Raw genomic sequence first — 42,827 nt, forward strand, 5'->3', positions numbered from 1 at the left:
ACCCAGGACCCAGGACCCAGGACCCAGGACCCAGGACCCAGGACCCAGGACCCAGGACCCAGGACCCAGGACCCAGGACCCAGGACCCAGGACCCAGATCTTTCCCCTAAAACCAAAAAAGCCGCATCAGCGGCTTTTTTCGTCTTTAAAGGGAGATGCTTACGCCCAACCGTTATTACGCTTCTTACGACGTGGGATCAGGTGCGGAAGAATCAAACCAAACAGCAGACCTGCGCCAGCAACCATTGCGCCGTAGGTGAACCAACGCATTAGAAGATCATCTTTTTGCGTATCAATGCGCGCGCGCAGTTCGCGAATTTCGCTTTGAGCGTCGATCAGCTTTTGGTTCAGCTCGCTGGTGTGTGTTTCGAGTTCTTTTAGTTGTGCATTACGCTGCTCAAGAGATTCAATCAAGCCTTTGGTTTTTGCTTCTGAATCGCCTTGTGCGTTCGCCAGTGCTGATTTCACTTGCGTTAGTTCTTTCTCAAGCGCAGGCATACGCGTTTTTAGACCCGGTTGGTTAGACACGTATTTACTTTCAACCCAACCTTTACGACCGCGCTCATCCAGCACTTGGGTGTAACCCGCGTTGCGGTTTCTATCTACAACGGTAACTTTCGTGCCCGCATCGACACTGCCGATAATACGGAATTGAGTACCCGGACCTGAATGCATGTAGGTGAATAGTTCATCTGAAATGTAGTTGTCCTGCGCATGGGCGGCTGGTACTACAAGCATCAAAATCACAGCCAGAGCAGAAAAAAGTTGCTTCACGGTTTATTCCTTTGGTTGGTCGCGAATATCTGTTTGTGTCAGATACTAAAAAATTTTGCCCCTCAGGTACAACAAAAGGGAGGCATAACCTCCCTTTTTTGACCGAAGACTGACATCACCGCACAAAAACGTGACGGAAATGGCCTTCTTATACGCCGAACGCTGCGCGCATCACGTAGAAGAAGATAACGGCAAGTAACGCACCTGCTGGTAGGGTAACGACCCAAGATGCCACGATGTTACGCACAACGCCGAGGTTCAATGCGCCAATGCCGCGAGCAAAACCAACACCTAATACTGCACCCACCAGTGTTTGCGTGGTTGAGATTGGAAGGCCTGTGCCTGACGCCAATACAACGGTAGACGCGGTTGCTAGCTGTGCGGCAAAACCACGGCTTGGTGTCAGCTCAGTAATGCCTGTGCCCACGGTCGCCATGACCTTGTGGCCCAAGGTAGCAAGACCAACAACAATACCCGCACCACCCAGTGGCAAAATCCACCATGCGATGTGTGCTTTCTCGGTGATTGCACCCATGTTCTCAACGGTAGATACGATAGCCGACAGTGGGCCAATCGCGTTTGCTACGTCGTTTGAACCGTGTGCGAATGCCATGGCACATGCGGTAACCACCATCAGCAAGCTGAACACGCGCTCTACACCTTCGTAGCCGTTCGCAGATGCTGCAGAGTTGTCTGCGTATTTGCGGGCAATGTAGAAGTAGCCGAAGAGCATGACCAAGGCGGATACCGCCACTGATACCATCACGGCTTCACCCGTTGTTAGGTGCAGACCCACATGTTTAAGGCCTTTCTTGATGGTCACCATCGCGATGATGAGCGCCGTCAGGAACATGTACACAGGGACAAAACGCTTTGCATTGATCAGTGGTTTGTCGGTATCAAAAATCAGGCGTTGGGCGCTGATAAAGATAACGTAAGCGAACAGACCAGATATCAGCGGGGTGACAATCCAGCTTCCCACGATGCCTTGCACTGAGCTCCAGTCAACCGCTTCTGTGCCCACAGACACACACGCAAAACCGATGATTGCACCGATGATGGAGTGGGTGGTTGAAACAGGCCAGCCCATGAAGGACGCCACCAATAGCCATGTACCTGCCGCAAGAAGCGCAGACATCATGCCGTAAACGAGAATTTCGGGTTGATTCGCGTAGAGCGATGTTTCAATAACACCTTTTCGGATTGTGTCGGTGACTTCACCGCCAGCTAAGTATGCGCCAGCGAATTCAAAAATCATTGCAATGATAATGGCTTGTTTAACGGTCAGTGCTTTAGAACCCACCGACGTACCCATCGCATTGGCAACGTCATTTGCACCAATACCAATTGCCATCATGAAACCAAAAGCCGCGGCCACCAAAATAATAATGGTGCCGTAATTCGCCAGGATTTCCATTGTTATACCTTGTTATTAATTCGTTGATTGTTGCACTAAGAACGCGAAAGCATGAGCTCGAGACGCGAGCCAACACGTTGTGCTTGGTCAGCAATTTCGCCAACCCATTCGAGAATTTTGTACAGGAACATGACGTCAACCGGGTTGTATTGGTGTTCGATGGACATCAGTTTCTGACGAAGATGGATTTGCATCGAATCAGTATCGTCTTCGATGGTATCCAGTTGATTGATCATTTCTTCGACCAGTGTGACTTCACGTCCTTTAAAGCCTGTTTCGAGTAGTTCGTCTAGCTCGTTTATGACACGACGCGCTTGATCGGCAGCATCGAGACACCTTTGCACATACGCAACAAAATCGGTGTAAATAGGAGAAGGCATCTGCAGTTGACGACCGATAACACGGCCTGAGATGTCTTTAGCAAGGTTGGCGAGTTTGTCTTGCTGAGTCACAAGATCCAACATGTCGGTACGGTCTACAGGAAGGAACAGACCGCGAGGGAGTTTGAGGCGAATTTCTCGCTTCAGGTTATCAGCCTCTTTTTCGAGGGTAGAAATTTGGTGGCGAATTTCAGCCGCCTTTTCCCAATCCCCATTTTCACAGGCGTCAAAGAAAGGCACCAACTGTGAGCAACATTCGCTAACGCGGCTCATGTGGGACTGTAGTGGTTTCAGCGGGCTTTTCGCAAATAGCCCCATAATTGTATTTACTGGCATAGCCGTATCTACCTTTATAGTCTGCACAGAGACTAAATTTCAAACGATGATAAATCGAGCGGCGAATGTTAGCGCAATCACAATTGCAATGAAACTGGTTCAGATCAATGAAAGGTTCTTGCTCGTCTAAGCAATTGCCCATATCCTTGTTCTGCTATTGGTTATGGGTCCCTTTATGGAAACTGAGATAGAGTTAAAGTTTTTTGTCTCATCCGATTTTTCACGCCAAATTCGAGACAAAGTTGCCGATTTAAAGGTCTTGCAGCAACGCCAGCGAAACCTAGGCAACATCTATTACGACACCCCGGATTACTTGCTACGCCAGCATGATATCGGTCTTCGAGTCCGACGTTATGATGACGTGTATGTGCAAACGCTGAAGACTGCAGGCCGTGTAGTGGCTGGTCTACATCAGCGTCCAGAGTATAATGCAGAACTTGATTCTCCGGCTCCCGAACTTTCCCTTATTCCCGCAGATGCGTGGCCTGAAGGCTTCGATGTTGAAGCACTGAGTGCCAACATTAATCCTTTGTTCTCTACAGATTTTGAACGCCAACAATGGCTTGTGGCGATGCCAGATAGTAGCCAAGTTGAACTCGCGTTTGATAGCGGTGATGTCACGACCGAGAACGGTGGTTACGACCCGATTTGTGAAGTTGAGATCGAACTCAAATCCGGCCAGACCGATGCCTTGTTTGTGTTAGCGCGTGAGCTAGCAGAAAAAGGGGGATTGCGTTTGGGGAACTTGAGTAAGGCTGCGCGTGGCTATCGATTAGCCACTGATTATCAAGGGGATCATGTCAAAGCGTTGGGCTTAGTCCCGATTGACGGCATGCAGTCTACCGAACAAGCATTTGTTAAAGCGCTCGAACATGCGTTGGAACATTGGCACTATCATGAGCAAATCTACGTTGAACGCCCTGAAGAAGACGCGATTTTAGAGATTTGCAACGCGGTGGGGCTGGTGCGACAAGCACTGACGCTCTACGGTGGTTTGATTCCACGTCGCGCGAGCGCGCTGTTGCGTCAAGAGCTGCAATGGCTTGAAGGCGAGCTGGATTGGGTGTTTGAAGCGCGTGCGATTGCACGTTTACAAAGCGACAAAGGCTACTTCCTCAGAAAGCTTAACAGCCAGAAACCGCTGTTGGTGAAACTGGGCGAACGTTATGAAGCCTTACCAGAGCGCAGTGAAATGTTGGAGCTCTTCCATTCATCGCGCTACTGCAACTTGCTACTCGACCTCAGCCGTTGGATCCTAACGCGCGGTTGGCAGCCTTTTGTGGATGACAAAGTGCGCGATAAATTGGCTGAACCTGTCCGCAGTTTTGCGAACCGTTCGCTGACCTTATCTTGGGATGAGTTATTGAGCGTTTTCGCGCTTGAAAACGAATTGGATCGCTTTGGCTATCTGGATCAGTTGCCACGCTTGTTGCGTAATTTGCTGTCAGGCTGTTGTGTTGCGTCACTTTATGACGAAGAAGATCGCGAGACCTTCCGTCTACCTTGGCTGGATTTGATGCAAGGCATCGAAGACATCCAGTTGCTTGAGCCTGTTCGTAAATTGGCGAGCGAGTTTGATGAAGATGACAGTACGCAAATTGAAAAATGGCTGACCCGTAAGGAGGAGTCTTTGCTTCATGCCATGATGCAAAGCCGCCAAATCGGTGTCGCGTTAACGCCATACTGGGAAGTGTAATCACCTTCCTTTAGAACGCACTGGCTAAGTAAGCACATGCAGATGAAATAGCGCCTTCTCGGCGCTATTTTTGTTTCTAGGGCCTGTTGGACATGTCTTTGTTTGGGGGCGCCTGAGAGTCGCCTTTTGTCTTATCGAGTTGCGTTTCAATCACCGCCAATCGGCGCAATATTTCTTCTTGCTGAGTGACAAGCAACTCGAGCGCTGCGCGACGATGCTGCTCCCTTTCTCGTTCTTTTTGCTCAGGCTTGGTGACGTAAGACGTTACCAAACCCGTGATTGCACCAAAGATCCCCACTCCACACATGATCACTATGATGGCGACGGCACGACCAGCTGGCGTCACAGGGTAATAATCACCATAACCCACGGTGGAAATGGTCACGAACATCCACCAAATCGCGTCGGTAAAGTTGTCGATATTGGCGTCGGGAGAGTGGCTTTCAAAGGCGAAAATCGAGGCAGATCCCGCGGATATAAGCACCGTCAAAAGCAAAAGGATGCTGGCGAGTGTGGTCTCGCTTCGGTTTTCGTTCATGTAGGTGAAAAGGGGCTGGCTGGCTTTGAGTAAACGCAGCACGCGGAAAATCTGGAAGATGCGCGCGAAACGGAGCGCTTCTATCACCGGAATACTGGCGAGAATATCGACCCAATGTTTTTTTAGATAAGTGACTTTGTTATCAGTTTTGAGAAGATGTATGGCGATTTGAAGCAGAAAAACCATACAAATTAACGTGTCAATGCCCAACAGTAGGGTATAAAGGGGATCGTCGTTCGGTATCAATAAAATTGTGCTCACTACGCACAATGAAACGAAAGAGAGCAGCAAGCTCAGCAAACTCATTGGATTCAGATCTAAATTTTGCGCTTGGCTATCTGCCATTGCTCAATTCCTTTTGTTGAACGCCGCTACAGAATGTGAATCTAGCACGCTTGCGCCATCTTCTGTATCACCATGCTGTCTATCAGTGTGGCGGATTTGCACATCAAGGAGCCAAAAGAATGTCTCAGATGATATTCAAGCCTTGGGAAAAGGCTGTCAGTAACATCAAACTCGTCCCTAAACTCATTCTGCTGATGGTTTTCAGCACGATACTGCTTATCGCAAAACAGCTTTGGGATGCGAATGCGTTTCGTGAATCGGTCACTGAGATCACTGAAAGCCAAAGCCGCACGCAGGCGATCCGCAGTGCAGAGCTAACCAAGGAGTTATTGGCGCTACCTGATGGCACGGCGTTACTCGAACGCGTGTTAACCCGAGAAAATGCCACCAGTTCAGAGCAAGAATATGTCTACCTTGCGAATGCCCGTTCAGGAAAGGTGTTCGCGCACCCGAGTATTTCTGATTTTAACGGTTTGAACCTGCGCTTAGAAAATGGCACAAGCTTGGCTGAACAATTAAAAAATACGCGCACAGAGTTTGTTTACCACCTTGCGAATGATGACCGCCACGGCATTGTTATTCCTGTGTCTGGCACGGATTGGGTGGCCATTGCATCGCAGCCTGATTCAGCGGCAAGCCACTACTATCAGGCTTATTTAGTGCAAGTTGTTTGGCAGACGGCCTTGATGATTGTGGCCTTCATGGTGATTTTACTCGGCGGTAGCCGCTTGATGCTTCGTCAGATCAACTACCTCACAGAATGTATCCGTGGCATGGCGCGTAAGAATTTAAGTCAACCTGTGATCATGAATTGTAAGGATGAGTTCGGTGAACTTGCCCGTGAACTGGAATCAACACGCGCACAATTGGCGAGTGTGATTAAAGCGCAGCGCGATTCTTCAGAAGAGCTATCGGGCATGACGGAAGTGATGACCATCAGCATGGATGAAACCCGTGAGTCTGCAAAAGAACAGTTCGGTGAAATTGACTTGTTGGCATCTGCCATGAGCGAAATGACGTCCACGGTTCAAAGCGTTGCAGGGCATGCACGAGCAGCATCCCAAGCAACGGAAAATTCTCGGGAACAAGCGATCAGCGGTCAACGCTATGTCAGCAATACCATTAGTACGATTAACAAGCTGTCTGACGACATTCGTGAATCGGCGAGCGCCGTGAACCAAGTGGAAGAGCGTGTCGAGCGCATCAGCTCGGTGGTGGTCACCATTCAAGGTATTTCGGAGCAAACAAACTTGCTCGCGTTGAATGCGGCGATCGAAGCCGCGCGTGCGGGTGAAGCGGGTCGAGGCTTTGCCGTTGTTGCCGATGAAGTGCGCAACTTGGCTCAAAACACGCAAAAAGCGACGGTCGAGATTCAAGACATGATCACTCAGTTGCAATCTTCTGCGCAGCAAGCCGTTGGCTTAATGGAGCAAAGCGTGATTGAAGCGGTTGAGAGTGTGGAATCGGTGAGTAAAGCGGGTGAGGAACTCAACCTTATCGTTGAGCAGATCGGCCAAATCAATGACATGAACTTCCACATTGCCTCAGCGGCAGAGCAGCAAGCCTCGGTGGCGGACGAAATGAACTTGAACCTGACCAATGTGAGAGAGCTGGTGGAGGCGTCGGTGACCGTGGTGACTGAACTTGCGGAAACATCAGGTAGCATGCAAAACAATGCCACCCAACTTGATCTAAAAATCAAAGAGTTTGCGGTGTAGTGAGCCAGCATTGTGTTTTCTCTGCGCGCAGGAAATCTTTGCTCAAGGCATGACTAAACATGTCTGAGTGTTTGAAGAAGCCCACCGATTGTGTGGGCTTTTTTATGGTACTGTGGTGAGTAATGTCTTGGACTCGTGGCTGATAGGAAAGGAACACATGTCACTGCCTTCTGAACTTGAACATCGCGCAACTCGCGCATTGGATGCGTTGTCTGACACGCAAGCGGAAAACCTCGAACAATGGCAAGGTGAGCAGCGTGAATTGCTGCATCGTACCTTGGCCCTGAGTGACTTCATTTCTGAGTCGATGCAGCACGATGCAATGCTGCTTCCTTGGCTGAAAGACAACCTCGCCTCTGGGCATCGTCGAAAAACATATCGCCAGCGTTTAAAAGAAAGGCTGGATAGCCAAATGGATGAAAACGGCGTCATGCGTGAACTGCGCCGTTTTCGCCGCCAAGAAATGGTGTGGCTCGCGTGGCATGATTTTAACGACACGATGAGTCTGGATGACAGCCTCGCCCATCTGTCTAAGCTGGCAGAATCCATGATCATGGAAGCCTACGGTTGGCTTTATCGTTATTGCTGTAAAGAGTGGGGAACGCCTCGCGACGATGCGGGCAATGCGCAGCCCATGTTGATCCTCGGCATGGGGAAATTGGGCGGTGGCGAGCTTAACTTTTCTTCCGATATCGACCTAATTTTTACTTACCCTGAGAACGGTGAAACGGAAGGTGCGCGCCGCAGTATTTCTAACGCGCAGTTCTTTACCCGTCTCGGTCAGCGTTTGATCAAAGCGCTGGATCAGCAAACTTTCGACGGCTTTTGTTACCGTGTAGATATGCGACTTCGTCCTTTCGGTGACAGTGGGCCGTTAGTCATGAGTTTTGCTGCGCTTGAAGATTATTACCAAGAACAAGGTCGAGATTGGGAACGCTACGCGATGATCAAAGCGCGGGTGATGGGGAAGGAGCAATTTGACTGCTACCAAACGTTACGCCAAATGCTGCGCCCGTTCGTGTTCCGTCGCTATATCGATTTCAGTGCGATCCAATCTCTGCGCCGTATGAAAGCCATGATCCGCAGTGAAGTGCGTCGCCGGGGGTTAACCAACAACATTAAGTTGGGGGCTGGCGGCATCCGCGAGGTTGAGTTTATCGCGCAATCTTTTCAATTGATCCGTGGCGGTCGTGATCCCTCTTTGCGTCAGCGTGGCCTTTTTATCACGTTGGATGCCATTCGCACCCTCAACATGTTGCCACCTGAAGACGTGGATACCCTTGAGGTGTCTTACCGTTACCTTCGTCGTGTTGAAAATTTACTGCAAGCCATCGGTGATAAGCAAACCCAAACCTTGCCAGATGACAGCGTGGATCAATTGCGCCTTGCGATCGCGATGGGCGAAACGTGCTGGGATGATTTACACACCAAGATCCTCGCGCACATGAAGGGCGTGCATGATGTGTTTGATGATCTGATTGGTGAGGAAGAAGACAACGAAGACGCTAAGGTTGATGACGTCTTTGGGGAAGTGTGGGACGCCGCGCGCGATACCGAGTTGGTTGAGAAAATCCTGCAAGACATGCATGCCAAATCGCCGACGGAGAAAGCCAACGCACTGCTTCACTTTAAACAAGAGCTTGCGAAGCGCACACTAGGGCCGCGAGGCCGAGAAGTGCTCAACCGTTTGATGCCTGTCGTACTGAGCCAAATTTTGTGTCGTGATGACGGGCTAGCAGTGCTTGAACGTGTGCTCAAGCTGTTGGTGAGTATCGCTACGCGTACTACGTACCTTGAGTTGCTGGATGAGCACCACAGTGCCATCGCGCAGTTGGTGAGACTGTGTGGCGCAAGCCCGATGGTGGCAGAGCAACTGTCGACTTTCCCGATCTTGCTGGATGAGCTGTTGGATCTTCAACACCTCTATAATCCAACGCCTTTAGATCAATACCGCAATGAGCTGTTCGAATTCCTTGCTCGGATCCCCGAGGAGGATATGGAACAGCAAATGGAAATGATCCGCCAATACAAGCAAACCCAATTGCTGCGTATTGCGGCGGCTGACATTGCAGATGTATTACCTGTGATGGAGGTGAGTGATCACCTGACGTACCTAGCCGAAGCGATCGTGGAGGCGGTGGTAAATCAGGCGTGGTATCAGATGGCTGAAAAATACGGTCAGCCTTCGCACCTTGCTGATCGCAATGGTCGCGGTTTTGCTGTGATTGGTTATGGCAAAGTGGGTGGCATTGAGCTCGGGTATAACTCGGACTTGGATGTGGTGTTCCTGCATGATTGTCCTGATAACGTGTATACCGACGGGCCGAAAGAAATCGACGGTCGCCAGTTCTATCTGCGCTTGGCGCAGCGCATTGTTCACCTGTTTTCAACCCGCACGGCCTCGGGCGTGTTATATGACATCGACACGCGTCTTCGCCCATCGGGTGCATCGGGCATGTTGGTGACAACGTTAGAATCGTTCCTCGACTATCAAAACACAGAAGCGTGGACGTGGGAGCATCAAGCCTTGGTGCGCACGCGTATGATTTACGGCGATGCTTTGTTGGCGAAAGGCTTTGCGGATGTGCGTAAGAAAGTGCTGACCAAAGAAAGGGATCGGGATGCGCTACGCAAAGAGGTCGCAGACATGCGTATCAAAATGCGCGATCACCTCGGCAGCAAAGAAAAAGACAAGTTCCACATCAAGCAAGACCCAGGTGGCATCACAGACATCGAGTTTCTAACCCAATATCTGGTGCTCGCAAACAGCCATGATGAGGGAGCACTCACGCGTTGGAGTGACAATGTTCGGATCCTTGAAGACATGGCACAGGTTGGCATTCTCGATACGGCGCAAGCGCTTAAACTGCGTGATGCTTACACGACGATGCGTGATGAAATTCACCGCCTAAACCTGCTCGATGCGTCAGTCGAGATTGCCGATGACAGCTTCCTTGAAGAGCGCGAGGTTGTGCGTGATGCATGGAAGGTGTGGATGGAATAAACAGGTACGAGAGGCGAGAAAGAGCAGTCTCGAGTAAGAGCAATATCAAAAAACGAAAAGCCAGCATAAATGCTGGCTTTTCTGTGTATGAGCTACATCATTCTTCGAATCTCGAATCTCGAATCTCGAATCTCGAATCTCGAATCTCGAATCTCGAATCTCAATCGTACAACGACGGCTCGCCGTCTGGTCGACTCTTAAATCGACGGTGCAACCACATATATTGCTCAGGCGCGCGCAGGATCGAACGTTCTACAAACTTGTTGGTGTAGATGGCCGCGGCTTCCTCGTCGTCATACGGGAAGTCCTCTAGCGGCGGATCAAGCGTCATGGTGTAACCCGTGCCTTCACGATCACGCGTGATGGTGAAGGTAAATACGGTGGCTTTACCTGCTGAGGCCAGCAAATGCGTGCCTGTGGTGGTACATGCTTTTTCTACGGCGAACAACGGCGCCCAAGCGTAGCGGTGGCGGCCATAATCATGGTCTGGTGCATACCAAAGCAGTTCCCCCTGACGAAGCTCTTTGACCATGCGCTTTACATCGCGACGATCGATCGCGTTGTTTTCACGGGTGCGTCCACGGTATTGAAACCAATCGTAAACAGGGTTGGTGTTAGGACGGTATACGCCGTAGCCTGATGTGTGTGTGCCAAAGGCGCGTGCGCCAAGTTCAAGGTTGAACGAATGCACCGCAAGCACAAGGCCACCTTTCTTACTGGCTTTGAGTTGTTCTAGGTGCTCAAAGCCGACGAATTTCATGTGCTTCTTAATGCGCCATTGTGGCCAAAACCATGCCATGCAGGTTTCGAATAACGCCATGCCCATATGCTCAAAGTTTTCTTTGAGCATGGCTTCACGTTCGCCGCCTGTCATTTCTGGAAAGCACAGCTGCAAGTTGCGATCGGCAATCTTTTTGCGGCTTTTAAAGAACTTCATGATCAGCAGACCGATCTTAAATCCTAAAAAGCGTTGCACGCGATAAGGCAGCCAACTGATAAGAAACATCAATCCAACCCCAAGCCAAGTATGAAGATACTTTGGATGGAGGAAAGACCATTGGAATGTTGGTGCTTCGTGTTTGTTGCTCATGGCTGAATTGCGCTTCCTAAATAAAGCTCGATATTAAGAGCAATATTCTAACCGTATTTGGGTATAAGTTGCAGGTTTCAATGTGCTTCTTTGTTGGGAAGCTGTTGCTTTGAAGGCATTGTGGTAATATCGCACGCGTTCCTTTGTCCCTGGAGATAACAATGAAACTGACTTTACCTGACTACCAACAAGCCGATGTCTTGGTTGTTGGTGACGTAATGCTTGACCGTTACTGGTACGGTCCTACAGGTCGTATTTCGCCAGAAGCCCCTGTGCCAGTGGTGAAGATTAATCAAACCGAAGAGCGTCCTGGTGGTGCAGCTAACGTGGCAATGAACATTGCAGCGTTGGGTGGTAAAGCGAGATTGATTGGTCTCGTGGGTCAAGACGAGCAAGCAAGTGTGCTGAATGAAACCCTCAGTTCACTGAAAGTAGATTGTAATTTTGTTGGTTTAGCGGATTACCCAACCATCACTAAATTGCGTGTGATGAGCCGAAACCAGCAATTGATTCGCCTTGATTTCGAAGAAGGCTTCCACAATGTGGATGTTGCGCCAATCCTTGAGCGTATCGAAGCCTCGTTGCCGCACACCAAAGCGATGATCTTATCTGATTACGCCAAAGGTGCGCTCGAGAACGTGCAGCCGATGATCCAGTTGGCGCGTAAAGCGGGCATTCCTACTTTGGTTGATCCAAAGGGTGCTGACTTTGAACGTTACCGTGGTGCAACACTGCTAACGCCAAACATGAGCGAGTTTGAGGCCGTGGTGGGCGCTTGCCCAACGGAAGAAAACATCGTTGAGAAAGGCTTAGAACTTATTCGTCAGTTTGAGTTTGACGCGCTACTTGTTACGCGCAGTGAGCATGGCATGATGCTTCTTCAAGAAGGCCAAGACCCTTTGAGTCTGCCTACGTTGGCAAAAGAAGTGTATGACGTGACCGGTGCAGGCGATACTGTGATTTCTGTGTTGGCGTCATCGCTGGCTGCGGGTAAATCACTGGCTGATGCGTGTGCCCTTGCGAATGCGGCGGCAGGTGTCGTTGTTGGTAAATTGGGTACGTCTACGCTGTCGACCATCGAATTGACCGAAGCGGTACACGGAAGCCACCAGTCTGGTTTTGGTGTGGTTGCTGAGAATCAACTGATTGCAGCTGTTCAAATGGCGAAATCCCGTGGTGAAACGGTCGTTATGACAAATGGTTGTTTCGACATTCTTCATGCTGGCCATGTGGCTTACTTGAATGAAGCAGCAAAACTGGGTGACCGTCTGATCGTTGCAGTGAACACTGATGAATCTGTACGCGGCTTGAAAGGCCCGGGTCGTCCTGTTAACCCAACCGATCGCCGTATGGCAGTATTAGCGGGTTTGAGCGCGGTGGATTGGGTTGTACCTTTCGCGGAAGAAACACCGCAACGCTTGATCAGCGAAGTGCTGCCAAGCTTGCTGGTAAAAGGCGGCGACTACAAACCCGAAGACATTGCGGGTGGTAAAGAAGTGATTGCAGCAGGCGGTAAAGTGCTTGTGCTGAACTTCGAAGATGGCTGCTCAACCACAGAGATCATCAACTCTATCTTGAGTGGTCATAACTGATCCGGCTTGTGATTCGCTGTTAGAGGGGCTTGTTTTAGCGCCTCTACTTTTAGCGTTACCGCAGTATAAGAAAAGGCACCTAGGGTGCCTTTTTTGATCGCTTAAGATTCGTGACCGATTATTTCTTCGGTGGCACCAAACCTTGGTTGATCTCTACCAAATCATCTTCGTTCAAGGTACCGACTGCTTGACGCAGTTGCAGTACGCTTAAGATGTAATCGTAACGTGCATCAGACAAGCTACGGTTTGCATCGTAAAGACGACGTGTTGAATCAAGTACATCAACAATGGTACGTGTACCCACTTCAAAGCCCGCTTCTGTCGCTTCAAGTGCTGAACGTGCAGACACGACGGTTTGCTCAAACGCACGAAGAGAACCAATGCTTGCATTGATGTTGTTGTAGAAGGCACGCACATCTTTCACTGTACTGCGGTAACGCGCTTCAAGTGCTTCAGACGCAGCAACATAGTTGAACTGTGCTTCTTTCACTTGGGCCGTGGTGCTACCACCAGTATAGAGAGGCATGTTGAAATTAATGCCACCTGTCAAATCATGAGCGCTTGTGTCACGAGCTGAGTCAGTTTTGTTGCTGCTATCGGTGTAGCCATAACCCAAATCTAATGTCAGCGACGGCATGTGGCCTGCTTCGGCCAAGCTAATACGCTCTTTCGATGCGTCACGTGTGATGCGCTGCGCGAGCAAGCTAAGGTTGGTTTCTTCTGCTTGCTTAACCAGAGCATCTTGCGTTTGTTCTGGGCTGCTTGCCGAGAAGGTGCGGGTGTTCAACACGCTTAGTTCAGCATGGCTTTGGCCCGTGATTTCACGCAGCTCTTCATAGCTATTGGTCACAACGTTCTTTGCTTGAATTTCTTGAGCAAGCACTGAGTCATACTGAGCCTGTGCATCATGCACGTCAGTGATCGCCGACAAACCAACTTCAAAACGTTGCTTGGTTTGTTCTAATTGACGGCCAACGGCGGCTTTTTCTGCGCGAACAAACACCAAATCATCAATGGCGCGCAAAACATCAAAATAGGCCGTTGAAACTCGAAGGATCAGAGATTGTTGTTCGGCGGCGTAGGTAGCGTCAGCTTGACGTGCTGTAATTTCAGCGATGTCTAAGTTAATCCAACTATTTTGATTAAACAGTTGTTGGCTGAAATCTACACCTGCTGTTAGCACGTTAGTATCAAATGGCCCTGTGTTCGCATCATCATCATCGTAACGAGTGAGGTTATAGCCCGCTGATAAATCGATCTGAGGCAGCAACGTACCGCGGTTTGTGTCAACAGCAGCGAAAGCAGCATCTTTTGTCGCCGCAGCTTGCAGCAATTGAGGATCACTTTGTTTCGCTTGTTCATAAACCTGAATAAGGTCGTCTGCGCTAGCCAGGGGAGCGACGGTGCCAAGCGCAACCCCGATAAATAAGGGGAGCAATTTCTTCATAATAAGTAGTCCCTGAACTTGTCGTATTCTAATAAATTGCCAAAAGGGTATCCGACCCTAGTGTAAACCATGCAATCTTACTTGGAACTGACAATGTGATGGTTTATTGAGAAAAATTGATTGTAAAACAATCTGTCTTCTAATGGGATTCAAATAATTCTGTAATGTATAACAAAAAAGTAAAGGTTTCCGATTGCAGCTTCCCAGAAGGCGTAGTTATCATTTGCCCCCTTATACGGCGACAATATGGAAAAGTCCGTGCCACAGAAAATACAGCCTAATCAGTTTGGACCAGAAGACGTACAGATTGATGAAAGTGACCTTGTCTATAATGGTTACTTTAAGATGGTGAAATATCGCTTCCGCCACCGTTTGTTTGCTGGTGGGTGGAGTGACACCATTGAAAGAGAGTTGTTTGAGCGCGGTCAGGCGGTTGCCATGCTCCCTTATGACCCTATGACAGACAGTGTTGTATTGGTTGAGCAAATCCGTATTGGTGCCATGGTGGCCAGTGATGAACCATGGCAATTGGAAATTGTTGCAGGGATCATTGATAAAGATGAATCGCCTGATGAAGTGGCGATTCGGGAGTCAGAAGAAGAAGCGGGGCTGTCCGTTCAAGATTTGATTCCTATTACCAGCTACCTTTCCACGTCGGGAGGATGCTCGGAGCGTATTCATTTATACCTCGGTAAGGTGGATGCATCGAAGGCGAAAGGCATTCACGGCTTACCGGAAGAAGGTGAAGACATTTTGGTTCATGTCGTGCCACGAGAAACGGCATACCAGTGGGTACAAAGTGGCAAAATTGAAAACGCAGCATCAATTATTGCGTTGCAGTGGTTGATGTTAAATGTTGAGACTTTGCGCGAGTAAGCATTTTTGCTGCATTTCGACTGCAGTATTAGCAAGATCACGTAGGATATAAGATGTTGAAACAAGGGTATCGGGTCGATTTAAACGCCCTGATGCGAATGTATGAGACCAATTATGCCAAGTTACTAAGGCTGATGCCGCGTCAGGATGATGTTGGCGAATTCTGCGTGTATGAAATACAAGGTAACGAATTCCAAGTTGATATCGTAGAATCAACGCGTTACACCACCTTGTTGGACATATGGCAGCGTGGGGATGGCCCTGAGTACCTAAGACCACGATTAGTGGTGCGTATGTACCACGATGCGCGTGTCGCTGAAGTGTGTACCAGTCAGCGGATTTCCCAAATTCAGCCGCGCTATGATTACCCCAACCCGCGTATGCTTCAGCAAGATGAGAAGCATCAAATTAACGCCTTTCTTTCTGATTGGTTGGGGCACTGCCTGAGAAACGGAATTACGAAACACGACGCAATATATTAAGCACTGATCGCGTACTTCTTCGCAGTACGTCGTCAGTGTGATACACATTTAAGCTCATTTACGATCAGGATTTTCAAGACGTTGCGGATTTGCCATCTACCAAGTCAACACAGCCAAACCGTTCGGTTGTTGCAAATTACAGATACTCACCTTTTCGCAGACCCGCATGGCAGTTTGTTAGGGGTAAACACGGCTGCAAGTTACAAAGCCGTGGTGGAAGAGATCCAAGCGCAAGACATTCACTTTGACGCCATTATTGCCACGGGTGACTTGTCACAAGATCACACCGCAGAATCTTATCAACGCTTTGTTGATGGTATCGCGCATTGGTCGCAACCTTGTTATTGGTTGCCCGGTAACCATGATTACCAACCTGAAATGAGCGCCGTGCTTGAGCAATCCACCTTGGTGCGATGCGATCAGGTGTTGCTCGGTGAGCACTGGCAGATGGTCATCTTAGACAGTCAGGTAAAAGGCGTGCCACATGGTCGACTGACGAACGAGCAATTGGCCTTGTTAGAGCAAGCGCTCACGTCCCACCCTGAACGACATGCCCTTATTTTGCTTCATCATCATCCTTTGCCTGCAGGCAGTGCATGGCTTGATCAGCACCAACTTCATAACCAAGACGCGTTTTGGTTATGTGTGGAAAAGCACAACAACGTGAAAGGTGTGGTGTGCGGACACATTCACCAAGCGCTGGATACTGAACATGCAGGGCGTCGAGTGATGGCAGCCCCTTCTACGTGTATTCAATTCCTTCCCGATTCTGATGATTTCGCGTTGGATTCGACGAATCCGGGATGGCGTGAAATTTCCTTGCATCAAGATGGCACCATTTCCAGTGAAGTTGGGCGCTTAAAAGGCATGGGATTCCATCCAGACATGAATTCGGCAGGCTACTGATCATGCCGGTTTTGTTGATCTACATTCACGGATTTAACAGCTCACCGCTTTCACTCAAAGCGCAGCAAATGCAGCAATGGTGCGAGATCCACCGTCCCGACATAAAGCTGGAAGTTCCAAGGCTGGCTTGCTACCCTGCCGCCGCTGCAGCGCAACTCAATGCATTGGTTGAGCGTTATAAAGGTGACTATCGCATTGGGTTAGTAGGTAGTTCTTTAGGTGGCTACCTTTCTGCGTGGCTAAATAGCCAATATGGATTCCCTGCTGTTGTGATCAACCCTGCGGTTAAGCCTTACGAATTGCTTGCCGATTACTTAGGTCCGCAGAAAAACCCCTATACTGGGGAGCAATACCTGCTGGAAACTCATCATATGGATGAACTGAAAGCATTGGATACTGAATCCATTACTCATCCCGAGTCAATTTGGCTGTTACAGCAGGAAGGGGACGAAGTGCTTGATTACCGTCAGGCCGTCGCAAAGTACCAGGGATGTAAGCAAACTGTTGAAGCTGGGGGCGATCATGCCTTTGTAGGCTTCGAAAGATACCCCGCTGAAATCATTCAATTCCTGGGACTGTGAGTGTTCCTCACAGATTGTCCTCGTTAGCTGTGTCATTATTTGACAAGGTAACGGGCCATCACAGACCATGTGAAAAATTTAGAAAGCCAATCATTTATGACAGAGCAAGTTTATAACGCGGGATCCATTGAAGTTCTCAATGGTCTTGAGCCGGTTCGTCGTCGTCCCGGCATGTATACAGATACGACCCGTCCAAACCATCTTGGTCAGGAAGTCATCGATAACAGTGTCGACGAAGCGTTGGCAGGACATGCACGCAAAGTAGAAGTCATCCTTCATGCGGATCAATCCCTTGAAGTCATTGATGACGGCCGTGGTATGCCCGTCGATATTCACCCTGAAGAAGGGGTGTCAGGTGTCGAACTGATTCTCTGTAAACTGCACGCGGGTGGTAAGTTCTCCAACAATAACTACCAATTCAGTGGCGGTTTGCACGGTGTGGGTATTTCGGTAGTGAATGCGCTATCGAACCGCGTCGAAGTCTCTGTCAAACGCGATGGTCAAGTGTATGAAATTGCATTTGAGCATGGTGATAAAGTACAAGAATTGACGGTGACAGGCACTTGCGGGCGTCGTGCAAAAGGCACGCGCGTGCACTTCTGGCCTGACGCTAAGTACTTTGATTCTCCAAAATTCTCCGTTTCTCGCCTGAAAAACAACCTGAAAGCCAAAGCGGTACTTTGCCCTGGCCTTGAGATTGTTTTTACCGATAAAAACACCAATGAAACCATTAAATGGTGTTACGAAAGTGGCCTGAAAGACTACTTGGCGGAAGGCGTTAAAGGGTATGAACTCTTGCCAGCAGAACCGTTTGTTGGCGAGTTCAACGCGCCACATGAAGCGGCTGATTGGGCGATTATCTGGTTACCTGAAGGTGGTGAGCTCATCACTGAAAGTTACGTTAACCTGATCCCGACGGCCCAAGGCGGTACACACGTTAACGGTTTGCGCCAAGGCTTGCTGGATGCCATGCGTGAATTCTGTGAATTCCGCAACTTGCTACCACGTGGTGTGAAGCTGACGGCTGATGATATCTGGGACCGTTGTGCCTACGTCTTGTCAGTGAAGATGCAAGATCCTCAATTCGCCGGTCAAACCAAAGAGCGTTTGTCCTCACGCCAATGTGCAGCCTTTGTCTCTGGCGTAGTGAAAGACTCCTTCAGCTTGTGGCTCAATGAGCGTCCACAACTGGCAGAACAACTGGCAGAAGTGTGTATCGCCAATGCACACAAGCGTATGCGTGCTGCCAAGAAGGTGGTGCGTAAGAAAGTGGCCTCTGGCCCTGCACTGCCAGGTAAGCTGACAGACTGTTCCATGCAAGATTTAGCGCGCACTGAACTGTTCTTGGTCGAGGGTGACTCGGCAGGCGGTTCTGCGAAACAGGCGCGCGATCGTGAATTCCAAGCCATCATGCCGCTGCGCGGTAAGATCCTTAACACGTGGGAAGTGTCTGCTGACCAAGTCTTGGCGTCTCAGGAAGTGCACGATATTTCTGTTGCATTGGGTATCGACCCTGACAGCGAAGATCTTTCAGGTTTGCGATACGGGAAAATCTGTATCCTCGCCGATGCGGACTCGGACGGCCTTCACATCGCTACATTACTGTGTGCGCTGTTTGTTAAACACTTCCGCGCATTGGTAAGAGCGGGTCACGTTTATGTGGCAATGCCGCCTTTGTACCGTATCGACTGCGGTAAAGAAGTGTTCTATGCACTCGATGATGCAGAGAAAGCCGGTATTTTGGAAAGCCTTAGCCAAAAACGCGCCAAAATTGACGTTCAGCGATTCAAAGGTCTGGGTGAAATGAACCCGCTTCAGCTGCGCGAAACCACCATGGACCCTAACACGCGCCGTCTGGTACAGCTCACCATTGATGATAATGAAGAGACTGACCGCATGATGGACATGTTACTGGGTAAGAAGCGCGCTGAAGATCGTCGCCATTGGCTACAAGATAAAGGCGACATGGCTGAGTTAGCAGAAATTTAACTGGATTTTAGGGTCGGACGTTTTCAATGACTGATATTACTTATGACGGTGTCGAGCAACTTCCACTGAGGAAGTTTACCGAGGATGCATACCTCAACTACTCGATGTACGTCATCATGGACCGTGCTTTGCCATTTATTGGCGACGGTCTTAAGCCAGTTCAGCGTCGCATCATTTATGCGATGTCAGAGCTGGGCTTGTCGGCAACGGCAAAATACAAGAAATCTGCCCGTACTGTGGGTGACGTGCTCGGTAAGTATCACCCACACGGTGACTCTGCGTGTTACGAAGCCATGGTATTGATGGCGCAGCCATTCTCTTACCGCTACCCATTGGTGGATGGTCAAGGTAACTGGGGTGCGCCGGATGATCCGAAATCATTCGCTGCGATGCGTTATACCGAATCGCGCCTTTCTCGCTTCTCTGAAGTGCTCTTGGGTGAAATTAGCCAAGGCACAGTAGATTGGCAGCCGAACTTTGACGGCACCATGAAAGAGCCGAAAACCATGCCTGCGCGTCTGCCACACATTCTGTTGAATGGCGTGACAGGTATTGCTGTTGGTATGGCGACGGACATTCCACCGCATAACGTGCGTGAAATTGCGAATGCGGTCATCGCGCTCATCGACACTCCCAAGCTGGATCTAGAGGGGGTGCTGGAATACGTCAAAGGCCCAGACTACCCGACGGAAGCCGAAATCATTACCCCGCAAGTGGAGCTTAAAAAGCTGTACCGCAGCGGTAAAGGCTCTGTTCGCATGCGTGCTTGCTGGCACAAAGAGAACGGCGACATCGTGATCACGGCGCTACCTCATCAAGTGTCTGGTGCGAAATTGCTTGAGCAAATCGCTAACCAAATGCGCGCGAAGAAACTGCCGATGGTAGAAGATCTTCGTGATGAATCCGATCATGAAAACCCGACGCGTATCGTGATCGTGCCGCGCTCTAACCGTGTTGACTGTGATCAGCTGATGAATCACCTGTTCGCGTCTACGGATCTAGAACGTAGTTACCGTGCAAACTTGAACATGATTGGCCTTGATGGTCGTCCTCAAGTGAAAGGCCTCGTTCAAATCCTGTCTGAATGGATTGAATTCCGCCGTGCGACAGTGCGCCGTCGTTTGCAGTACCGCTTAGACAAAGTACTGGCACGCTTGCACATCCTTGATGGTTTGTTGGCAGCTTACCTCAACATCGATGAAGTGATTGAAATCATCCGTACGGAAGACAATCCGAAAGCGGAATTGATGCAGCGCTTCGAGTTGAGCGAGCGTCAAGCTGAAGCGATCCTTGAAATTAAACTCCGCCAGTTAGCCAAACTGGAAGAGATCAAGATCCGTGGTGAGCAAGACGAGTTGAACAAAGAGCGCGAGCAGTTGGAAAAACTGTTGGGCTCAGATCGTCGCCTCAACACGTTATTGAAGAAAGAAATCGCTGCCGATGCTGAAAAGTATGGCGATGATCGCCGCTCTCCATTGGTTGAGCGCGAAGAAGCAAAAGCAATGACGGAACGCGACTTGATCCCAAGCGAGCCGATCACTGTTGTGCTGTCTGACAAAGGTTGGATCCGTCATGCGAAAGGCCATGATGTTGACCCAACGACCTTGAGCTACAAATCCGGTGATGGGTATCTCGCTGCTGCGCGCGGCAAGAGTAACCAGCCCGCGGTGTTCGTGGGAACGGACGGGCGAAGCTATGCGCTTGAGTCGCACAGCTTGCCATCGGCGCGAAGCCAAGGTGAGCCAATTACGGGTCGCTTGAACATTACTGCAGGGACGACGATTCGCCATGTATTGATGGGCGATAATGACAACCTGATGCTAATGGCGTCGGATGCGGGCTACGGTTTCGTGTGTAAGCATGATGACCTGCTGTCGAAAAACCGCAGTGGTAAAGCGCTACTGAGTTTGCCGCAAGCTGCAGAAGTGATGCCACCACAAAAAGTGTCTGACATTGAAAACGATGACATTGTGGCGATCACCAACGAAGGTCGTATGTTGGTCTTCCCGGTGAAAGAGCTACCGCAGCTGGGTAAAGGTAAAGGGAATAAGATCATCAATATTCCTGCAGCCCGAGCGAAAGCGCGTGAAGAATTACTCGCGCAATTGTTTGTTGTTCCTCAAGGTTCAACGGTCACACTGCATGCGGGTAAGCGTAAGTTGTCTCTGAAACCGACAGATATGGATAATTTCCGTGGTGAACGAGGCCGTCGAGGCTCTATGCTGCCGCGAGGTTTGCAGCGTGTCACGGCGATAGAAATCGCCGCGCCAGGTTCGGCACCAAGTGATGAGACCGATTCACCAGACGCATAATAAGGAAGCCCTCCACCTGGAGGGCTTTTTTTCATTGGTTAAATGTTAGCTAGACAGGTGAATTTTGCTGCTGGATACGTATACTACTCAGAGTTTAATTTAAGCGTACACGTGTACGCTATAATTCGCCGACACTTCCTCTCTTCTTTCAGTTTGGCGATGTATTGGTTTTAGGAGAAAAGAATGTATTTCATACTGCGACTTCTGGCTGTCGCGTTATTTGCGATTGTCATGCTCATCTTTGGTTGTGGTTACTGCCTCCTAAGTCCTAGAAACCCAAGAAACGTCTATACCGTTGGCCGCTGGTTCGGCAAAATGTCGTCGATTTTTGGTATTAAACTCGAGCTGCGCCAATCTGAAGCCTCTAAAACTGCGGGTACCTGTGTGTACATTGCTAACCACCAGAGCAACTGGGATTTGATCACCGTATCGAATGCGGTTCGTCCTGGCGCTGTCACCGTGGGTAAAAAGAGCCTAGCGTACATCCCTATCTTCGGGACCTTGTACTGGCTAACGGGTAACATCCTGATTGACCGTAACAACCGCAGCAAAGCGATGGGAACCATCGGTCAGGTTATCGATAAAATTAAAGAGCGCGATGTGTCAGTGTGGCTGTTCCCTGAAGGCACGCGTTCACGCGGTCGCGGTTTATTGCCATTTAAAACCGGTGCATTCCACGCCGCGATTGGTGCAGGCGTACCGATTGTGCCTATCGTGTGTAGTTCAACGAGCCATTTGAAAGCATCCCGCGGCAACAACGGTCATATCATTGTGGAAGTGATGGATCCGATTTCAATCGAAGGCTACAACAAAGATAACGTGCGTGAGCTTTCGAAGCATTGCCATGAGGTAATGTCTGCTAAATTGGCAGAATTGGACGCCGAAGTGGCTGAGCGAAACAAAAAATCTTGAGGTGAACGCGAGTAGCGAAGTGCTATCTTGCGTAATAAACTGAAAGGATTGAACGAATGAAAGGATACGCATTGCGTATCCTTTTTGTATTTTCTGGTTGTAAACGCAAGTAAAGAAGTAAAGCGAATATGCTGAAAAATCAGGTTGTTCTGGTCACTGAATGTGGTCAGCAAACAGGTCTTGCTGACAAAATGGCGGCGCATGAACAAGGATTACTCCATCTCGCGTTCTCTGTGATGATCTATCGTGAGACCACCAAGGGGCGCGAGTATTTGCTTCAGCAGCGTGCACAGAGCAAATACCACAGTGGTGGCCTTTGGACGAATACCTGCTGTTCACACCCAATGCAGGGCGAAAGCTTTGAGAAGGCTGCAACACGTCGATTGAACGAAGAGCTGGGTATCGTTGCGCCCTTAGCGTTCGAGATGGGCGTGTCTTTTTGTTATCGCGCAGAGCTTGATAACAATCTGACCGAACACGAACTTGATCAGATCATTTTATGCAAAGTGGATGAGGTGGAGTTGGTGCCTAACCCGGATGAGATCATGGATTGGCGCTGGTGGCCTCAGCAAGAAATGAGTGCGGCAATGGCGCAATCACCGGAGCAATTTACGGCTTGGTTTGAGCAAGTGGTGGGGCATGTCGAAGGCCAATTAGCGGCGTGAGCAATGCGATGGCAAAAAAGCGGCCATGACCGCTTTTTTTGATCGTGCTATGTGCTCAGTTCGCGCTTATTTGCGGACTGCGATAGCTTCGATTTCAATGCCCACATCTTTAGGAAGACGCGCAACTTCTACGCAAGAGCGTGCTGGGTAGTGAGCAACGCCATTTTCGTCGAAAAACTTACCGTACACTTCGTTAACGGTGCCGAAATCGTTCAGATCTTTAACGAATACGGTCATTTTTACGATGTCGCTAACGGTGAGGCCTGAAGACTCAACCACTGCTTTTACGTTCTCAAGAGACTGACGTGCCTGTACTGCGATGTCAGCAGATACTTCACCCGTTACTGGGTTTACTGGAATTTGACCCGAAGTCAGTACCATGTTGCCAAGGTCTACACCTTGTACGTATGGACCAATCGCGGCAGGAGCATGTTCAGTGTGAAGTACTTTAGTCATTACCTTTCCTTAATTTATACATAGCGGAAATTGAGCTGGCACTTAGTCTGCATCTTGCTTGCGTGCAGGTAAAGCCCGCGTGTTCACAAATTTAGGTTGTGCGCGCCGTTTTGCGTGCCTCAGTGACAAGAAAAAAGCCGACGTAATTTGTCGGCTCTTTTTTTGTGCGTAAACGCAGCGTATTAGTTGCTTTCAGTCATGATTTCACGCGAGAACACTTTCTCGCAGTACTTACATTTCAAATTTAAATCGTCTGCTTTTTTCACCACGTTGAAGCTACTTTCAACGGCTTTTTCGTCATGCGTAATGCAGTTGGTATTCGGGCAACGGAACACACCAAGAATCACATCTGGCAAGGTGAGCGGCAGCTTCGCGACCACTTCATAGTTTTCAATTTGGTTCACGGTGGCTTGCGGTGCATAAAGCGCAAGTTGCTTCGCTTGTTCTTCGCTGATGAAGATGTTTTCTATCTTGATAAGGTCTTTTGCGCCCACGGCGGATGAAGGAAGGTTCAAACCCACCGTTACGCGCTCGTTGGTCTTGTGCAATTTGAACAGCTTCATGACCTTAAAGCCGACATGTGCAGGAATGTGGTCGATGACGGTGCCGTTCTTGATGGCTTCAACCTGCAGTTTGTACTCTTTACCCATTTTGCTCACTCCTGCCTTATAGTTCTTCGTTAATCACAAGTGCCAGCAATGCTTGGCGCGCATATACCCCGTTTTCAGCCTGCTGGAAATAGTAGGCGTACGGTGTTTTATCAACAGCGACGGTGATTTCATCAACACGTGGCAGTGGGTGAAGCACTTTCAGGTTGTCGCGTGCTTTTTCAAGCTCTGGTGTATCGAGAATAAAGGCGGCTTTGATGTGCGCGTATTCTGATTCGTCGAAACGCTCTTTCTGAACGCGCGTCATATAGAGGATATCAAGCTCTGGAACCACTTCTTCGATGGTTGCGTGCAAGCTGTATTCAATGCCTGCAGCTTCAAGCTCTTCCAAGATGTAGTCTGGCATTGCTAATGCTTCAGGGGCGATAAAGTAGAAGCGGTTGTTGTTGAACTTAGAAAGCGCCTGCGTGAGAGAGTGCACGGTGCGACCGTATTTCAAATCTCCGACCATCGCGATGTTCAGGTTATCCAAGCGGCCTTGCGTCTCGTGAATGCTGAACAAATCCAACAGCGTTTGAGAAGGGTGCTGGTTTGCACCGTCGCCGCCGTTAATGACGGGAACGCCTTTAGAAAACTCAGACGCTAAGCGTGCTGCGCCTTCCTTAGGATGGCGCATTACGAATGCATCAACGTATGAAGAGATGACTTGCACTGTGTCTGAGAGCGTTTCGCCTTTTTTGCCTGAAGAGGTGTTACCGCCGTCAGGGAAGCCAATCACGGTGCCACCCAGGCGTTGAACTGCAGTTTCAAACGAGAGGCGTGTGCGGGTTGAGGCTTCAAAGAAGCAGCTTGCGACCACTTTATTTTTCAGCAGTGTAGGGTTTGGCTCTGCCTTCAACGTCCCCGCCGTTTCGACGATAAGTTCCAATTCTTCGCGGGACAACTCCGGGATGGAGATAATGTGTTTATTGTACAGCGAGGTCGCCATGTCTTCTCTTCCCTCTATGGATGCTAACTAAGGTTGCTAACTAAGGTTTGCTAAATTTTGGCTAAAAAAAAGCCTCCCGATCAGGAGGCTTTTTCTAAAAATACGGGAAAAACAAAATAGGATACCGATGCCATGTAATGGCAGGTTTTAGCGGTGTTCTTTTGTGCTAAATGTGGCATTCCGATTCATTTTTTCGACAAATTGCGGAGAATTATACGCCCATTTTCGGTCGGCGCAAGGGGTGGAAAGCGTGCGAAGAAGGGGAGGCGTATTGTTTTTTTTAAGCCTTCTTTATCGGCGTTGCCTGAGCGAGCACGGAGAATAATTGATGTAACGACAGCGTGTTAGACACAAAAAAGCACGCAGAGAATGCGTGCTTGGTTTATATCAAAGCGGACTGAACGCTTTGCTACCGAGCGCTATTGGATTAGCTACCGAGCGTGGCAACCATCACGGCTTTGATAGTGTGCATACGGTTTTCTGCTTCATCAAAGACGATCGAGAAATCAGACTCGAACACGTCTTCGGTGACTTCTAAGCCTTTCATGCCGTATTTCTCTGCCACTTCTGCACCAATGGTGGTTTCATCATTATGGAACGCCGGCAAGCAGTGCATGAACTTCACGTGTGGGTTACCCGTGCTCTTCACCATATCCATGTTCACTTGATACGGCGTCATGATAGCAACACGCTCATCCCATGCTTCTTTTGATTCACCCATGGAAACCCAGACATCGGTATAAAGGAAATCACAGCCTTTCACGCCTTCTTCGACGTTTTCCGTCAGAGTGATTTGCGCGCCTGTTTCCGTGGCGATGCTTTTACATTGCTCCACCAAGCTTTCTTCCGGCCAAAATTGCTTTGGCGCTACGAGGCGGATGTCCATGCCCATTTTTGCTGCACCGACCATGAGGGAATTACCCATGTTGTTGCGCGCGTCGCCCAAATAGGCAAAGGCCATTTCGTGTAATTGCTTACCACGGCCGTGTTCTTGCATCGTAAGGAAGTCGGCAAGGATCTGGGTTGGGTGGAACTCGTCAGTCAGTCCATTCCAAACCGGCACACCTGCATATTTACCCAATTCCTCAACAATAGCCTGCCCATGACCACGATACTCGATGCCATCGTACATACGGCCAAGTACACGTGCCGTGTCTTTCATTGATTCTTTGTGGCCGATTTGCGAGCCTGAAGGGCCAATATAAGACACTTGAGCACCCTGATCGAATGCGGCGACTTCAAAGGCGCAGCGCGTGCGGGTAGAGGCTTTCTCAAAGATAAGGGCAATGTTTTTACCCTTTAGTTTTTGTTGTTCATACCCGTTGTATTTTGCTTTCTTGAGATCGGCAGACAAAGACAATAGGTGTTCAATCTCGCGAGGAGTGAAATCCAGAAGTTTGAGAAAATTCCGGTTACGCAGATTAAAAGCCATGATGAGATCCCTTTCAAAGTTCTTTGTACTTCTTAACAGCGGCTTAGTCGCCACTGTAGACACTAAGCACGATTTTTACGCAGTTGAGCACATAAATGCAACATTTTTGAATAAATATTTATAAATCGCGCGTCACTATTCGTAACTGGGTGATCGGCGTGTAACAAAAAAGCCACCTGTCGGTGGCTTTTTTCTCTGCGCAAGTGGCGATGGGAGCAGGTCCGTGTTTATAAGCCTTCGCGCTCAATTGGGCAGCTCATGCAACGTGCGCCGCCGCGACCTCGTCCTAATTGGTCGCCAGGGATCGGCAACACTTTGATGCCTGCTTTGTCGTATTTCTCGTTGGTGTAAACATTGCCTTCATAGCCAATGACAACACCGGGACGAACGGTGAGGACGTTGTTGGCGTCATTCCACTGTTCGCGCTCTGCCTCGAAGCTGTCGCCGCCCGTAGTGATGATATTGAGCTGAGGGATGTTGAGCGCCTTTTCGATCGCATGTAGGAAGTAATCCACTTCCGTCACTTTCACATCGCCTTTTCCTGCATCCGCCAAGCGCCAGCATTGAAGATCTTTGCGCATCACTTCTGGGTAAACCGAGAAGGTGTCGAGATCCATGTGTGTCATGACCGTGTCCAAGTGCATGCAAGAACGGTGCTTCGGCAGGTTAATCGCGATCACTTCTTTTGCTTGGCCATGTTTGAATAGGCTGCGTGCCAGAGCTTCAACCCCTTGAGGTGTTGTACGTTCAGACATGCCCACAAGCACGGCACCGTTACCGATGACCAGTACATCACCACCTTCAACCATGGCATTGTCATAGTCGCGTTGCTCTGCACCGAGATAGGTGTGGAAACGTGAAGAGGCGAATGTCGGGTGCCAACGATAAATGGCGCGTAGGTGGTTGGTTTCGCGCTGACGTGCAGGCTTCGCCATTGGGTTCAGCGACACGCCACCATACACCCAGCATGATGTGTCGCGTGTGAATAAATGGTTAGGGAGTGGGTCGATGATAAAATCGGTGCGCTCATGCATCGCTTGCATCATAGAAGACGATTGCACGGGGAAGTCAATGTAACTCAAGCCGCCCAGTAGAATATGCGCCAGCTCTTCGTCGCTAAGGGTTTGCAAGTAGCCACGTACATCTTGGGCAAATTGGTAACCCAAGCGGTATTCGCCGACTTGCACGTCAAGTAGCCAATTTTTTGCTTCCGGAATGGCCAAGGTTTCAGCCAGCAGGTCATGCAGCAGAAGGACTTCTACGCCTTCGCCTCGGAGTGTTTTTGCGAATTCATCATGTTCTTCGCCGGCACGTTCGACGGCCAACACATCATCAAATAGTAAATCTTTGTAGTTTGATGGCGTAAGGTGATTTAGCGCGCGCTCTGGACGATGAAGCATTACACGCTTCAATTTTCCAACTTCTGAACCCACATATAGCTGACTCATGATCGTTTCTCTCTTGAATTTTTATTTACCCCACCTTGCGCCATGTCTGCGTTTGCCTTTTGTTCTGAGAAGAAAAATCGGTTTTCTCTCTGACTGTGATAGCAAACGGAGTTAATGAACGTTTTGATGGGAAAAAATGGAGATTGAGCGACAGAATTCCAAAAGAGGGGCGTAATTTGGCAAAGACGCCTGAATACGTGTCGTAAATCCATTTACCTTAATGAATGCGAAGACGGTGAAACACTGCCTTTACGGTGCGTGTTATCGCAACAGCGCAAAGGGTGCATCGTTCCGTTTTCTCATCCTGTGTGCGTACTTATGCGAAATAACTGCACACTATTCCATAATTGGGTCATTTGTCAGAGCAAGATACGGTCAATGATGGGATTGTTTAGCATCTTCTCTTGTTATTGCCCTGTTCTCAAATAATGACAACCTTGTTCCTTAAGGTCAATTTTACTTTTAATTAACAGGTCGAGATGTGATTCGTTGCTGTTGCATAGAGTGGATTTGGGTACGAAAAATTGACCTAAAATCGTCATGGAAAAGCGCATCAATCCGTGCCATAGTTCCCCCGTATTTTCTCAGTCTGGAGTTATCCAATGTCTTACGCTGACATTATTGAAGAACAAAAAGCCGAAACACGCGAAATCATTGCTGCACTGCTAGACGACGGCAGCGATCCAGATGCGCTTTACACCATTGAGCACCACCTGTCTGCTGACAGCTTTGCTGAATTGGAAACGGCTGCAGTGGAAGCGTTTAAGTTGGGTTTTGAAGTGTTTGAAGCGGAAGAACTTGAGCTTGAAGACGGCAGCACGGTTGTTTGCTTTGACGCGGTAATGGAAACTGCATTGGACGCTGATCGCATCGATGAGCAAGTAGAAAAGCTTGTTGCTCTGGCAGAAAAGAACAAGATCGATTATGACGGTTGGGGCACCTACTTTGAGTCTGATGAAGAAGATGACGAAGAAGAGGGTGATCTCGAGGAAGAAGACGAGAAGTAATTCACCGTCGTTGAGAGAAAAGCCGGCTTGCCGGCTTTTTTTGTCGCGACAAAACGCTTATTTCAGTGTTTTCAGCATGCAGACTTCGCAATCGCTGTGCCCTGTATTTCCCAATGGGCCATCAAGCTGCTTAAAGCCCATCGACGTATAAAGGCCTATCGCTTCTTTGAGGCAAGCGGTGGTTTCGAGGTAGCAGGCGTTATAGCCTTGTTCTCTTGCAAATTTTAATGCGTGCGCCACCATTCTTCGGGCGAATCCTTTCCCGCGTAACACGGGGCGAAAATACATTTTCTGAAGCTCGCAGGTGTTGTCTTGCCCAAGCAAAGGGGCGATGCCGCCGCCACCGAATATCTTTCCATCTTTTTCAATCACCCAGTAAGCCGCGTTCTCTGCTTTGTAACTTTCACTGAGCGTGTCGAGTTGTGGGTCTGCCACACTGTAGCCTTTGTCTTCGGTTAAGCCATATTCGGCGGATACTTTGCGAATAACCGCTGCAATGGCCGCGTTGTCCGCAGGTTCTAACAGGCGAAAGGTAAACCCTTTTTGCTTCTCGCTTTGTTCCATGGCGCGGTTGTATCGCGAAAGGGAAGAAGAAAGAACATCAATTTCATCGCTGTCTAACTGCTCTAGGTACAACGCAATTTCTTGGTTGATGCCTTGATGGTGCGCATTTAAGCGTGTTCGCCCGGTGTCGGTCAGCTGGTAGCTGGGTTGTGCGTGGGCAGATTCGACGTGATAGGCAATGTTGTTATTGTTGATTAAGATCGCCAAGGTGCGGTTGGCGTTCGCGACATCAATATTGAGGCGTGATGCGAGCTGATCAGCATTCAGGTTTTCTTGCTCTAACTCAATCAGCACATGGCATTGAATGGTGGTGAGTCCGCTGGTGCCATAGATATTGTCCAGTAGCCCTCTATGCCTAAGCAATTGACGCACTAACTGTCGAATTTCAATGGGTCCAGTGTTCATCCTTAATCCTCTCATTTCCTTAAAAATACTGCCGTTATGATTGTGCCTGAAAATAAGGGAATTGCACCCATCACGTCCACTTCGATGCCCTTTCTCTGATTGAAAGCAATGAGAAACCGTGAAAGCTGCGCGTTGGTGACATGTGGAGATAAGTTGTACGGTTGTTGCAATACAAAGAGTCGGTTAGTTCGCACTTGGTGAGGTCTGGACTGCGTAATGCCTTGATGATAATTAGAATATGAAATCAAAAAAAATAAATAAACCCGATGCACTCGGGTAGGACAAGGTGTTGGCAAGGAGTGCCTATTATGGAAAACAAAATGACGTTTCACGGCTCGGGTCGTGAGTACTTCGGCATATGGATCGTGAACATTTTGCTGAGCGTGTTAACGCTCGGGATCTATTCGGCGTGGGCGAAGGTGCGCACCAAGCGCTACTTCTATGGAAACACGGAATTGGCGGGTGATCGTTTCGAATATCACGCAACGCCAATTCAAATTCTGATTGGCCGCATTGTTGCAACCATTGCCGTCATTATCTGGTTTGCAGTTGGACAGTTCTTTCCAATCGCCTCGATGTTTCTTTTAGTCTTTGGTTTGTTGGTGATGCCTTGGCTGCTGCGAAACAATGCGCGCTTCAATGCCAAAATGACCAGCTTTAGAAACGTGAGGCTGAATTTTACGGGCACGTTGTTAGGCGCTTACGGCAACATTTTGGGGCGGGGCGCAGTTTTCTGTTTCATCGTCTTTGTTATCGCCATGATTGCGTCTGCGCACATCAGTGATGGCGTCACAATAGGAGCAGTCTTAGTGGGCATGGCGGTGCTGTTTGTCACCTATGCATGGATCATTAAAGGCATCTCGAGCTATTTCGCCAACGGTTATGGTTATGGGAAATTAAAATTTAAGGCGGAGCTTTCAACGGGCTTTTTCGTCCGCACCTATTTATGGGCGATTTTGATTGGTGCGATCACCATGATTGCGGTGAGTATTGCGTCGGCGTTGGTGACGGGGATTTTCGTGGTGTTCAGTGATCCGTCGTCTTGGGCGGGGATGGACGGTTTCCCTGACAATTTCGACCCAGAGAATCTAACGCTCGATAACCTGTTTGCGTTTGCCGGTATTTTCGTGATGGTCATGGTTGGCTATGGCTTGTTTTTTGCGGCCATGTTGGTGGTGACGGCATTTATTGCCTGCCGAACCCGTAACCATGTGTTTAACCAAATGCAGATTGAAGGCATGCCGGACTATCGCTTGGGGTCGTACATGGACACCACGAGTTATGCCTTACTGATCATTACCAACTTCTTCTTGCAGGTGTTTACCTTGGGTCTTGCTCGACCTTGGGTGAAGGTGAGAACCGCTCGTTATGTGTTAGGTATGACCTCAGTGTATGGCGACTTGAATGAGCTGACCGCATTTGATGATCAATCGGATGCCAATTCCTCCATTGGTGATGAAGTCTCTCAAGCCTTTGATTTGGAAATCGGGATCGGATAATGACGGAAGGATATGCGTATCCCCCGCGGCAATCGAGCCGAATGCGTGCAACCTTGATGGTATTGGGTGAGACGCGCGCTGTGCTGCAATACGCAGACCACCGTATTGATTGCCGCTTAGAAGAGATTGAATGCACTGAGAAGATGGGGAGTATTCCCATTAAACTGCGCTTTCCTGATGGTGATCTTTTCATTCCTGACAACGAAAGTGCACTGCCTGCATACTTTCAACAAGCGCCAAAAAGCCGCTTATCGTGGCTTGAAAGCAGTAAGCGGGCGATCCTTGCTTGCGTGTTTATGGCCGTCTTGCTTATTGGGGCATTCTTCTACGTTGGGTTGCCTGCTGTGAGCAAAGGGATCGTGAATCTTTTGCCGGAGGAAGTGCCTATGGCTGTTGGCGAGCATGTGCTCTCGCAGCTAGATGAGCGCTTGCTAAAACCCTCCGAACTTCCCGCAGAACAGCAAGCGCATATTCAGGCGGAATTTGATCAACTCGTCGCTGATTTACCGCCTATGCCAGTACCTCCTCGCTTGGTTTTTCGCTCTTGGGATCGAGGGCCAAATGCGTTTGCATTGAGTGATGGCACGGTGATTTTGATGGATTCTTTAGTCTCGATTGCCGATACCGACCGCCAACTGAATGCCATTTTGCTTCATGAACTCGGGCACGTTTACTATCAGCATGTGATGACATCACTGGTGCAATCAACCTTGGTATCGGTGTCTGTCGCGGTGATAACAGGGGAAAGCACGGGCGTGATCGATACGTTGACGGGGCTAGGCGTGCTGTTTGTCACTGCAGGGTACTCGCGTGAAAACGAAGAAGCATCTGATGCCTTTTCCGCAACGCACTTGATGGCAAAGTATGGCGATACCACCGCGCTTGCTGAAATGTTTGAGAAACTTAGCGCATCTCATGCTGCAATGTCGATGGAGTGGTTGAGCTCTCACCCTGATACCCATTCGCGTATAGAGGCGGCAAGACAGTTCAATCCGTAGGGAAGCATACGTGCAGGTGCGGCATACGTGCAGGTGCGGCATATCACGGTGACAAAAAAGCAGCCAAAAGGCTGCTTTTTCATTATTTGGTAAGGTGGTTGGTCGGGAACGGATTGTGCGCTATGCGATTATTGAATCATGGTGACAATACCAAGCATTCAGTGTTGCTCTCTTTTGCCATACCTTCTCATGGAAATAGTACGCCATGGTGTTGATACAGGGTTCAATCATTGCCATGAGGCTGCCTACCAAGATGTCACCTGTTAGCAAATACACGACGGTAAATGCGACACTGAAGTGAACAACGGCGAAGCTCGCGGTTTTACGGCCTGGGTTACCGCGCAGTGTATTTTTCAACACTTTGCTTTCCCATGCTTTCTCATGGAAGTAAAAGGCAACGGTGTTGACCATAGGCTCTACCATGGCAATCAAACTACCCAGCAGAATATCGCCTGTCAGGATAAATGCGACAGTGAATGCAACGGTAAAGTGAATCACAGCAAAACTTAGGGTCTTTTTCATAATCAGTTCCTCATCGGTATGAACTGATTATTGCGAATTATTCTCAACAACTACATTTGGTTGTTGTTATTGATTCAATAGGTGGGGGTTATCAACGCAATGTTGTGGCTGTGCATTGGCATCTTGTCGTGAAAGGCGAATATGGAAGAGCCTGATAGGTCTGTATATCAAACGCAAAAAGCCGACGATTTCTCGTCGGCTTTCGTATCAAACACTCTGTGCTATCGGTATTACAGGGCTGCGATGGTCGCTTTCTGCTCTTCCAATTTCACTAGCGTTTCGTTGTAACCGTCTAGCTTCGCGCGCTCAGCTTCAACAACCGCTTCTGGTGCTTTCGCAACAAAACCTTGGTTGCCTAGCTTGCCAGCGATACGCTTGATTTCGCCTTCAGTTTTCGCGATTTCTTTATCTAGACGCGCAAGCTCTGCATCTTTGTCGATAAGGCCTGCCATTGGGATCATCAGCGTAGACTTACCAACCAGTGCAGTTGCGCACGCTGGCGTTTCTTCGTCTGCAGTCAGTACACGAACGCCTTCAAGCTTAGCCAGTGATGCCAAGACTTTGGTGTTTGCTTCTAGACGCGCCACGTCTTTCTCGTCTGCGGCTTTCAGCATCACATCAAGCGCTTTACTTGGCGCGATGTCGTACTCTGCACGCAGGTTACGGATAGAAGTGATAAACGCTTTCACCCACTCGATGTCAGCCAGTGCATTGGCATCGAACTGTGCTTCATCGTATTGAGGCAATACTTGCAGCATGATGGTTTCATCAAAGTCAGCCGCATCAATACCTTCAACCAATGGCTTAACGCTCTGCCAGATAGATTCGGTGATGTATGGCAACACTGGGTGAGCAAGACGTAGCGTCTTCTCAAGCACAGTGATCAGCGTGTAGCGGGTTGCTTGCTGCTGCGCTTCAGTGCCTTTCCAAAGAACAGGTTTGGTCAGTTCTAAGTACCAGTCACAGAATTGGTTCCAGATGAATTCGTACAGCGTGTTTGCTGCCATATCCAGACGGAAGTTTTCGATGTGTGCGTTGAAGTCTTTTGCTGCCAGTTGGAACTGAGATTCAATCCACTTGTCTGCGAGTGAGAACTCCATTGCGGCGCGCTGCTCTTGAGACAGAGAGGTACCACAGTCTTGGTTTTCTGCATTCATCAGCACGTAACGGCTTGCGTTCCATAGCTTGTTGCAGAAGTTGCGGTAACCTTCAAGACGCTTCATGTCCCAGTTGATGTCACGGCCGGTTGAAGCCATGGCTGCTAGGGTGAAACGCAGTGCATCAGTACCGTAAGGTTCGATGCCATTTTCGAAGGTCTTGCGTGTGTTTTTCTCAATCTTAGCGGCCAGTTGAGGCTGCATCATGTTGCCACAACGTTTCTCAACCAGAGATTCCAGATCGATACCGTCAATCATGTCAATTGGGTCAAGCACGTTGCCCTTAGATTTCGACATCTTGTCGCCGTTCTCATCACGGATAAGACCGGTAACGTAAACGGTTTTGAATGGTACTTGTGCTTTGCCGTCTTCATCTTTACAGAAGTGCATGGTCATCATGATCATGCGCGCAACCCAGAAGAAGATGATGTCAAAACCTGTGACCAACACATCAGATGGGTGGAAGGTTTTCAGATCTGGGGTTTGCTCAGGCCAGCCTTGTGTGCCAAAGGTCCACAACGCAGATGAGAACCAGGTATCCAGTACATCGTCGTCTTGGCGAAGTACAACAACAGGAGCAAGGTTGTTTTGCTCACGCACTTCTTCTTCGCTACGGCCAACATAGACGTTACCGTCGTTGTCGTACCATGCAGGAATGCGGTGACCCCACCAAAGTTGGCGAGAGATACACCAATCTTGAATGTCACGCATCCAAGAGAAGTACATGTTTTCGTATTGCTTAGGCACGAATTGAATGTCGCCATTCTCTACGGCTTCAACCGCTGGTTTCGCCAGTGTTGCAGCACGCACGTACCATTGGTCGGTCAGCATGGGTTCGATAACCACGCCACCACGATCGCCGTAAGGCACGGTGAGGTCGTGATCTTTGATTTCTTCAAGTAGACCTAATGTGTCGAACTCTGCAACGATCGCTTTACGTGCAGCGAAACGTTCCATGCCGCGGTAAGCTTCTGGAAGTTCAGTGCCGTATACGTCGCTTGCTTCACCGTTGGTGTTGAACACTTCAGCACTGTCACGGATGTCTGCATTGAAGGTCAGGATGTTGATCATTGGCAATTGGTGGCGTTTGCCGACTTCATAGTCATTGAAGTCGTGCGCAGGGGTGATCTTCACACAACCTGTGCCTTTTTCCATGTCTGCGTGCTCATCGCCCACGATAGGGATGCGACGATTCACGATTGGCAGCATGATTTCTTTGCCGATCAGCGCTTTGTAGCGAGGATCTTCAGGGTTTACTGCAACACCGGTGTCGCCCAGCATGGTTTCAGGACGCGTGGTTGCAACCACAATGTAGTCTTTGCCGTCTGCGGTTTTTACGCCGTCAGCCAGTGGGTAACGGAAGTGCCACATGTGGCCTTTCACATCTTTGTTTTCGACTTCTAGGTCAGAAATTGCGGTGTGCAGTTTCGGGTCCCAGTTAACCAGGCGCTTACCACGGTAGATAAGATCTTCTTGGAAAAGGCGAACAAACACTTCTTGAACGGCATTAGACAGGCCGTCATCCATGGTGAATCGCTCGCGATCCCAATCAACAGATGCGCCAAGACGACGAAGCTGCTTGGTGATAGTGCCACCGGATTCGCCTTTCCATTCCCAAATCTTGTCGATGAACGCGTCACGACCGTAATCGTGTTTCGTTTTGCCTTCTTCTGCGGCAATTTTGCGTTCAACAACCATTTGTGTCGCGATACCAGCGTGGTCAGTACCCACTTGCCACAAGGTGTTTTTACCTTTCATGCGCTCACAGCGGATCAAGGTATCCATAATGGTATCTTGGAACGCGTGGCCCATGTGAAGGCTACCAGTGACATTTGGTGGTGGGATCATGATGCTGTATGCATCTTTTGATGTGTCACCGTGAGGCTTAAAGTAACCAGCCTCTTCCCAGCGCTGGTACAGCGCCGTTTCAATTGATGTTGGGTTGTATGTCTTTTCCATAGCGCTCTTGATGGCTCAGTGTGATGTAACCCTTTTTCGTCGATTTCCTTTATTGCCAATCAGTCAGTGTTTGGCAGAAAGTGCGTCAATTACTTGAGGTATCGGACATTTCGTTCATGGCGAGGGTTCGCATTTGTCGCCCCGCCATGCGATAAATTTTGTAGCGCTCTCTTGCTTGTTGCTTGAGAGCCTCTTCGCAAGGCACGAAGTCTACCACTTGTGCAAAGGAAGGCGCAAAAATTGCTGCTTCTTCGGCCAAGTTTATCAGGACATTTCGGTGTCCTGAAGGCCTAACGCCTGACCAACCGATTTCGACTTGCGCGCCGCCTCGTGGCCCTTCGCCCACTAAATTGTGCGGAACGAAGTGATCAGGAGAAAGCTGCCAAAGTTGTTCATCGATGTTTTCGGCCTGAGGTTTGTCATTCGCCGAAATGTACACCTTCATACCTTGCTCGCTATAAAGGGCAGAAAGCTGGCAGACTTTTTCCAACATACTCTGCTGAGGGTGAGTATCGGATTCATCCACAAGATAAAAGGTTGCCACTGCCATTTCTTTGTCCTTTATAGCGCGTATTCTCGTGGCTCAGTGTGCGGTGAGATTGCGTGAAAAGCCATCGCTTTATGCAATCCTTTCGACCAAACCAGATCATAAAAACCGAGACATGAAAAAAGGAGGCCTTGGCCTCCTTTTCTGTTCAGCGGTATTTTTTATTCCACTGTCTCTAGGCCAGAACGGTTCAGAAGGAACTGGACAAGCAATGGGACAGGGCGACCGGTTGCACCTTTGTTGGCGCCACCACGGAATGAGGTGCCAGCAACATCAAGGTGTGCCCAGTTGTATTTCTTCGCAAAGCGAGAAAGGAAGCAACCTGCTGTGATGGTACCGCCGCCAGGGCCACCGATGTTTGCCATGTCAGCAAACGGGCTCTTCAGCTGCTCTTGGTACTCTTCGGTCATCGGCAGACGCCACGCGCGGTCACCCGCTTGCTCAGACGCATTCACGATTTCGTGTGCCAGTGGGTTGTGGTTAGAGATCAAGCCACTGATGTGATGGCTCAATGCCACAATACACGCGCCAGTCAGCGTCGCAACGTCAACCACACATTCTGGTTCGTAACGTTCTACATATGTCAGCGCATCACACAGTACCAAACGGCCTTCAGCATCGGTATTCAATACTTCAACGGTTTGACCTGACATGGTGGTGACGATGTCGCCTGGGCGGTATGCATTGCCATCAGGCATGTTTTCACAGCCTGCAAGCACGCCGACAACGTTGATCGGTAAATCAAGTTTCGCGAGCGACTTCATGGTGCCAAAGACGGAAGCTGCACCACACATGTCGTACTTCATTTCGTCCATGTTTGCTGGTGGCTTCAATGAGATACCGCCGGCATCAAAGGTCAAACCTTTACCGACCAGAACGATAGGTTTCGCATCTGGATCTGGGTGGCCTTTGTATTCCATGATCGACATGAATGATTCATTCTTCGAGCCCTGGCCTACGGCAAGGTAAGACGTCATGCCAAGCTCTTTCATCTCTTGCTCACCAATGATTTTGGTGGTGACTTTTTCAAAGTCATCGGCAAGTCGACGTGCTTGAGAAGCAAGGTAAGCTGGGTTGGCGACGTTTGGCGGCATGTTGCCAAGGTCTTTACAGGCGTTCACACCAGAAGCAACCGCAAGGCCGTGGGCAATGGCGCGCTCGCCAAGGTTCAATTCACGACGTGTTGGTACGTTGAACACCAATTTGCGAAGTGGACGGCGAGTTTCTGGTTTAACGCTTTTGAATTGATTAAAGGTGTAGAGGCTGTCTTTGGTGCTTTCAACGGCTTGGCGGACTTTCCAGTAGGTGTCACGGCCTTTAACGTGCAGCTCAGTCAGGAAGCAAACGGCTTCCATTGAACCTGTTTCGTTGAGAGTGTTGATGGTGTTTTTGATGATTTCTTTATATTGACGCTCACCAAGTTCACGCTCTTTACCACAACCGACTAACAATACGCGTTCAGACAGCACGTTAGGCACATGATGCAATAACAGCATTTGGCCTGGCTTGCCTTCAAGATCACCACGACGCAGCAGGCTGCTGATGTATCCATCGCTGATCTTGTCGAGTTGTTCTGCAACCGGAGACAGACGGCGTGGTTCAAATACACCGACTACGATACAAGCACTGCGCTGCTTTTCGGGACTCCCGCTTTTTACACTGAACTCCATGCGTACTCCTACATCCTAAAGACAAGTGGGGCTAAATGTTGGATAATGCCCGCTTTATCGGAACTCGAATCCATGTTCGAGGTAAATTGAAACAAGCAGGTCAACACTTGGCCGAAAGATTAAAAAACAACTGATTTACCGAAAAACTATAGCGATTCGAGTAAAAAAACAAGTTTTCTAAAGGTAAAACGCCGTGATTATTGTTCGGTATTTGATCCGAGAGACAGTGAAAACGCAACTTGCGGTGCTGTTTGTACTATTTCTGGTCTTTTTTAGTCAGAAATTTATCCGAGTGCTGGCAAATGCTACAGATGGCTCAATTCCGGGGAATGAGGTCCTGACATTAGTAGGACTTTATATGCCGTCGATGGCCATGCTGATGCTGCCCTTGAGTCTATATATAGGTATTTTGATTACTTTCGGGCGTCTATACGCTGAAAGTGAAATCACTGTCATGAATGCGACGGGGATCGGAAACAAGTTTTTGATCCGTGCAGCCTTGTATCTCGCACTGATTACGGGGGCTGTGGCCGCATTCAATGCTCTTTGGCTGACGCCATGGGCAAATGACAAAGAAATCAAAGTCATGGAAAGTCTCGAGGCGGAAAGTGGCCTTGAGTTGCTTGTGAAAGGTCAAATACAACCGTCTCCTGATGGCGAGGCGGTGGTGTATGTAGGCGATATCACGGGCAGCGGCAAAGATTTACATAAAGTGTTTATTGCGCAGCCTGTTCCTCGGGGAACCATGCGTCCAAACGTTGTGGTTGCAGAAAAAGGCTTTGTCTCTGAACTGCCGGATGGTCGTCAGGTGTTAGACCTGAATACGGGAACGCGATACGAAGGTGTTCCAACACGTTTAGATTATACCGTCACCGAATATGAAAATTATCAGGTGTTGATCGGTCAACGTGAGGTTAGACAAAAACACCGAGATTGGGATGCGGTGCCGACACAGCAACTATTGAATGAGCCGTCAGAACGGGCACAAGCTGAACTGCAATGGCGTATTTCACTGGTGCTGTGTATTCCCTTGATGACCATGATTGTGGTGCCGTTGTCTTCGGTTAACCCGCGTCAAGGGCGGTTTGCAAAGCTGTTCCCTGCCGTGTTGCTCTATCTTGCTTACTTCTTAGCAATCAGCGCTGCGAAATCGGCGATAGAGGAGGGGAACCTTGCACCTGAAATTGGGCTTTGGAGCGTCAATATCATTGCCTTGCTCGTGGCATTTGTTCTCATAAGCTGGGATAGCTTACCGATGCGCAAGCTTAAATATCGACTGCGGAGAGCAGCCTAATGTTTAAAATTCTCGATCTCTACATCGGGCGAACCATCATCGCGACGACAACCTTGTGTCTCGCGACCTTGGTGGGGCTTTCAGCCATTATCAAATTCGTTGAGCAACTGCGCTCTGTGGGTGATGGCATCTTTACCATGATGACCGCGGTGCAATATGTCTTGTTGAGTATGCCGCGTGATATCGAGATGTTTTTCCCTATGGCAGTGTTGCTGGGGGCGTTGATTGGCCTTGGAACATTGGCATCCAGTTCTGAACTGGTGGTGATGCAGGCCTCTGGCTTTTCGAAGCTAGATATCGGCCTTTCTGTATTGAAGACGGCGATGCCGCTGATGCTGATTGTCTTGGCACTAGGACAATGGGGTGCACCGGATGCGCAAAAAGCCGCGCGTGAGCTGAGAGCTTTTGCGAAGTCTGGCGGTAACGTCATGTCGGTACGAAGTGGTGTATGGGCGAAAGACGGTGGCGACTTTATCTATATTGCGCGTACTGACCAGAAAGAATCGCTAACAGGCGTCAACATCTGGAAGTTTGATGAACAGCAGCACCTAAAAGAAATGGTGTTTGCGCAAAGCGGTGATTTTCTGGATCAAGATAGCTGGCTACTGAACAACGTGACCATCACGCATTTTAACGGTGCCGTTAAAATTGATGAGACGAAGCAAGATGAATTGGCTTGGCGTACCACGCTAACACCAGAGAAGCTTTCGATTGTGACGGTGAAACCGGAAGAATTATCGCTATCAGGTGTCTATAGCTATGTAGAGTATTTGAAAGCGTCTGAACAAGATGCTTCCCGCTATGAACTCGCTTTGTGGCGTAAAGTACTTCAACCGCTTTCTATCGGTGTCATGATGCTGTTGGCCTTGAGCTTTGTCTTTGGCCCACTTCGTTCTGTGACCATGGGGGCAAGGGTATTGTCTGGCGTGATCTTTGGTTTCGGCTTCTATATCTCAAATGAGGTGTTTGGTCCGCTAACCCTGGTTTACCAGCTCCCACCGTTCTTTGGTGCGGTTGCACCGAGTTTGGCCTTCATTGGTGTGACCTTGTATCTGTTGAACAGAAAGCTATGAGTTAACGTCGCCCTGTTAAGATAGGCGCGCGAGACATTGAACGTATAAAAAGAGGGAGCACATGTGCTCCCTCTTTTGCGTTTGCATGGTTGGGATAAGCGTAGTTAACACGTCGCTCTTTATCCCAAGCATTACTTTTCTATTTTAATCACTTGGCTGTGAGAGAAGTGATCTTGGAAAGCGCGGTTGTTTCGATCAAACAACGTAAGAAGGTTGCCAATACCCAAGCAAGACGTCGCCATGCGAATCAAAGACTGGGTAAAGGTGATGTTTCCACCAAACTCGCTGACGACTCTTAGCTTCCATGCTTTCATACCAACAGTCTGTCCAGCTCGAGTCCAGAAGAAGGCATAGAAAAGGGCGGCGACAGCAAACACATAAACGGTGAAGAGTGGGCTAACGAAAGGATCCCTGGCGAGGTAATCACTGACATCAACATACCCTTCAATGGAAAACCCAAACTGTACTGCGAGCGCAATGCCGCCCACCACAACACCAATAGCCAGCATCTCAACGGCTGCAAGCACTAATAAGTCATATAACCATGCGCCCATGCGCCTAAAAAAGCCCGCACCTTTCGGTACGCTATAAGAAACAGAAGATTGAGACATGCCTTTGTCCAAAAAATGAGTATGGGTAGAGTTTACCAGCGTTAGCCGTGTTGTTGAATGTGTAAAAATGCCTCTAATTGAGTGCATTTATAGCAAGGTGGCGAAAAAAGAAACGGTTGAACAAAAATAATGAATTAGGGGCTTGCGCTGCAGTTCGGCTTGCGTATAATCAGCCTCACTTGCCCGGGTGGCGAAATTGGTAGACGCAGCGGATTCAAAATCCGCCGGTGAATAACTGTGCCGGTTCAAGTCCGGCCCCGGGCACCAATTTCCGGAAAAGCCCCAGTCGAAAGACTGGGGCTTTTTTCGTTCTAGGTATTCAGAAAAACAAAAACTCCCTTCTATATTCCTAAGCCTTGATCGCTATACCTATATTCGTGTCTTTTGCGCGTAAACGCCTAGATTTTCGTGGCGCTGCGCGATGGCAGGCGAAAAGCAACTAAACAAGTCACCTCTTTTACAAAGTCTCTTTTTTTGGATTTTCTTGTTCCTTTATAAGGAAGGGGCTGATACTGGCACTTTTCCTCCTCTATATAGAACGCCGTCCCAAGGAGGGATGTTTGAGGCGCAATCAGTCCTTACAGGAGAGTTGCATTCATGCCTTGTTCTATATGGTCTGAACCTTCTCTATATATAGGAAGGAAAGACCGTTTGTGAGTGTTGCGTCCTCAAGCTTGATATTGGTAGAGGGTGTTTATGGTGTGCCACATGCGGTAAATAGAGGGTGAAGAGAGGGGATTTGTGCTTAATAAACACCCGAAAAAGTGGATTTTGTACGATTAACGAACGCTTAACTCCATTTTATTAAGTTTTTTGAAATTAGCTATTGCCAAGCAGTTCGAAGTCTCTATAATGCGCCTCATCGACACGGAACACGGCGAGTTAAGCTGGTGACCAAGTCAACGTTCTTTAACAATTTGACCTATACAATCTGTGTGGGCACTCGTACTTGATAGACATAAAGATTTATCAATGCACTGAGTGACCAAGATGGTGGAACTTTTCGAAGTGATGCTATCAACACAGCAATGCAGTTTTGCCTACGGGCAAAAAAGTAATTCAGTATTCATTGAGCGTTWGAACTGTCTCTTCGGAGATGGGGATAACAACAAAATTCTAATTGAAGAGTTTGATCATGGCTCAGATTGAACGCTGGCGGCAGGCCTAACACATGCAAGTCGAGCGGCAGCGACAACATTGACCCTTCGGGTGATTTGTTGGGCGGCGAGCGGCGGACGGGTGAGTAATGGCTGGGAACCTGCCCTGACGTGGGGGATAACAGTTGGAAACGACTGCTAATACCGCATGATGTCTTYGGACCAAAGAGGAGGACCTTCGGGCTTCTCGCGTCGGGATGGGCCCAGTTGGGATTAGCTAGTTGGTGAGGTAATGGCTCACCAAGGCGACGATCCCTAGCTGGTTTGAGAGGATGATCAGCCACACTGGAACTGAGACACGGTCCAGACTCCTACGGGAGGCAGCAGTGGGGAATATTGCACAATGGGCGCAAGCCTGATGCAGCCATGCCG

At 49.1% G+C, this 42,827-nt stretch carries 34 protein-coding genes, 1 tRNA gene and 1 rRNA gene; 19 read left to right on the forward strand and 17 right to left on the reverse strand.

Going from position 1 to position 42,827, the window contains the following annotated elements; all coding sequences use genetic code 11:
* Positions 1 to 159: 159 nt before the first annotated feature.
* The 3 genes from EQP46_RS23255 to EQP46_RS23265 form a co-directional block, all read right to left on the reverse strand.
* A complete protein-coding gene (locus EQP46_RS23255; RefSeq protein WP_129495866.1) occupies positions 160 to 774 on the reverse strand; it encodes a TIGR04211 family SH3 domain-containing protein in 615 nt (204 codons plus the stop codon).
* A 148-nt stretch (positions 775 to 922) separates the two neighbouring features.
* Positions 923 to 2,191, reverse strand: coding sequence for an inorganic phosphate transporter (locus tag EQP46_RS23260; protein ID WP_129495867.1), 1,269 nt, complete (start codon positions 2,189 to 2,191; stop codon positions 923 to 925).
* 35 nt (positions 2,192 to 2,226) lie between these two features.
* A complete protein-coding gene (locus EQP46_RS23265) occupies positions 2,227 to 2,907 on the reverse strand; it encodes a TIGR00153 family protein (protein WP_129495868.1) in 681 nt (226 codons plus the stop codon).
* A gap of 175 nt (positions 2,908 to 3,082) precedes the next feature.
* On the opposite strand from EQP46_RS23265, the gene EQP46_RS23270 reads away from it, so the two are divergent.
* Positions 3,083 to 4,603 (forward strand): CYTH and CHAD domain-containing protein, encoded by a 1,521-nt coding sequence (locus tag EQP46_RS23270; protein WP_129495869.1) that lies wholly within the window; start codon positions 3,083 to 3,085, stop codon positions 4,601 to 4,603.
* 76 nt (positions 4,604 to 4,679) lie between these two features.
* On the opposite strand, the gene EQP46_RS23275 is transcribed toward EQP46_RS23270, so the two are convergent.
* The gene (locus tag EQP46_RS23275; protein WP_129495870.1) at positions 4,680 to 5,486 is read right to left on the reverse strand and encodes a potassium channel family protein; all 807 of its coding nucleotides are present in this window, start codon (positions 5,484 to 5,486) and stop codon (positions 4,680 to 4,682) included.
* Between the two features lie 119 nt (positions 5,487 to 5,605).
* Between EQP46_RS23275 and EQP46_RS23280 the strand changes: the two genes are divergently transcribed.
* Positions 5,606 to 7,204, forward strand: a complete 1,599-nt coding sequence (locus tag EQP46_RS23280) for a methyl-accepting chemotaxis protein (protein ID WP_129495871.1) — start codon at positions 5,606 to 5,608, stop codon at positions 7,202 to 7,204.
* Positions 7,205 to 7,361: 157 nt separating this feature from the next.
* Positions 7,362 to 10,208 carry a bifunctional [glutamate--ammonia ligase]-adenylyl-L-tyrosine phosphorylase/[glutamate--ammonia-ligase] adenylyltransferase gene (gene glnE, locus EQP46_RS23285; protein ID WP_129495872.1) on the forward strand — a complete coding sequence of 949 codons (2,847 nt, stop codon included), beginning with the start codon at positions 7,362 to 7,364 and terminating at the stop codon, positions 10,206 to 10,208.
* 160 nt (positions 10,209 to 10,368) lie between these two features.
* On the opposite strand, the gene lpxL is transcribed toward glnE, so the two are convergent.
* Positions 10,369 to 11,298, reverse strand: coding sequence for an LpxL/LpxP family Kdo(2)-lipid IV(A) lauroyl/palmitoleoyl acyltransferase (gene lpxL, locus EQP46_RS23290; protein ID WP_129495873.1), 930 nt, complete (start codon positions 11,296 to 11,298; stop codon positions 10,369 to 10,371).
* A gap of 161 nt (positions 11,299 to 11,459) precedes the next feature.
* Here lpxL and hldE point away from each other — a divergent pair, with 161 nt between their 5' ends.
* The gene (gene hldE / locus EQP46_RS23295; RefSeq protein ID WP_129495874.1) at positions 11,460 to 12,890 is read left to right on the forward strand and encodes a bifunctional D-glycero-beta-D-manno-heptose-7-phosphate kinase/D-glycero-beta-D-manno-heptose 1-phosphate adenylyltransferase HldE; all 1,431 of its coding nucleotides are present in this window, start codon (positions 11,460 to 11,462) and stop codon (positions 12,888 to 12,890) included.
* Between the two features lie 118 nt (positions 12,891 to 13,008).
* Here hldE and tolC read toward each other — a convergent pair whose 3' ends face one another.
* Positions 13,009 to 14,337: an outer membrane channel protein TolC gene (gene tolC / locus EQP46_RS23300; protein ID WP_129495875.1), complete on the reverse strand. Its 1,329-nt coding sequence runs from the start codon at positions 14,335 to 14,337 to the stop codon at positions 13,009 to 13,011.
* 246 nt (positions 14,338 to 14,583) lie between these two features.
* Here tolC and nudF point away from each other — a divergent pair, with 246 nt between their 5' ends.
* From nudF to idi, 8 genes are all read left to right on the forward strand, one after another.
* A complete protein-coding gene (nudF, locus tag EQP46_RS23305; RefSeq protein ID WP_129495876.1) occupies positions 14,584 to 15,213 on the forward strand; it encodes an ADP-ribose diphosphatase in 630 nt (209 codons plus the stop codon).
* Between the two features lie 53 nt (positions 15,214 to 15,266).
* On the forward strand, positions 15,267 to 15,695 hold the full coding sequence (locus EQP46_RS23310; RefSeq protein ID WP_129495877.1) for a DUF1249 domain-containing protein: 429 nt from the start codon (positions 15,267 to 15,269) through the stop codon (positions 15,693 to 15,695).
* An 81-nt stretch (positions 15,696 to 15,776) separates the two neighbouring features.
* A complete protein-coding gene (gene cpdA, locus EQP46_RS23315) occupies positions 15,777 to 16,601 on the forward strand; it encodes a 3',5'-cyclic-AMP phosphodiesterase (RefSeq protein ID WP_129495878.1) in 825 nt (274 codons plus the stop codon).
* A gap of 2 nt (positions 16,602 to 16,603) precedes the next feature.
* Entirely contained in the window at positions 16,604 to 17,182 is a 579-nt protein-coding gene (gene yqiA, locus EQP46_RS23320) for an esterase YqiA (RefSeq protein WP_129495879.1), read from the forward strand.
* A 96-nt stretch (positions 17,183 to 17,278) separates the two neighbouring features.
* Positions 17,279 to 19,171, forward strand: coding sequence for a DNA topoisomerase IV subunit B (gene parE, locus EQP46_RS23325; protein WP_129495880.1), 1,893 nt, complete (start codon positions 17,279 to 17,281; stop codon positions 19,169 to 19,171).
* A gap of 26 nt (positions 19,172 to 19,197) precedes the next feature.
* Entirely contained in the window at positions 19,198 to 21,483 is a 2,286-nt protein-coding gene (gene parC, locus EQP46_RS23330; protein WP_129495881.1) for a DNA topoisomerase IV subunit A, read from the forward strand.
* A 183-nt stretch (positions 21,484 to 21,666) separates the two neighbouring features.
* Complete coding sequence (locus EQP46_RS23335) at positions 21,667 to 22,395, forward strand: 1-acylglycerol-3-phosphate O-acyltransferase (protein ID WP_129495882.1); 729 nt, start codon at positions 21,667 to 21,669, stop codon at positions 22,393 to 22,395.
* A gap of 128 nt (positions 22,396 to 22,523) precedes the next feature.
* A complete protein-coding gene (idi, locus tag EQP46_RS23340; RefSeq protein ID WP_129495883.1) occupies positions 22,524 to 23,060 on the forward strand; it encodes an isopentenyl-diphosphate Delta-isomerase in 537 nt (178 codons plus the stop codon).
* 66 nt (positions 23,061 to 23,126) lie between these two features.
* Here idi and EQP46_RS23345 read toward each other — a convergent pair whose 3' ends face one another.
* The 5 genes from EQP46_RS23345 to arcA all read right to left on the reverse strand — a co-directional run bounded on the left by EQP46_RS23345 (position 23,127) and on the right by arcA (position 27,992).
* On the reverse strand, positions 23,127 to 23,516 hold the full coding sequence (locus tag EQP46_RS23345; protein ID WP_017016354.1) for a RidA family protein: 390 nt from the start codon (positions 23,514 to 23,516) through the stop codon (positions 23,127 to 23,129).
* 182 nt (positions 23,517 to 23,698) lie between these two features.
* Positions 23,699 to 24,166, reverse strand: coding sequence for an aspartate carbamoyltransferase regulatory subunit (gene pyrI / locus EQP46_RS23350; protein ID WP_129495884.1), 468 nt, complete (start codon positions 24,164 to 24,166; stop codon positions 23,699 to 23,701).
* A gap of 16 nt (positions 24,167 to 24,182) precedes the next feature.
* Entirely contained in the window at positions 24,183 to 25,112 is a 930-nt protein-coding gene (gene pyrB, locus EQP46_RS23355; RefSeq protein WP_129495885.1) for an aspartate carbamoyltransferase, read from the reverse strand.
* Between the two features lie 427 nt (positions 25,113 to 25,539).
* Positions 25,540 to 26,544 carry an ornithine carbamoyltransferase gene (gene argF / locus EQP46_RS23360; RefSeq protein WP_129495886.1) on the reverse strand — a complete coding sequence of 335 codons (1,005 nt, stop codon included), beginning with the start codon at positions 26,542 to 26,544 and terminating at the stop codon, positions 25,540 to 25,542.
* Between the two features lie 227 nt (positions 26,545 to 26,771).
* Positions 26,772 to 27,992: an arginine deiminase gene (gene arcA, locus EQP46_RS23365; RefSeq protein WP_129495887.1), complete on the reverse strand. Its 1,221-nt coding sequence runs from the start codon at positions 27,990 to 27,992 to the stop codon at positions 26,772 to 26,774.
* A gap of 602 nt (positions 27,993 to 28,594) precedes the next feature.
* On the opposite strand from arcA, the gene rraB reads away from it, so the two are divergent.
* A complete protein-coding gene (gene rraB, locus EQP46_RS23370; RefSeq protein ID WP_129495888.1) occupies positions 28,595 to 28,999 on the forward strand; it encodes a ribonuclease E inhibitor RraB in 405 nt (134 codons plus the stop codon).
* 57 nt (positions 29,000 to 29,056) lie between these two features.
* On the opposite strand, the gene EQP46_RS23375 is transcribed toward rraB, so the two are convergent.
* The gene (locus EQP46_RS23375; RefSeq protein ID WP_129495889.1) at positions 29,057 to 29,968 is read right to left on the reverse strand and encodes a bifunctional helix-turn-helix transcriptional regulator/GNAT family N-acetyltransferase; all 912 of its coding nucleotides are present in this window, start codon (positions 29,966 to 29,968) and stop codon (positions 29,057 to 29,059) included.
* Positions 29,969 to 30,276: 308 nt separating this feature from the next.
* Here EQP46_RS23375 and EQP46_RS23380 point away from each other — a divergent pair, with 308 nt between their 5' ends.
* Positions 30,277 to 31,467 carry a YjgN family protein gene (locus tag EQP46_RS23380; RefSeq protein ID WP_129495890.1) on the forward strand — a complete coding sequence of 397 codons (1,191 nt, stop codon included), beginning with the start codon at positions 30,277 to 30,279 and terminating at the stop codon, positions 31,465 to 31,467.
* Positions 31,467 to 32,465, forward strand: coding sequence for a M48 family metallopeptidase (locus EQP46_RS23385; RefSeq protein WP_240671791.1), 999 nt, complete (start codon positions 31,467 to 31,469; stop codon positions 32,463 to 32,465). The genes EQP46_RS23380 and EQP46_RS23385 overlap by 1 nt, the downstream gene beginning before the upstream one ends.
* A gap of 120 nt (positions 32,466 to 32,585) precedes the next feature.
* Here the strand turns inward: EQP46_RS23385 and EQP46_RS23390 are convergent, their stop codons facing one another.
* The 4 genes from EQP46_RS23390 to pepA form a co-directional block, all read right to left on the reverse strand.
* Positions 32,586 to 32,987: a DUF2061 domain-containing protein gene (locus EQP46_RS23390; protein WP_129495891.1), complete on the reverse strand. Its 402-nt coding sequence runs from the start codon at positions 32,985 to 32,987 to the stop codon at positions 32,586 to 32,588.
* A 230-nt stretch (positions 32,988 to 33,217) separates the two neighbouring features.
* Entirely contained in the window at positions 33,218 to 36,103 is a 2,886-nt protein-coding gene (locus EQP46_RS23395) for a valine--tRNA ligase (RefSeq protein ID WP_129495892.1), read from the reverse strand.
* A gap of 85 nt (positions 36,104 to 36,188) precedes the next feature.
* Positions 36,189 to 36,653: a DNA polymerase III subunit chi gene (locus tag EQP46_RS23400; RefSeq protein ID WP_129495893.1), complete on the reverse strand. Its 465-nt coding sequence runs from the start codon at positions 36,651 to 36,653 to the stop codon at positions 36,189 to 36,191.
* 158 nt (positions 36,654 to 36,811) lie between these two features.
* Positions 36,812 to 38,320 (reverse strand): leucyl aminopeptidase, encoded by a 1,509-nt coding sequence (pepA, locus tag EQP46_RS23405; protein WP_129495894.1) that lies wholly within the window; start codon positions 38,318 to 38,320, stop codon positions 36,812 to 36,814.
* Between the two features lie 193 nt (positions 38,321 to 38,513).
* Here pepA and lptF point away from each other — a divergent pair, with 193 nt between their 5' ends.
* A complete protein-coding gene (lptF, locus tag EQP46_RS23410; protein ID WP_129495895.1) occupies positions 38,514 to 39,614 on the forward strand; it encodes an LPS export ABC transporter permease LptF in 1,101 nt (366 codons plus the stop codon).
* Positions 39,614 to 40,687 carry an LPS export ABC transporter permease LptG gene (gene lptG, locus EQP46_RS23415; RefSeq protein WP_129495896.1) on the forward strand — a complete coding sequence of 358 codons (1,074 nt, stop codon included), beginning with the start codon at positions 39,614 to 39,616 and terminating at the stop codon, positions 40,685 to 40,687. The genes lptF and lptG overlap by 1 nt, the downstream gene beginning before the upstream one ends.
* A 131-nt stretch (positions 40,688 to 40,818) precedes the next feature.
* On the opposite strand, the gene EQP46_RS23420 is transcribed toward lptG, so the two are convergent.
* Positions 40,819 to 41,298, reverse strand: a complete 480-nt coding sequence (locus EQP46_RS23420; RefSeq protein WP_129495897.1) for an RDD family protein — start codon at positions 41,296 to 41,298, stop codon at positions 40,819 to 40,821.
* Positions 41,299 to 41,479: 181 nt separating this feature from the next.
* Here EQP46_RS23420 and EQP46_RS23425 point away from each other — a divergent pair.
* Positions 41,480 to 41,565 (forward strand) — tRNA-Leu (locus EQP46_RS23425).
* Positions 41,566 to 42,415: 850 nt separating this feature from the next.
* Positions 42,416 to 42,827, forward strand: a 16S ribosomal RNA gene (locus EQP46_RS23430); the annotation flags it as partial.

It is taken from the genome of Enterovibrio baiacu (assembly GCF_004120195.1).
Classification (GTDB): Bacteria; Pseudomonadota; Gammaproteobacteria; order Enterobacterales; family Vibrionaceae; genus Enterovibrio; species Enterovibrio baiacui.

Bases quoted from the DNA above. Each gene is read 5' to 3' on its own strand.
- parC (WP_129495881.1), top strand. From the start codon at position 19,198: ATGACTGATATTACTTATGACGGTGTCGAGCAACTTCCACTGAGGAAG.
- idi (WP_129495883.1), top strand. From the start codon at position 22,524: ATGCTGAAAAATCAGGTTGTTCTGGTCACTGAATGTGGTCAGCAAACA.
- lpxL (WP_129495873.1), bottom strand. From the start codon at position 11,298: ATGAGCAACAAACACGAAGCACCAACATTCCAATGGTCTTTCCTCCAT.
- parE (WP_129495880.1), top strand. From the start codon at position 17,279: ATGACAGAGCAAGTTTATAACGCGGGATCCATTGAAGTTCTCAATGGT.
- glnE (WP_129495872.1), top strand. From the start codon at position 7,362: ATGTCACTGCCTTCTGAACTTGAACATCGCGCAACTCGCGCATTGGAT.
- yqiA (WP_129495879.1), top strand. From the start codon at position 16,604: ATGCCGGTTTTGTTGATCTACATTCACGGATTTAACAGCTCACCGCTT.
- pyrB (WP_129495885.1), bottom strand. From the start codon at position 25,112: ATGGCGACCTCGCTGTACAATAAACACATTATCTCCATCCCGGAGTTG.
- tolC (WP_129495875.1), bottom strand. From the start codon at position 14,337: ATGAAGAAATTGCTCCCCTTATTTATCGGGGTTGCGCTTGGCACCGTC.
- EQP46_RS23375 (WP_129495889.1), bottom strand. From the start codon at position 29,968: ATGAACACTGGACCCATTGAAATTCGACAGTTAGTGCGTCAATTGCTT.
- nudF (WP_129495876.1), top strand. From the start codon at position 14,584: ATGGAAAAGTCCGTGCCACAGAAAATACAGCCTAATCAGTTTGGACCA.
- EQP46_RS23390 (WP_129495891.1), bottom strand. From the start codon at position 32,987: ATGAAAAAGACCCTAAGTTTTGCTGTGATTCACTTTACCGTTGCATTC.
- pepA (WP_129495894.1), bottom strand. From the start codon at position 38,320: ATGGAGTTCAGTGTAAAAAGCGGGAGTCCCGAAAAGCAGCGCAGTGCT.
- EQP46_RS23265 (WP_129495868.1), bottom strand. From the start codon at position 2,907: ATGCCAGTAAATACAATTATGGGGCTATTTGCGAAAAGCCCGCTGAAA.
- EQP46_RS23380 (WP_129495890.1), top strand. From the start codon at position 30,277: ATGGAAAACAAAATGACGTTTCACGGCTCGGGTCGTGAGTACTTCGGC.
- EQP46_RS23420 (WP_129495897.1), bottom strand. From the start codon at position 41,298: ATGTCTCAATCTTCTGTTTCTTATAGCGTACCGAAAGGTGCGGGCTTT.
- arcA (WP_129495887.1), bottom strand. From the start codon at position 27,992: ATGAGTCAGCTATATGTGGGTTCAGAAGTTGGAAAATTGAAGCGTGTA.
- EQP46_RS23280 (WP_129495871.1), top strand. From the start codon at position 5,606: ATGTCTCAGATGATATTCAAGCCTTGGGAAAAGGCTGTCAGTAACATC.
- argF (WP_129495886.1), bottom strand. From the start codon at position 26,544: ATGGCTTTTAATCTGCGTAACCGGAATTTTCTCAAACTTCTGGATTTC.
- EQP46_RS23345 (WP_017016354.1), bottom strand. From the start codon at position 23,516: ATGACTAAAGTACTTCACACTGAACATGCTCCTGCCGCGATTGGTCCA.
- EQP46_RS23275 (WP_129495870.1), bottom strand. From the start codon at position 5,486: ATGGCAGATAGCCAAGCGCAAAATTTAGATCTGAATCCAATGAGTTTG.
- EQP46_RS23385 (WP_240671791.1), top strand. From the start codon at position 31,467: ATGACGGAAGGATATGCGTATCCCCCGCGGCAATCGAGCCGAATGCGT.
- EQP46_RS23310 (WP_129495877.1), top strand. From the start codon at position 15,267: ATGTTGAAACAAGGGTATCGGGTCGATTTAAACGCCCTGATGCGAATG.
- hldE (WP_129495874.1), top strand. From the start codon at position 11,460: ATGAAACTGACTTTACCTGACTACCAACAAGCCGATGTCTTGGTTGTT.
- pyrI (WP_129495884.1), bottom strand. From the start codon at position 24,166: ATGGGTAAAGAGTACAAACTGCAGGTTGAAGCCATCAAGAACGGCACC.
- rraB (WP_129495888.1), top strand. From the start codon at position 28,595: ATGTCTTACGCTGACATTATTGAAGAACAAAAAGCCGAAACACGCGAA.
- EQP46_RS23400 (WP_129495893.1), bottom strand. From the start codon at position 36,653: ATGGCAGTGGCAACCTTTTATCTTGTGGATGAATCCGATACTCACCCT.
- EQP46_RS23395 (WP_129495892.1), bottom strand. From the start codon at position 36,103: ATGGAAAAGACATACAACCCAACATCAATTGAAACGGCGCTGTACCAG.
- EQP46_RS23260 (WP_129495867.1), bottom strand. From the start codon at position 2,191: ATGGAAATCCTGGCGAATTACGGCACCATTATTATTTTGGTGGCCGCG.
- lptG (WP_129495896.1), top strand. From the start codon at position 39,614: ATGTTTAAAATTCTCGATCTCTACATCGGGCGAACCATCATCGCGACG.
- EQP46_RS23335 (WP_129495882.1), top strand. From the start codon at position 21,667: ATGTATTTCATACTGCGACTTCTGGCTGTCGCGTTATTTGCGATTGTC.
- EQP46_RS23270 (WP_129495869.1), top strand. From the start codon at position 3,083: ATGGAAACTGAGATAGAGTTAAAGTTTTTTGTCTCATCCGATTTTTCA.